This is a genomic window from Arthrobacter sp. 'calajunan' (assembly GCF_046940185.1).
Taxonomy (GTDB): Bacteria; Actinomycetota; Actinomycetes; order Actinomycetales; family Micrococcaceae; genus Glutamicibacter; species Glutamicibacter soli.
In genome coordinates this window covers 56921-113884 of record NZ_JBKZDY010000001.1, presented here as the reverse complement: position 1 = coordinate 113884, position 56964 = coordinate 56921, and the positions used below count along the sequence as shown (strand labels likewise).

At 67.4% G+C, this 56964-nt stretch carries 55 protein-coding genes, 1 tRNA gene and 1 other RNA gene (2 of these 57 only partly in view); 15 read left to right on the top strand and 42 right to left on the bottom strand.

Annotation, left to right across the window (positions count from 1 at the left end; translation table 11 throughout):
• From RF641_RS00545 to argS, 15 genes are all read right to left on the bottom strand, one after another.
• Positions 1-3 carry the 5' end (the start) of a F0F1 ATP synthase subunit delta gene (locus RF641_RS00545; protein WP_047118748.1) on the bottom strand. The gene continues 810 nt to the left of window position 1, outside the view, so 3 of the gene's 813 nt are visible here — the first part of the coding sequence; it begins with the start codon at positions 1-3; its stop codon lies off the left edge, out of view.
• Entirely contained in the window at positions 3-557 is a 555-nt protein-coding gene (locus tag RF641_RS00540; protein WP_047118747.1) for a F0F1 ATP synthase subunit B, read from the bottom strand. Before RF641_RS00540 ends, RF641_RS00545 begins: the two co-directional genes overlap by 1 nt.
• An 80-nt stretch (positions 558-637) precedes the next feature.
• A complete protein-coding gene (locus RF641_RS00535; protein ID WP_022876338.1) occupies positions 638-844 on the bottom strand; it encodes an ATP synthase subunit C in 207 nt (68 codons plus the stop codon).
• A 105-nt stretch (positions 845-949) separates the two neighbouring features.
• A complete protein-coding gene (gene atpB / locus RF641_RS00530) occupies positions 950-1762 on the bottom strand; it encodes a F0F1 ATP synthase subunit A (protein ID WP_047118746.1) in 813 nt (270 codons plus the stop codon).
• Positions 1763-2025: 263 nt separating this feature from the next.
• Positions 2026-2460: a hypothetical protein gene (locus tag RF641_RS00525; protein WP_047120647.1), complete on the bottom strand. Its 435-nt coding sequence runs from the start codon at positions 2458-2460 to the stop codon at positions 2026-2028.
• Positions 2461-2626: 166 nt separating this feature from the next.
• Positions 2627-3745 carry an MraY family glycosyltransferase gene (locus RF641_RS00520; RefSeq protein ID WP_424572154.1) on the bottom strand — a complete coding sequence of 373 codons (1119 nt, stop codon included), beginning with the start codon at positions 3743-3745 and terminating at the stop codon, positions 2627-2629.
• Entirely contained in the window at positions 3742-4428 is a 687-nt protein-coding gene (locus tag RF641_RS00515; RefSeq protein ID WP_047118744.1) for an L-threonylcarbamoyladenylate synthase, read from the bottom strand. Before RF641_RS00515 ends, RF641_RS00520 begins: the two co-directional genes overlap by 4 nt.
• A gap of 37 nt (positions 4429-4465) precedes the next feature.
• Positions 4466-5341, bottom strand: coding sequence for a peptide chain release factor N(5)-glutamine methyltransferase (prmC, locus tag RF641_RS00510; protein ID WP_424572153.1), 876 nt, complete (start codon positions 5339-5341; stop codon positions 4466-4468).
• A gap of 17 nt (positions 5342-5358) precedes the next feature.
• Positions 5359-6432, bottom strand: a complete 1074-nt coding sequence (gene prfA, locus RF641_RS00505) for a peptide chain release factor 1 (protein WP_047118742.1) — start codon at positions 6430-6432, stop codon at positions 5359-5361.
• 155 nt (positions 6433-6587) lie between these two features.
• Complete coding sequence (rho, locus tag RF641_RS00500; RefSeq protein WP_424572152.1) at positions 6588-8786, bottom strand: transcription termination factor Rho; 2199 nt, start codon at positions 8784-8786, stop codon at positions 6588-6590.
• A gap of 337 nt (positions 8787-9123) precedes the next feature.
• Positions 9124-10053 carry a homoserine kinase gene (gene thrB / locus RF641_RS00495; protein WP_053797787.1) on the bottom strand — a complete coding sequence of 310 codons (930 nt, stop codon included), beginning with the start codon at positions 10051-10053 and terminating at the stop codon, positions 9124-9126.
• A 139-nt stretch (positions 10054-10192) separates the two neighbouring features.
• Positions 10193-11293 carry a threonine synthase gene (gene thrC, locus RF641_RS00490; RefSeq protein WP_047118739.1) on the bottom strand — a complete coding sequence of 367 codons (1101 nt, stop codon included), beginning with the start codon at positions 11291-11293 and terminating at the stop codon, positions 10193-10195.
• Between the two features lies 1 nt (position 11294).
• Positions 11295-12584 (bottom strand): homoserine dehydrogenase, encoded by a 1290-nt coding sequence (locus RF641_RS00485; protein WP_047118738.1) that lies wholly within the window; start codon positions 12582-12584, stop codon positions 11295-11297.
• A complete protein-coding gene (lysA, locus tag RF641_RS00480; protein WP_424572151.1) occupies positions 12585-14006 on the bottom strand; it encodes a diaminopimelate decarboxylase in 1422 nt (473 codons plus the stop codon).
• A 6-nt stretch (positions 14007-14012) separates the two neighbouring features.
• Positions 14013-15656, bottom strand: coding sequence for an arginine--tRNA ligase (gene argS, locus RF641_RS00475; RefSeq protein ID WP_047118736.1), 1644 nt, complete (start codon positions 15654-15656; stop codon positions 14013-14015).
• 152 nt (positions 15657-15808) lie between these two features.
• On the opposite strand from argS, the gene RF641_RS00470 reads away from it, so the two are divergent.
• Positions 15809-15884: transfer RNA gene (locus RF641_RS00470), tRNA-Arg, on the top strand.
• A 146-nt stretch (positions 15885-16030) separates the two neighbouring features.
• Here the strand turns inward: RF641_RS00470 and RF641_RS00465 are convergent.
• The 3 genes from RF641_RS00465 to RF641_RS00455 form a co-directional block, all read right to left on the bottom strand.
• Positions 16031-16822 carry an ABC transporter ATP-binding protein gene (locus RF641_RS00465; protein WP_047118735.1) on the bottom strand — a complete coding sequence of 264 codons (792 nt, stop codon included), beginning with the start codon at positions 16820-16822 and terminating at the stop codon, positions 16031-16033.
• Positions 16815-17735, bottom strand: coding sequence for an ABC transporter permease (locus RF641_RS00460; RefSeq protein ID WP_053797784.1), 921 nt, complete (start codon positions 17733-17735; stop codon positions 16815-16817). Before RF641_RS00460 ends, RF641_RS00465 begins: the two co-directional genes overlap by 8 nt.
• 102 nt (positions 17736-17837) lie before the next feature.
• On the bottom strand, positions 17838-18836 hold the full coding sequence (locus RF641_RS00455) for an ABC transporter substrate-binding protein (RefSeq protein ID WP_053797783.1): 999 nt from the start codon (positions 18834-18836) through the stop codon (positions 17838-17840).
• Positions 18837-19235: 399 nt separating this feature from the next.
• Here RF641_RS00455 and hrpA point away from each other — a divergent pair, with 399 nt between their 5' ends.
• Positions 19236-23228, top strand: a complete 3993-nt coding sequence (gene hrpA / locus RF641_RS00450) for an ATP-dependent RNA helicase HrpA (protein WP_424572150.1) — start codon at positions 19236-19238, stop codon at positions 23226-23228.
• 136 nt (positions 23229-23364) lie between these two features.
• On the opposite strand, the gene RF641_RS00445 is transcribed toward hrpA, so the two are convergent.
• From RF641_RS00445 to RF641_RS00435, 3 genes are all read right to left on the bottom strand, one after another.
• Complete coding sequence (locus tag RF641_RS00445) at positions 23365-23793, bottom strand: HIT family protein (RefSeq protein ID WP_047118731.1); 429 nt, start codon at positions 23791-23793, stop codon at positions 23365-23367.
• A 76-nt stretch (positions 23794-23869) separates the two neighbouring features.
• Entirely contained in the window at positions 23870-24712 is an 843-nt protein-coding gene (locus tag RF641_RS00440; RefSeq protein ID WP_424572149.1) for a sulfurtransferase, read from the bottom strand.
• Positions 24709-25449: an MBL fold metallo-hydrolase gene (locus RF641_RS00435; protein ID WP_053797780.1), complete on the bottom strand. Its 741-nt coding sequence runs from the start codon at positions 25447-25449 to the stop codon at positions 24709-24711. The genes RF641_RS00440 and RF641_RS00435 overlap by 4 nt, the downstream gene beginning before the upstream one ends.
• 169 nt (positions 25450-25618) lie before the next feature.
• Between RF641_RS00435 and RF641_RS00430 the strand changes: the two genes are divergently transcribed.
• The gene (locus tag RF641_RS00430) at positions 25619-26023 is read left to right on the top strand and encodes a Fur family transcriptional regulator (RefSeq protein ID WP_047118729.1); all 405 of its coding nucleotides are present in this window, start codon (positions 25619-25621) and stop codon (positions 26021-26023) included.
• A gap of 217 nt (positions 26024-26240) precedes the next feature.
• Here RF641_RS00430 and RF641_RS00425 read toward each other — a convergent pair whose 3' ends face one another.
• On the bottom strand, positions 26241-26432 hold the full coding sequence (locus RF641_RS00425; protein ID WP_424572148.1) for a hypothetical protein: 192 nt from the start codon (positions 26430-26432) through the stop codon (positions 26241-26243).
• A 477-nt stretch (positions 26433-26909) separates the two neighbouring features.
• Between RF641_RS00425 and RF641_RS00420 the strand changes: the two genes are divergently transcribed.
• Positions 26910-27146, top strand: coding sequence for a hypothetical protein (locus tag RF641_RS00420; RefSeq protein WP_244910929.1), 237 nt, complete (start codon positions 26910-26912; stop codon positions 27144-27146).
• A 170-nt stretch (positions 27147-27316) separates the two neighbouring features.
• On the opposite strand, the gene RF641_RS00415 is transcribed toward RF641_RS00420, so the two are convergent.
• The 4 genes from RF641_RS00415 to RF641_RS00400 form a co-directional block, all read right to left on the bottom strand.
• Complete coding sequence (locus tag RF641_RS00415) at positions 27317-28174, bottom strand: metal ABC transporter permease (protein ID WP_047118727.1); 858 nt, start codon at positions 28172-28174, stop codon at positions 27317-27319.
• Positions 28175-28176: 2 nt separating this feature from the next.
• A complete protein-coding gene (locus RF641_RS00410; protein ID WP_231735972.1) occupies positions 28177-29049 on the bottom strand; it encodes a metal ABC transporter ATP-binding protein in 873 nt (290 codons plus the stop codon).
• Positions 29050-29243: 194 nt separating this feature from the next.
• On the bottom strand, positions 29244-30314 hold the full coding sequence (locus tag RF641_RS00405; RefSeq protein ID WP_047118725.1) for a hemolysin family protein: 1071 nt from the start codon (positions 30312-30314) through the stop codon (positions 29244-29246).
• The gene (locus RF641_RS00400; RefSeq protein ID WP_424572147.1) at positions 30311-31630 is read right to left on the bottom strand and encodes a hemolysin family protein; all 1320 of its coding nucleotides are present in this window, start codon (positions 31628-31630) and stop codon (positions 30311-30313) included. Before RF641_RS00400 ends, RF641_RS00405 begins: the two co-directional genes overlap by 4 nt.
• A gap of 430 nt (positions 31631-32060) precedes the next feature.
• Between RF641_RS00400 and RF641_RS00395 the strand changes: the two genes are divergently transcribed.
• The 3 genes from RF641_RS00395 to RF641_RS00385 all read left to right on the top strand — a co-directional run bounded on the left by RF641_RS00395 (position 32061) and on the right by RF641_RS00385 (position 36771).
• Positions 32061-35795: a multifunctional oxoglutarate decarboxylase/oxoglutarate dehydrogenase thiamine pyrophosphate-binding subunit/dihydrolipoyllysine-residue succinyltransferase subunit gene (locus RF641_RS00395; RefSeq protein ID WP_424572146.1), complete on the top strand. Its 3735-nt coding sequence runs from the start codon at positions 32061-32063 to the stop codon at positions 35793-35795.
• A 169-nt stretch (positions 35796-35964) separates the two neighbouring features.
• Positions 35965-36570: a GDSL-type esterase/lipase family protein gene (locus RF641_RS00390; protein ID WP_424572145.1), complete on the top strand. Its 606-nt coding sequence runs from the start codon at positions 35965-35967 to the stop codon at positions 36568-36570.
• A gap of 126 nt (positions 36571-36696) precedes the next feature.
• A complete protein-coding gene (locus RF641_RS00385; protein ID WP_369299107.1) occupies positions 36697-36771 on the top strand; it encodes a 50S ribosomal protein bL37 in 75 nt (24 codons plus the stop codon).
• Between the two features lie 92 nt (positions 36772-36863).
• Here the strand turns inward: RF641_RS00385 and rsrA are convergent, their stop codons facing one another.
• Complete coding sequence (rsrA, locus tag RF641_RS00380; RefSeq protein ID WP_047118722.1) at positions 36864-37124, bottom strand: mycothiol system anti-sigma-R factor; 261 nt, start codon at positions 37122-37124, stop codon at positions 36864-36866.
• A gap of 1 nt (position 37125) precedes the next feature.
• Positions 37126-37773, bottom strand: a complete 648-nt coding sequence (locus RF641_RS00375; RefSeq protein ID WP_047118721.1) for a sigma-70 family RNA polymerase sigma factor — start codon at positions 37771-37773, stop codon at positions 37126-37128.
• A gap of 194 nt (positions 37774-37967) precedes the next feature.
• Between RF641_RS00375 and aroA the strand changes: the two genes are divergently transcribed.
• From aroA to crcB, 7 genes are all read left to right on the top strand, one after another.
• A complete protein-coding gene (gene aroA, locus RF641_RS00370; protein WP_424572144.1) occupies positions 37968-39413 on the top strand; it encodes a 3-phosphoshikimate 1-carboxyvinyltransferase in 1446 nt (481 codons plus the stop codon).
• On the top strand, positions 39413-40507 hold the full coding sequence (gene rsgA / locus RF641_RS00365; protein ID WP_181728172.1) for a ribosome small subunit-dependent GTPase A: 1095 nt from the start codon (positions 39413-39415) through the stop codon (positions 40505-40507). Before aroA ends, rsgA begins: the two co-directional genes overlap by 1 nt.
• A gap of 12 nt (positions 40508-40519) precedes the next feature.
• Complete coding sequence (locus RF641_RS00360; protein ID WP_053797778.1) at positions 40520-41323, top strand: inositol monophosphatase family protein; 804 nt, start codon at positions 40520-40522, stop codon at positions 41321-41323.
• Between the two features lie 6 nt (positions 41324-41329).
• Positions 41330-41956: a metal-dependent transcriptional regulator gene (locus tag RF641_RS00355; protein ID WP_113607930.1), complete on the top strand. Its 627-nt coding sequence runs from the start codon at positions 41330-41332 to the stop codon at positions 41954-41956.
• Between the two features lie 57 nt (positions 41957-42013).
• Positions 42014-42490, top strand: coding sequence for a universal stress protein (locus RF641_RS00350; protein WP_052772303.1), 477 nt, complete (start codon positions 42014-42016; stop codon positions 42488-42490).
• Positions 42491-42552: 62 nt separating this feature from the next.
• Complete coding sequence (locus RF641_RS00345) at positions 42553-43059, top strand: fluoride efflux transporter FluC (protein WP_424572143.1); 507 nt, start codon at positions 42553-42555, stop codon at positions 43057-43059.
• On the top strand, positions 43056-43439 hold the full coding sequence (gene crcB / locus RF641_RS00340; RefSeq protein ID WP_113607927.1) for a fluoride efflux transporter CrcB: 384 nt from the start codon (positions 43056-43058) through the stop codon (positions 43437-43439). Before RF641_RS00345 ends, crcB begins: the two co-directional genes overlap by 4 nt.
• Before the next feature lie 88 nt (positions 43440-43527).
• Here crcB and RF641_RS00335 read toward each other — a convergent pair whose 3' ends face one another.
• The 14 genes from RF641_RS00335 to RF641_RS00270 all read right to left on the bottom strand — a co-directional run bounded on the left by RF641_RS00335 (position 43528) and on the right by RF641_RS00270 (position 54564).
• On the bottom strand, positions 43528-44034 hold the full coding sequence (locus tag RF641_RS00335; RefSeq protein WP_047118717.1) for a DUF2568 domain-containing protein: 507 nt from the start codon (positions 44032-44034) through the stop codon (positions 43528-43530).
• A 171-nt stretch (positions 44035-44205) separates the two neighbouring features.
• Positions 44206-44574: a transfer-messenger RNA gene (ssrA, locus tag RF641_RS00330) on the bottom strand.
• A gap of 130 nt (positions 44575-44704) precedes the next feature.
• Positions 44705-45184: an SsrA-binding protein SmpB gene (smpB, locus tag RF641_RS00325; RefSeq protein WP_047118716.1), complete on the bottom strand. Its 480-nt coding sequence runs from the start codon at positions 45182-45184 to the stop codon at positions 44705-44707.
• A 54-nt stretch (positions 45185-45238) separates the two neighbouring features.
• Complete coding sequence (locus RF641_RS00320; protein ID WP_053797773.1) at positions 45239-46672, bottom strand: M23 family metallopeptidase; 1434 nt, start codon at positions 46670-46672, stop codon at positions 45239-45241.
• 59 nt (positions 46673-46731) lie between these two features.
• Positions 46732-47646 carry a permease-like cell division protein FtsX gene (ftsX, locus tag RF641_RS00315; RefSeq protein ID WP_047118714.1) on the bottom strand — a complete coding sequence of 305 codons (915 nt, stop codon included), beginning with the start codon at positions 47644-47646 and terminating at the stop codon, positions 46732-46734.
• The gene (gene ftsE, locus RF641_RS00310; RefSeq protein ID WP_047118713.1) at positions 47643-48449 is read right to left on the bottom strand and encodes a cell division ATP-binding protein FtsE; all 807 of its coding nucleotides are present in this window, start codon (positions 48447-48449) and stop codon (positions 47643-47645) included. Before ftsE ends, ftsX begins: the two co-directional genes overlap by 4 nt.
• A 328-nt stretch (positions 48450-48777) precedes the next feature.
• Positions 48778-49893, bottom strand: a complete 1116-nt coding sequence (prfB, locus tag RF641_RS00305; RefSeq protein WP_047118712.1) for a peptide chain release factor 2 — start codon at positions 49891-49893, stop codon at positions 48778-48780.
• A gap of 49 nt (positions 49894-49942) precedes the next feature.
• Positions 49943-50404, bottom strand: coding sequence for a hypothetical protein (locus RF641_RS00300; protein WP_113607924.1), 462 nt, complete (start codon positions 50402-50404; stop codon positions 49943-49945).
• On the bottom strand, positions 50397-50843 hold the full coding sequence (locus RF641_RS00295; RefSeq protein WP_113607923.1) for a hypothetical protein: 447 nt from the start codon (positions 50841-50843) through the stop codon (positions 50397-50399). The genes RF641_RS00300 and RF641_RS00295 overlap by 8 nt, the downstream gene beginning before the upstream one ends.
• A complete protein-coding gene (locus tag RF641_RS00290) occupies positions 50836-51255 on the bottom strand; it encodes a TadE family protein (RefSeq protein WP_047118710.1) in 420 nt (139 codons plus the stop codon). The genes RF641_RS00295 and RF641_RS00290 overlap by 8 nt, the downstream gene beginning before the upstream one ends.
• 7 nt (positions 51256-51262) lie before the next feature.
• Complete coding sequence (locus RF641_RS00285) at positions 51263-51496, bottom strand: hypothetical protein (protein WP_231735973.1); 234 nt, start codon at positions 51494-51496, stop codon at positions 51263-51265.
• A gap of 55 nt (positions 51497-51551) precedes the next feature.
• Positions 51552-52493 (bottom strand): type II secretion system F family protein, encoded by a 942-nt coding sequence (locus RF641_RS00280; protein ID WP_053797769.1) that lies wholly within the window; start codon positions 52491-52493, stop codon positions 51552-51554.
• Entirely contained in the window at positions 52490-53341 is an 852-nt protein-coding gene (locus tag RF641_RS00275; protein WP_113607910.1) for a type II secretion system F family protein, read from the bottom strand. The genes RF641_RS00280 and RF641_RS00275 overlap by 4 nt, the downstream gene beginning before the upstream one ends.
• On the bottom strand, positions 53338-54564 hold the full coding sequence (locus RF641_RS00270) for a CpaF family protein (protein WP_424572142.1): 1227 nt from the start codon (positions 54562-54564) through the stop codon (positions 53338-53340). Before RF641_RS00270 ends, RF641_RS00275 begins: the two co-directional genes overlap by 4 nt.
• Positions 54565-54849: 285 nt before the next feature.
• Here RF641_RS00270 and RF641_RS00265 point away from each other — a divergent pair, with 285 nt between their 5' ends.
• On the top strand, positions 54850-56964 hold the 5' portion of the coding sequence (locus RF641_RS00265) for an FtsK/SpoIIIE domain-containing protein (RefSeq protein ID WP_424572141.1). Its footprint extends 1608 nt past the window's final position; 2115 of the gene's 3723 nt are visible here — the first part of the coding sequence; it begins with the start codon at positions 54850-54852; the stop codon falls past the right edge of the window.

The following is a 56964-nucleotide window of genomic DNA, read 5'->3' as shown; positions in this document are numbered from 1 at the left end:
CATTAGTTCGATGCACCTGCGTTCTGCTGAGCTTCCAAATCGTTCAGGAACTGATCAACCACGCGCTGGGCACGGGCATCGTCCTTCAGAGCTTCGTCAACAATCTTGCTTGCAAGTTCGGTGGCCAAAGCGCCCACGTCGGTGCGAAGCGACGACAGAGCGGCGGTGCGCTCGGCCGAGATCTGACGCTGAGCCTGCTCGCTGATGCGAGTAGCCTCGTCGGTTGCCTTGGTCTTCAGATCCTCGAGGATCTGAGCACCTTCGCTGCGAGCTTCCTCGCGGATGCGGTTAGCCTCGGTGCGAGCTTCCAGAAGCTGGGCCTTGTACTGTGCCAAGGTCTCCTCTGCTTCCTTCTGTGCTGCCTCGGCCTTCTCCAGGCCACCTTCGATCGCGGTGACGCGATCTTCGTAGGACTGCTCGAACTTCGGAGCAATCACCTTGATGACGATGAACAGAAGGACCGCGAAACCAACACCCGTGACGAGAATTTCCCACGGATTTGGCATCAGCGGATTGACCGATTCGCCCGCAGCGAGGATGAAGTCAGTGCTATTCATACTCACCATTCCTTATCTATTAGTTTCCACTTGTGTGTACGCCTCGCGATAGTGGCGAGGCCACTACAGCCGGGAAAGACTTACTTGATAACGAAGGCGAAAACCAGGCCCAGGATGGCCAGTGCTTCAGCAAGTGCGAAGCCGAGCATAGCGATTGGCTGCAGGATGCGCTGTGCCTCTGGCTGACGTGCAACGCCGTTGATGTAAGCAGCGAAGATCAGACCAACGCCGATAGCCGAACCAATTGCTGCCAGACCGTAACCGATCATATTCAGGGAGCCGCTCATGCGATTATTCCTTTCAAGATACCGTGCTTCTTGCCGGTAGGTTGTGAGGTTTTCCTTGAATCAATCAAGGAAGAACTATTGGGTTTGAGTAAAGAAGAAATGGCCTTAGTGGGCGTCGGCTTCAAGCGCGCCTTGGATGTAGATCGCGGTCAGCAGCGTAAACACGAACGCCTGCAGAACCATGATCAACAATTCGAGGAAGTACATAGCTACCGAACCGGCGATGACCAGAACACCAACACCATTCAGTGCCAGCGATTCCTGAACGACGATCAAGTGGCGTGCACCTGAGGCTGCCAGCATCACGATGATGTGGCCTGCCAGCATCGTTGCCATGAGACGCAGCGAGTGCGTCAGTGGGCGGACGATGAAGTTCGAAATGATTTCCAAAGGCACCAGCAGGATCAGCATCACCGGGCTCACGCCCGCTGGAGTAACTGCCAGCTTGAAGTAACGAATACCGTGATTCTTCAGACCTACGGCAATCCAGGTGCCGTAGATGATGATTGCCATTGCGTATGCAGAGCCAGCGTGTGAGAACGATGGAAGCTGCAGGAACGGGATGGCACCGAAGAGGTTATTCAGCAAGACGAAGAAGAACGTCGCGAACAGCAGCGGAATCCATGGACGGAAGTTCTTTTCGCCGATGATGTCGCGGCCGATGCCGTTACGCACGAAGGCGTAGCCGGACTCAGCGAGGTACTGCATCTTGCCTGGAACCAATTTAGGGTTCTTGATAGCTGCGGTGAAGAACCAAGAGATAAGCACGATCGACAGGACGATCATGAGCATCTGCTTGCCGAAACCCGTACCGTACTCAGCCATCCACGGGAAAATCTCCGGGAGGTGGGTATCGGATACGGTTGGCGGGACAAATCCGCCTTCTTCTGAGGCCATTGGGAGCGCAAACGCGAACAACGCGCTGTCCTCTCTGCAGTAACGGTCACGGGCAAAAGGCGGTGACTGGCGGTAACTGCCTTTCACCGTGTGAAGAAAAGATCAAACGGGTACTTCTCACAGCTGTCGCCGGTAGCATCAACTCTGATAAGTGCGACCCCGGGTTTCCCCGAGGATGTTTCCGATTCGTCCGCAGGCAATTAAGCGCACGGCCGAAAATGACCCGTTAGTAAGCTTATCAAACTCACAGCATCTCTCTGACATAAGCGTCAGAGCTCTTAGCCCTATTCCTCGTTATAGATGGCAAGGCGAGCCTTCATGAAGGCTCGGACCTCGCCGACCTGCCAGGCAACAAGGGATACGGCTGCAGCGAGTACGAAAGCCTGACGATCAACCCAAGCGGGCAATCCCAGGCTCAACAGAACGAAGGCGACGCCGAACACCTTGATGACGAATGTCGCCAAGAACGCGGGCATGGCCCACGAGCGGCGGATTCGTCCTGCAGCTTCAGCGATCAGAATGCCAATAGCGAAAAAGCCAATAACCACACCGGCGGCAAAAGCGCCGGATAACGCGTACTCAAGATCGGCAAGCAGCCAAGAAATCAGGAAAAAGGCTGCGGTCGCGATGATCGAGTACACCATTGACAGGCCCAGAATCGGCAACCAGATGGACTTCGATCCAGACGAAGCACTGACGCGGGCAGAACCAGAAGCCAAGTCCGCATCCTTCCTTCGTCTAAATCGATGATCCATGGTGCACCTATCGATGCTGATGAAACTCAAAACCCCCTGCGAACAAAACTGTTCCGGGAGAAGATCCATATTGAATTCTACACGAGATAGAAACAGTTTGTGGGAGGTGGCGGCATGATACCCGAATTGGCTACTTGGACAACTTCTTGCGTAGCGCACCCAACCGGTCGACCACCAGTGGTTTCCATGTGGCAAGTCCCACACCGATAAACAGCAAGATGACGATCGGAACCATCAGAACGACGGGGATGAACGCGATCGAGACCACCGATACGGCGATGAAGCCGGCCCACAGGTACAGCAGGATCACCGCACGGCGCACCGAGTGACCCTGCGCGAGCATCTTGTGGTGGATGTGCTTGGCGTCCGGCGAAAAGGGTGAGCGTTTGTTGGCCAGCCGGCGCAGCACCGAGAGCACAAGGTCCAGTACTGGTAGGAAGACGATCACCATCGGCAGCAACATCGGCATGTAGGCCGGGATGTTGCGGAAGCGCTGGGCTTCCAAGCCCTGCACGTCACCGGTCACCGCGATCGTGGCCACCGAGAGGATCATGCCGATGGCCAGCACGCCGCTCTCCCCCATGAAGATGTTCGCGGGGTTGAAGTTGTGCGGCAGGAACCCCAGGCACGCGCCCAGCAGCAGGGAGCACAAAAGCGCACCCATGTTGGCGTAGTCGTCGGCGCTGACGTGCGTGGCCAGCACATAGGAGTAGACGAAGAACGTGGCCGCGCCGATGGCCGCGAGCCCGGCGGCCAGCCCGTCGAGCCCGTCGGAGAAGTTGATCGCGTTCATCGTGAGCACGATCAGGAAGATGGTGATGGCGATCTGGATCCAGGTGTGCTCGATTTGCCAGGAACCCACGGGCAGCGACTGGATCACGATTCCGTGCCCGGCGACGATCCCGCCCACCAGGACTTGGCCGCTGGCCTTGATCCACCAGCGCAGATCGAACATGTCGTCGGCGAGCCCAAGGATAAGGATCACCAGCAGCGCCAGCACGATGCCGGTGATGGGTTCGGTGTTCCCGAAGACCCCGCGGAAGAAGCTGAGCTGACTGGCCAGCCCGAGCCCGAGCGCGAACGCGGCGATGATCGCCACGCCGCCGAACTTCACGATCGGCTTCTCGTGCTGGTCGCGGGCACGGACCTTCTGGTTGCCGGTGAACCTCTCGCCCACCGAGCGGACGATGGGGGTAAGCAGGAAGGAGACCGCGAAACTGAACGCGATCAGCAGGACGTAGCTTCTCATGCGCCCTGGCCGGAGTCGTCCTGTCCCAAGTCGAGAATGGCGGGGACGACCACGCGCAGCTCCTCGATGGAGATGGCGCCGGAGCGCACGACCTGCAGCCGCGCGCCGGTGCAGTCCACGATGGTCGAGGGCAGGGTCTCGGCGTCGTCCTGTGCGGCACGCGAGCCGCCGTCCAGGTACACGTCCACCGAATCGCCCAGCTGGGCCACGGCCTCGTCGGCGGTGGTGGCGGCCGGGTTGCCGGTGCGGTTGGCGGAGGAGACGGCCAGCGGACCGGTAGCGGCCAGCAGCTCCAGGGCGGTTTCATCGTTCGGGACGCGCAGCGCCACGGTGCCGCGGGTCTCCCCCAGGTCCCAGGTCAGCGAGGGCTGCGCCTGCAGGATCAGGGTCAGTCCCCCGGGCCAGAAGGCCTCGGCGAGCTTGCGGGCCTCGTCAGGGATGTCGCGGGCCAGCCCGTCCATGGTGGCGGCCTGGGCGATCAGCACCGGCGGCGGCATGGTGCGGCTGCGGCCCTTGGCCGCCAGCAGCATCGCCACGCCTTGCGCGCTGAACGCGTCGGCGCCGATCCCGTAGACCGTATCGGTAGGCAGGACGATGCAGCGCTGGGCCGACAGCGCGGTGCGCGCCGCCTCGATGCCTGCAGCGTGTTCCTGCTCGTTGCTGACCAAAAATCGTGTGCTCACGGGATCATTCTTTCATGTGGGGTGGTGGGTGGGTAGTTCAGCGCGGCGCGCGGCCGCTGGTCGAGCGCGGGCGCCCGGACAGGTCCGGGTGCCCGGCGACGGCCGTGAAACCAGCGTCGCGCAGCAGCTGGGCGGCGGAATCCTGCTGCACCTCGGCGTGCTCCATGACGAACAGTCCCCCGGGGCGCAGCAGGCGCAGCGCCTCGGCGGCGATGGCGCGCGGGATCTGCAGCCCGTCCTCGCCCAGCCCGTAGAGGGCCATCTGCGGGTCGTGGTCGCGCACCTCTGGTTCGCGCGGCACCGCATTGGGCGGGATGTAAGGCGGGTTGGAGATCACCAGGTCCATGCTGCCGTGCAATGGCGCCGGCAGCGCGGAGGCGTCGCGGTGCAGCACCGTGACGCCCAGCGGCTCGCAGTTGGCCCGGGTGTAGCCGATGGCGTCCTCGGAGAGCTCCACGGCCCACACGGAGGCCTGCGGGACCTCGCTGGCCAGCGCGGCGGCGATGGCCCCGGAACCGGAGCACAGGTCAGCGCAGCGGGGGGCCGCAAGCCCTTGCTCGGCCAGGAAGTCCAGGCCCAGCTGGACCACGGTCTCGGTTTCCGGGCGCGGCGAGAACACTCCGGGCCCGACCTTCAGGGTCAGGTAGCGGAAGTGGCCTTCGCCGGTCAGGTGCTGCAGCGGGATGCGCGCGGCGCGGCGTTCGAGCAGCGCGGCGTACTGCGTGAGCTGCGGCTCGGAGAAGGAATCCCCGCGCAGTTCGCGCAGCTTCAGCTCGGAGCGCTCGATGCCCAGCACGTGGCAGGCCAGCAGGTCGGCGTCGACCGCGGGGCTGGGCACGCCGGCTGCGGCGAGCTGTCCCAGCGCGGCGCGGCGCACGGCGGACAGCTCGCGGACGGATAGCGGATTCTCCACGGGTGCGCGGGCGCCTGCTACTCGCCCAGCGCCGCCAGGCGCTCTTCCTCGTCCATCTGGATGCAGGATTCGATGACCGGCTCCAGGTCGCCGTCCATCACCGCGTCCAGGTTGTAGGCCTTGTACCCGGTGCGGTGGTCCGCGATGCGGTTTTCCGGGTAGTTGTAGGTGCGGATGCGCTCGGAGCGGTCCATGGTGCGGATCTGGCTGGCGCGCACGGCGGAGTTCTCTGCGTCGATGATCTCCTGCTGGTGGGCCAGCAGGCGCGAGCGCAGCACGCGCATGGCGGCTTCGCGGTTCTGGATCTGCGACTTCTCGTTCTGCATGGCGACCACGATGCCGGTAGGCAGGTGGGTGATGCGCACGGCGGAATCGGTGGTGTTCACCGACTGGCCGCCGGGGCCCGAGGAGCGGTAGACGTCGATCTTCAGGTCGTTGGCGTGGATGTCCACTTCTTCGGGCTCGTCGACCTCTGGCAGCACCAGCACGCCGGCGGCCGAGGTGTGGATGCGGCCCTGGGATTCGGTGACCGGCACGCGCTGTACGCGGTGCACGCCGCCCTCGAACTTCAGGTGGGCGTAGACGCCCTCTGCCGGGTCGCTGGACTTGCCCTTGATCGCGACCTGGGCATCCTTGTAGCCGCCGAGGTCGGACTCGTTGTAGGAGATCATCTCGACCTTCCAGCCCTTGTGCTCCGCGTAGCGGGTGTACATGCGCAGCAGGTCAGCGGCGAACAGGGCGGCCTCGTCGCCGCCCTCGCCGCCCTTAACCTCGAGGATCACGTCGCGCGCGTCGTTCTCGTCGCGCGGGATCAGCAGGCGGCGCAGCTTCTCCTCCAGTTCGGGCAGCTGCGCGGTGAGGGTTTCGACCTCTTCGGCGAAGTCCGGATCTTCGTCGGCCATTTCCTTGGCGGCTTCCAGGTCCTCGGTGGCGCTGTTCCACTTGTTGTAGGCCTCGACGATGCCGTTCAGCTGCGCGGAGCGGCGGCCGAGCTTGCGGGCCACTGACTGGTCGGCGTAGACGGACGGGTCGGAGAGCTTCGCCTGAATCTCGGCGTGCTCCTCAAGTAGCGACTTGACGGATTCAAACATGGGGCTGCTCTTCCTTTGTTCTGCGCGGCTCTGGCCAGCGGCCACGAAGGGCCGGGTTAAATTCTATGTCTTAAGCGCCATGGTAGGTGACGCGCCGATGGCGTCCAGCCGGCCGGACAGGTGCCGGCCGGCTGGACGCCATGGGTTTTTGAACGCTAGTGCTTGTCCGGTGTGGTCTTGTTCACCAGCATCAGGAACTCTGCGTTGGACTGGGTCTCGCGGATCTTGCCGGTGAGAACCTCCAGCGCCTGCTGCGGATCGATGCCCGAGAGCATGCGGCGCAGGCGCCACATGATGCGCACCTCTTCGGCGCTCATCAGCTGCTCTTCGCGGCGGGTGGAGGACGCGTTGACGTCGACCGCCGGGAAGATGCGCTTCTCGGCCAGCTGGCGCGACAGGCGCAGCTCCATGTTGCCGGTGCCCTTGAACTCCTCGAAGATGACCTCGTCCATCTTGGATCCGGTCTCCACCAGGGCGGTGGCCAGGATGGTCAGCGAGCCGCCGTTCTCGATGTTGCGGGCGGCGCCGAAAAAGCGCTTGGGCGGGTACAGCGCCGCGGAGTCCACGCCGCCGGACAGGATGCGGCCCGAGGCCGGAGCGGCCAGGTTGTAGGCGCGGCCCAGGCGGGTCATCGAGTCAAGCAGCACAACGACGTCCATGCCCATTTCCACCAGGCGCTTGGCGCGCTCGATGGCCAGCTCGGCCACGGTGGTGTGGTCGTCGGCCGGGCGGTCGAAGGTCGAGGCGATGACCTCGCCCTTGACGGTGCGCTGCATGTCGGTGACTTCTTCGGGACGCTCGTCCACCAGCACCATCATCAGGTGCACCTCTGGGTTGTTGGTGGTGATCGCGTTCGCGATGGACTGCAGGATCAGGGTCTTGCCGGCCTTCGGAGGCGAGACGATCAGGCCGCGCTGGCCCTTGCCGATCGGTGCGACCAGGTCGATGACGCGCGGGCCGACCAGCTTCGGATCGGTCTCCAGGCGCAGGCGCTCGGTCGGGTACAGCGGCACCAGCTTGTTGAATTCGACGCGCTCGCGGTTGTCCTCCGGCTTCTTGCCGTTCACCGAAGTCAGCTGCACCAGGGCGTTGAACTTCTGGCGCGGGTTCGGGGTCTCGCCCTCGCGCGGTGCGCGAATGGCGCCGACGATGGCGTCGCCCTTGCGCAGGTTGTACTTCTTGACCTGGCCTAGGGTGACGTAGACGTCGTTCGGGCCGGGCAGGTAGCCGGCGGTGCGGACGAATGCGTAGTTCTCCAGCACGTCCAGGATGCCGGCGATCGGCAGCAGCACGTCGTCCTCGCTCAGCTGCGGCTCGTCGTCCTCGCGGCGGCCGCGGCGGTTGCGGTTGTTCCGGTCGTTGCGATCCTGGTTGCGGTCATTGCGATCGTTGCGATCGCGGCGGTTGCCGCGCTCGCTGCGGTCGTTGTTGCGCTCACGGCGGTTGGCGTTGCGCTCATTGCGCTCGTTGCGCTCCTGGTTGCGATCGCGGCGCTCCTCCGACTGCTCGGACGCGTCCTGCTCGGAAGACTCGTTGCGGTCGCCGCCGCGGTCATTTCGGTCGTTGCCACGGTCGTTGCGGTCGTTGTTGCGCTCACGGCGGTTGCCACGCTCACGGCGGTTGCCGCGCTCGCGGCGCTCTTCGCGCTGCTCGCCGGACTTCTCCGCCTCGGCGTTCTCCGCGGCATCGGCTTCGGCCGGAGCGGTCTTGGCCTCGGCGGCCGGGGCGTCGGCATCCTGTGCCGGAGCCTCGGATGCCTGCTCTGCCTTAGCGGCGCGGTTGTTGCGGCGCTGGCGCGGTGCGCGTTCCTTGGCCGGTGCGGCGGCTTCCTCGGCCGGCGCGTCCACTGCGGCTTCGGCCTGGGCCGGTGCCTCGGTGGTCGCTGCCTTGGCGGCGTCGTCCTTGGCGGTGATCTTGCCGGAGTCGGTCACGCGGCGCGAGGTGCGGCGGGCGCGGGCCGGCTTTTCAGCCTTCGGCTCGGCGGCCTGCGGGGCCTCAGCTGCTTCCTGGGCGGGGGCTGCGTCGGCCTTCGGGGCCTCTGCGGCGGCCTTCGGTGCGCGACGGGTACGGGTGGTCTTGGCCGGCGCTTCCTTGGCGGCTGGCGCCTGGGCTGCGTCGGCCTTCGGCTCGGCGGCCTTGGCAGCTTCCGCGTCCTTGGCGGCGATCGAGCCGCCGCGCTGGTGGGAGCTGATGGCGGCGACCAGGTCGGCCTTGCGCATGCGCGATCCGCCGGTGATGCCGAGCTGCGACGCCAGCTGCTGCAGCTGGGTCATCTTCAAGGAGGCCAGGCCGGAGCTCTTGGTCTCGGAAGTCTTGGTGTCCACGCCTTCGTTGAGGCTCGTGGTTTCGGTCACGAAAATTCCTTCTGACTCGTAGGATGGGCTGCCTGCGGCAGTCCCACTGTGCCGTAAATATGAGGTGTTGCAGCCCAGAATGAGAGGCTGTTCCACCGAAAACCCGACCCGCCCTCAGGTATCACCGGTGATGGCGGGAAACTGGGTTTGAAAACTGATATCTCGACGGCACGACTGTGCATGGATGTGGGATATCAAGGGTGCTGCGAGCTGCAGGAAAAATCCGGAACGGCTGGACGGCTGCGACAGGCACGGTGCGCCGATCGCGTCCGCTTCAACACTCGCCATAAGGTTCATCATCGGGCTGGCGCCCGCATGATCCGGTCTGCCTTGAGTGCTACAGCACTTCTACTGTAACACCGTTGGCGGCCAGGCGCGGAAATTCAGCACGCCAGGAAACCGAAGATTGTGCGGAGAACTGCTCGATGAGCTCCCCTGCCAGGCGTTCCTGGGCGTCGCCGGCCACCAGCGCAAGCACTGTCGGGCCCGCCCCGGAGACCACCGCGGCCAGCTGGTGCTCGCGCAAAAGCGCGATCAGCGCGCTGCTTTCGGGCATCGAAGCGGCCCGGTAGGACTGGTGCAGGTAGTCGACGGTGCCGCCGAGCAGGTGGGACGGGTCGTTGCTCAGCGCGTGGATCAGTAGCGCGCCGGAGGCAGTGTTCGCCGCCGCATCTGCGTGGGCGATCTGCGCGGGAAGCACCCCGCGGGCCACCTCGGTGGACAGGCCGTTGGACGGGATCGCCAGCACCGCGCGGACCTGCGTGTGCACCGGGACCAGGGCGCAGCTGAAGGTCCCGTCGGCATTGGTCGCGGAAATGCTCAGCCCGCCGTAGACCGCCGGGGCGACGTTGTCCGGGTGGCCTTCCCAGGCCGCGGCGGCCTGGAAGACTGCGTCCAGTCCCCCGCGCTCGGCGGCCGGCAGCAGCGCATCGGCCGCGGCGTAGGCGGCGACGATCGCGGCGGCGGAGGAGCCCATGCCGCGGGCGTGCGGGATGTTGTTGGCCGCCTTCAGCTCGATGCCGACCGGCGCGAAGCCGCGCTGCTCCCAGTAGCGGTGCATCTCGCGGATGATCAGGTGGGATTCGTCACGCGGCAGGCTGTCGGCCCCGTCGCCGCTAATCTGCACGGTGCTCTGCGGCGCGGTGCGGATCTCCAGCCGGTCGCGGAATTCCAGCGCGAGGCCCAGCGAGTCGAACCCGGGGCCCAGGTTGGCGGTGGTGGCGGGCGGGGCGACGACCAGGTGCTGGCCCAGGGCGATCTGCTGCATGGGTTCCTTCGAGGTGGTGAGCTTCAGGTGGTGAGCTAGGGGTGATGAGTGCGGAGGGGCGCCGGAACGCGCAGCGGCCCGCCACGGCCGCACCGGGTGCCGGTGCGGCGGCGACGGGCCGGCAGGCAGCGGGCGGCGTCTAGGACAGGCCCAGTGCGGTGGCGACTTCCACCACGTCGAAGCCGACCTTGGTGGGGGCGACGGCCGAGCCGTCGGCCTGCTTCAGGGCCCAGTCCGGGTCCTTCAGGCCGTGGCCGGTCACGGTGATCACGATCTTCTTGCCCGACGGCACGTTGCCTGCGGCGTGGTGCTTGATCAGGCCCGCGACGCCTGCCGCGGAGCCCGGCTCCACGAAAACGCCCTCGCGGGAGGAGAGCCAGCGGTGCGCGGCGAGGATCTCGTCGTCGGTCACCGAGTCGATGAGGCCGCCGGACTCGTCGCGCGCTTCCTCGGCCTGGGCCCAGGAGGCGGGGTTGCCGATGCGGATGGCGGTGGCGATGGTGTCCGGCTCGGTCACCGGGTGGCCCAGCACGATCGGTGCGGCGCCGGCGGCCTGGAAGCCCCACATGATCGGGGTCCTGGTGGATACCGGGGCGAGCACGGCGCCGGCCTGGTTGGTGAACTCGGAGGCGTACTCCTTGTAGCCCTTCCAGTAGGCGGTAATGTTGCCCGCGTTGCCCACCGGCAGCACGTGGTAGTCGGGGGCGTCGCCCAGGAAGTCGACGACCTCGAAGGCGCCGGTCTTCTGGCCCTGGATGCGGGCCGGGTTCACGGAGTTGACCAGGAACACCGGATAGTTCTCGCTCAGCTTGCGGGCGACCTCAAGGCAGTTGTCGAAGTTGCCGTCGATCTGGATGATGTCGGCGCCGTGCGCGATCGCCTGGGAGAGCTTGCCCATGGAGATCTTTCCGTCCGGCACCAGCACCGCGCACTTCAGCCCGGCCTGGGTGGCGTAGGCTGCGGCGGAGGCGGAGGTGTTGCCGGTGGAGGCGCACACCACTGCCTTGGCGCCGGCGGCGACCGCGGCGGTCATCGCCATGGTCATGCCGCGGTCCTTGAAGGAGCCGGTCGGGTTCATGCCCTCGACCTTCAGGTACACCTCGCTGCCGGTCAGCTGGGACAGGGCGGGGGCGAAGACGAGCGGGGTGCCGCCTTCGCCGAGCGTGATGACCTTGGTGTTCTCGTCTACTGGCAGACGGTCGGCATATTCGCGGATGACTCCGCGCCACTGGTGGGCCACGTTAGTTTCCTTCAACTCGCATAACGGATGTAACAGAGTGCACCGCGTCCAGCGCCGCGACGGCGTCGACGGTGGTGCGCAGGGCCGCTTCGGCGCCCCGGTGGGTCAGGATGCGCAGCGCGGAGCCCTCGCCGTCGGCATCGCTGTGCTGGCTCATGGACTCGATCGAGACGCCGTGCTCGCCGAAGACCGCGGCGATGCTCGCGAGCACGCCCGGCTGGTCCTTGACCGACAGCCCGATCCAGTAGCTGGTGGTGATCTGCTCGAAGTCCAGCAGGTTCACCGGCTGGTCGGCCGAGCCGTTAGGCAGCCCGGCCCCGGCGGCCAGCTGGCGGGCCACGGCGACGACGTCGCCCATGACTGCCGAGGCGGTCGGGTTGCCGCCCGCGCCGGCGCCGTAGAACATCAGGTCCCCGGCGTTTTCCGCCTCGACGAACACCGCGTTGAACGCGCCGCGGACACTGGCCAGCGGGTGGCTGCGCTTGATCAGCGAAGGGTAGACGCGCACCGAGACTCCGGCTTCGGCGTGCTCCGCGATCGCCAGCAGCTTGATGACGTAGCCGGCCTCGGCGGCGGCGGCCACGTCCTGCGCGCTCACCTCGGTGATGCCTTCGGTGTGCACCTGGTCCGAGGAGACGGTGGTGTGGAACGCCAGCGAGGCGAGGATCGCGGCCTTCGCGGCGGCGTCGTGCCCGCCCACGTCGGCGGTCGGATCGGCTTCCGCGTAGCCCAGCGCCTGGGCCTGGGCGAGCACGTCGTCGAACGCGGCGCCGGTGGAGTCCATGGCGTCCAGGATGAAGTTCGTGGTGCCGTTGACGATGCCCATCACCTTGGTGATGTGATCGCCTGCCAGCGAATCGGCGATCGGGCGCAGGATCGGGATGGCCCCGGCCACGGCCGCCTCGTAGCGCAGCTGGGCGCCGTGCTCGGCGGCCAGCTGGTTCAGCTGCGCGCCCTGGGCGGCGATCAGCGCCTTGTTGCCGGTGATGACGCTCGCCCCGCGCTTCAGCGCCCGGGCGATGTAGTCACCGGCCGGGTGCAGCCCGCCGAGCAGCTCGATGACCACGTCGGCCTGGTCGATCAGCGAATTCGCGTCGGTGGTGAACAGCTCCGCGGGCAGCTGCACGTCGCGCTCGGAGGCGGTGTTGCGCACGGCGATGCCGGTCAGCTCCAGCGCCGCGCCGCTGCGGTCGGCCAGCGCCGCCGCGTCCTCAAGCAGGATCCGCGCGACCTGCGCGCCGACCGTGCCGCAGCCCAGCAGGGCGACCTTCAGGCTCTTTTCAGCGGTCAATTAAACTCCCATGTCGCGGGCCAACAAATCAGCTTCCGTTTCCCTGCGCACGATCAGACGGGCTTGGCCGTCGCGTACGGCTACCACCGCGGGGCGGGTGAGGTAGTTGTAGTTGCTCGACAGGGCCCAGCAGTAGGCTCCGGTGGCCGGCACGGCCAGCAGATCGCCGGCGGCAACGTCCTCGGGCAGGTAAACGTCCTTCACGACTATGTCACCTGACTCGCAGTGTTTCCCAACTACGCGAGAAATAATTACGTCGCTGCGCGTCACACGGCTGGCCAGCACCGCGGTGTACTGGGCGTCGTAGAGCACCGGGCGCGGGTTGTCGCTCATGCCGCCGTCCACCGACAGGTAGCGGCGCGGATGCAGCGTTCCGGAGGCGTCCTCGACCTGGACGTCCTTGCGCACGCCCACCTCGTAGAGGGTGAAGGTCGACGGGCCGGCGATGGCGCGGCCCGGCTCGATGGAGATGCGCGGGCATGCCAGGTCCAGCTCGGCGCACGTCGCGGAGACGACCTGCGCCATCTGCGCGGCCAGCTTCACCGGGGTGGAGGGATGGTCCTGCAAAGTGTAGGCGATGCCGTAGCCGCCGCCGAGGTCCAGTTCGCCCAGTTCGACGCCGTGGAGCTGTCGGATCTGCGCCAGGATGCCGAGCATGGTGCGTGCGGCCATGGCGAAGCCCTCGGCCTCGAAGATCTGCGAGCCGATGTGCGCGTGCAGTCCCAGCAGGTTCACGTTGTCCGCATCCAGGGCGCGGGCCACGGCGTCCAGCGCCGGGGAGGTGCCCGAGTCGTTGGCCAGGATGGACAGGCCGAACTTCTGGTCCTCGTGGGCGGTGGCAATGGCCTCGTGGGTGGAGGCGTGCACGCCGGGGGTGATGCGCAGCATCACGTTCGCGCGCTGGCCCAGCGCATCGGCGATGCGGATGACGCGTTCCAACTCGTCCAGCGAGTCCACCACGATGCGGCCCACGCCGGTTTCGATGGCGCGGGTGATTTCCGCGGCCGACTTGTTGTTGCCGTGCAGCGAGAGGTTCTCCCCCGGTACGCCGGCCGCGGCGGCCACTGCCAGCTCGCCGCCGGAGCAGGTGTCAAGACGCAGCCCCTCGGCGGTGACCCAGCGGGCGACCTCGGTGCACAAGAACGCCTTGCCGGCGTAGTAGACGTCCACCCCGCCACACAGGTCCTTGAAGGCCGCGTCGAACGCGGACTTGAAGCCGGCGGCGCGGGCGCGGAAGTCGTTCTCGTCGAGCACGAACAGCGGGGTGCCGAATTCCTGCGCCAGCTGCGCGACGGGGATGCCCTGCACGGCCAGCTGGCCATCGGCGCCGCGGGCCACGCCGGTGGCCCATTCGATCTCGCGCAGCGTGTTTACGTCGTTCGGGAAGTTCAGCCAAGCTGGAGCCAGCGGCGATGCGGCCATAGGGTATTACATCCTCTCCGGGGCGGAAACGCCCAGCAGTTCCAGGCCGTTGGCCAGGACGGTGGTGGTTGCGTCGTTCAGCCACAGGCGCGCGGAATGCACCGGCAGCACGTTGGTGTCCTCGCCGATCGGGGTGATGCGGGTGGCGGCGTACCACGAGTGGTAGGCGCCGGCGACCTGCTCCAGGTAGCGGGCGATGCGGTGCGGTTCGCGGAACTCGGCGGCGCCGGCAACCACCGACGGGAACTGGCCGAGCACTGCCAGCAGCTCGTTCTCGGTGGGGTCGGTCAGCTCGCTGGCGTCGAAGGACTCGCGGGTCACGTTCTTCTCCGCGGCGTTGCGGGCCGCGGCGGCGGAGCGCGCGTGGGCGTACTGCACGTAGAACACCGGGTTGTCGTTGGTGTTCTTCTTCAGCTGCTCAGGGTCCAGCGCGATCGGCGAATCGGCAGGGAAACGGCCCAGCGAGTAGCGCAGCGCGTCGGCGCCCAGCCAGTCGATCAAGTCGCGCAGCTCGATGATGTTGCCCGCGCGCTTGGACAGCTTCGCGCCGTTGACGCTGATCAGCTGGCCGATCAGCACCTCGATGTTCTTTTCCTTGTCGTCGCCCGCGCAGGCGGCGATGGCCTTCAGGCGGTTGACGTAGCCGTGGTGGTCGGCGCCGAGCAGGTAGATCTTCTCGGTGAAGCCGCGGTCCTTCTTGGACAGGTAGTAGGCGGCGTCGGCCGCAAAGTAGGTCGGCTCGCCGTTCGCGCGGATCAGCACGCGGTTCTTGTCGTCGCCGAAGTCGGTGGTGCGCAGCCAGACGGCGCCCTCCTGATCGAAGATGTGGCCCTGTTCGCGCAGGCGCGCCACGGCGTCGGCCACGGCCCCGCCCTCGTGCAAGGAGGTCTCGGAGAAGAACACGTCGAAGCTGACGCCGAAGTCCGCCAGGGTCTTCTTGATGTCTGCCATCTGCGCCTTGTAGGCCAGCTCGCGGATCTGCGGCAGCGCGGTTTCCTCGTCCAGGCCCTTCAGCTCGGGGGCTTCGGCCTCGACGATGTCTGCCAGTTCCTTGATGTACTCGCCCGGGTAGCCGCCCTCGGGCACCGGCAGGCCGTGCATGCGGTTGTAGACCGAACGGGCGAACACGTTCATCTGGTTGCCGGCGTCGTTGATGTAGTACTCGCTGGTGACATCCGCGCCGGAGGCGCGCAGCACGCGGGCGATCGCATCGCCCAGCGCGGCCCAGCGGGTGTGGCCGATGTGCAGCGGGCCGGTCGGGTTCGCGGAGACGAACTCCATGTTGACCACATGGCCGGCCAGGGAGTCGTTGGTGCCGTAGGCCTTGCCGGCCTCGACGATGGTGCGGGCCAGCTCGCCGGCGGCGGCGGCGTCCAGGGTGATGTTCAGGAAGCCGGGGCCTGCGATGTCCACGGCGCCGACTCCCGGTACCTCGGCCAGGCGGTTGGCCAGCAGCTGCGCGAAGTCGCGCGGGGCCATGCCGGCCTTCTTGCCCAGCTGGAGCGCGATGTTGGTCGCCCAGTCGCCGTGTTCACGGCTCTTGGGTCGCTCCACGCGCACGACGTCGGGGATGTCGACGGAGATTTCGCCGGCTGCTACGGCCTGGGTGAGGCATGCGGATATTGCTGCGGAGAGTTCTTCAGGAGTCACCCATCAAGACTACCGGTTTTTCGCGCTCCCCACGGGCATTCATGACGCCGCAGGCTGTGATCATGTAGGCATTCGGCGCGCAAACCGCCGTTGGCGCGGATTCCACGTTTGGCCTCGCGACCTGATAGTATTTTTTCGTTGCCCGGCAACACGCCTCTGTAGCTCAGTGGATAGAGCGTCTGCCTCCGGAGCAGAAGGCCGAAGGTTCGATTCCTTTCAGGGGCACCACCTCACCGCAGGTCCTGGTTTACGCCGGGACCTGCGGTTTTTCTGCGTCTACCCGGACGCCGCCCGGTGGCGGGGACGGCGACGGCCCCGCCGGCGAGGAGTATTCCCATCCGGCGGGGCCGTTGCCAGTTCAGCGACGCGGGCTGCTACTGCAGCATGGTGCGGTCATCGAGCTGGGCGCCCTTGATCTTCTCGAACTCGCCCAGCAGGTCCTTGACGGTCATCTGCTGCTTCTGCTCGGAATCCAGGTCCAGGATGATCTGCCCGTCGTGCATCATGATCAGTCGCGTGCCCAGTTGCAGCGCCTGCTCCATGTTGTGCGTGACCATCAACGTGGTCAGCTGGTGGCGTTCGACGATCTGGTTGGTCAGGCGCGACACCAGCGCGGCGCGCTGCGGGTCCAGCGCGGCGGTGTGCTCGTCGAGCAGCAGGATCTTGGGCTCGGAGAACGTGGCCATGAGCAGGCTCAGCGCCTGGCGCTGGCCGCCGGAGAGCAGGCCGACCTTGGTCTTCAGGCGGTTCTCCAGCCCGAGCTCCAGGGACTTCAGCTCTTCGACGAACAGCTCGCGGCGCTTGGCCCCGACCCCGGCGCCCAGTCCGCGGAAGCGTCCGCGGGCGTAGGCCAGGGCCATGTTCTCCTCGATCGACATGGTCGGCGCGGTGCCGGCCATCGGATCCTGGAACACGCGGCCGATGTATTTGGCGCGGCGGAAGTCGGCCAACTTGGTGACGTTCTTCCCGTCGATCGTCACCGTTCCGGCGTCCGGCTGCAGCTTGCCGGCCACCATGTTCAGCACCGTGGACTTGCCGGCGCCGTTGGAGCCGATCACGGTGACGAATTCGCCGTTCCCCAGAGTCAGGTTGATGTTGCGCAGCGCCTTGCGTTCATTCACCGTGCCGGGGAAGAACGTGCGAGACAGGTTCTTGATCTCAAGCATTGGTGCGAACCTCTTCCTTGGAGTCGGTGACGGGCGCCGGGGTGCGCTTGAAGGACTTCACGATCTTCTGGAAGCCCTTCCACTTCGGCAGCAGCAGGGCGATGACGACCAGCACGGCGGAAATCAGCTTCATGTCATTGACCTCCAGGCCGGCGACCAGGGCCAGCTGGATGACCAGGCGGTAGAGCACCGCGCCGATGACGACGGCCAGGGCCGCCAGCCAGATGTAGCGCTGGGTGAGGATCGCCTGGCCGACGATGACCGAGGCCAGGCCGATCAGGATCACGCCGATGCCCATGCCGACGTCGGCGAAGCCCTGGTACTGGGCCACCACCGCGCCGGAGGCGCCGACCAGGCCGTTGGACAGCGCCAGGCCCAGGATCTTCTGGTTGTCGGTGCTCACGCCGAAGGAGCGGATCATTTCCTGGTTGTCGCCGGTGGCGCGCATGGCCATGCCCATCTCCGTGTGCAGGAACCAGACCACGGCCGCGACCAGCACGAGGCTGACCAGGAAGAAGATGCCGATGGAGGTCCAGGAGCCGAGGATGCCGGCGGCGCGCATCGGGCTGATGAGCGTTTCCTCGCCTAGCAGCGGCGTATTCGCCTTGCCCATGATGCGCAGGTTGATCGAGTACAGCGCGATCATCGTGAGAATACCGGCCAGCAGGCCGTCGATCTTGCCCTTGGTATGCAGCAGGCCGGTGACGGCGCCTGCGGCCATGCCTGCGAGGAATGCCAGCAGGGTGGCCAGCCAGGGATTGACCCCGTTGACGATGCTGACAGCCGCCACGGCGGCGCCGGTGGTGAAGCTGCCGTCGACGGTGAGGTCGGGAAAGTCCAGAATGCGGAAGGTCAGGTACACCCCGAGCGCCATGATGGCGTAAATCAGCCCGAGTTCAACTGCGGTGATCATGTTCGGATCCTTGAGTTGTCAAAATTTGTGGGTAGTCGCGACGAAGGCGGGGCGGCATGGTGCGCGCCCCGCCTTCGTGCCGCAGGTTTGGTCCGGCGAGCCTTAGTAGGTCTGCACGGCCTTCGACTTCATGTCGTCGGAGAACTCGATGCCGACCTTCTTGGCAGCTTCCTCGTTCAGGTACAGCTCGACCTGGGAGATGGTCTCAACCGGCATCTCGGCCGGCTTGGCCTCGCCCTTGAGGATCTTCACGGCCATGGCGGCGGTCTGCTCGCCCAGCTTCTCGTAGTTGATGCCGTAGGTGGCGGTCGCGCCGCGCTTGACGGACTCGCCGTCGGCGGAGATGACCGGAACCTTCTTGGACTGGGCGGTCTGCAGCAGGCCTTCCAGGGCGGAAACCACTGCATTGTCGGTCGGCACGTAGAACGCGTCGACGTCCAGCGAGCTGGCCGCCTGCTGGACCTCGCTCGGGGCGGAGATCGCGGATTCCTTGATGGTCAGGCCCAGCTCGGCGGCGGCGTCCTTGGCCCACTGGACCTGGACTGCAGAGTTCGCTTCGCCCGAGGAGTAGACGATGCCGACGTTCTTGGCTTCAGGCGCCAGTTCCTTGAGCAGCTCCAGCTGCTCCTTGACCGGGTTCTTGTCCGAGGTGCCGGTGACGTTGGCGCCCGGCGCCTCGTTGGAGGCGACCAGCTTGGCGTCCACCGGATCGGTGACGGCGGAGAAGACCACCGGGACGCTGGTGATCGCCTGGGCGGCGGCCTGGGCGGTCGGGGTGGCGATGGCCAGGACCAGGTCGATGTCGCTGTCCGAGGCGAGCTTGCCAACCATGGAGGTGTTGGTGGCCTGGTCGCCCTGCGCGTTGTTTTCGTCGTAGGAGATCTTGTCGCCGGTGTAGCCGGCGTTCTCCATGCCCTTCTTGAAGCCACTGGCCACGGCGTCCAGCGACGGGTGGGACACGTACTGGGCGATGCCGATCTTGACCGGCTCGTCGGTCTTGGCTGCGTCGTTGCTGCCGGAATCGTTGCTGCCGCAGGCGGTCAGGGCCAGGGCGCCGGTGGCGGCGATGGCCGCGAATTTCAAAGCCGTAAAGCGCTTCATGAAGGTTCCTTTCAAAGTTCCCTATGCGAGTGATAACCACCGAGACTTCACTGGTTCCGGAGAGCCGCCAGGCTCGCTGTCGGCTCGGGAACGATCCGGACCAGGTGACGGTGATTACCCCCGATCTTACATGTGAACGACCTCACCTTGACCACAATCAACGCCGTATTGAAGACATTTGCGTGTTGATCGGGCGCAAACGCCGCACAAAATCGAGCGCAAAACCGCGCAATGGACACCTTTTGTATTCCACAGCCTCAAGCTGGCGACGATTGTTTGGACGAAATGCGAACTTGACTTGCGTCGAACGCGATCCGGGTCACGTCGGTTCGCGAAGCGAAAAGCCGCTCCAGGGCGCGGCGGGCGACGCGGCGCGAACGCGCATAGAATGGGGGCATCATGGCGCTAACCATTTCCTATCCCGAAGCCCTGCCCGTCTCCGGTCGCCGCGAGGACATCCTCGACGCGGTATCCAAGAACCAGGTGGTCGTGATCGCCGGCGAAACCGGTTCCGGCAAGACCACCCAGCTGCCCAAGATGCTCATCGAGCTCGGGCTGGCCGAGAAGGGCATGATCGGCCACACCCAGCCGCGGCGCCTTGCGGCGCGCACCGTGGCCGAGCGCATCGCCGAGGAAATGGGCACGAGCATCGGCGAGGAAGTCGGCTTCCACGTGCGCTTCACCGGCGAGGTTTCCAAGCGCACCAAGCTGAAGGTGATGACCGACGGCATCCTGCTGGCGGAGATCCAGCGCGACAAGCTCCTGAAGAAGTACTCGGCGATCATCATCGACGAGGCGCACGAGCGCAGCCTGAACATCGATTTCCTGCTGGGCTACCTCAAGCAGATCATGCCCAGGCGCCCGGACTTGAAGATCATCATCACCTCCGCGACCATCGACCCCGAACGCTTCGCCGCGCACTTCGGCACGCTGGACGCGGAGGGCGAGCTGGTCCCGGCGCCGATCCTCGAGGTCTCCGGGCGCACCTTCCCCGTGGAGCTGCGCTACCGCCCGCTGACCGCCGAGGTCGACCTGGACGAGGACGCGGACGCCGAGTCGCTGGAGGACGACCGCGACCCGCTGGATGCGGTGACCGACGCGGTCCGCGAGCTGGCCGGCGAGGCCCCGGGCGACATCCTCATCTTCTTCTCCGGCGAGCGCGAGATCCGCGACGCCGCCGATGCGCTGCGCGCGCTGGTCGCCTCCAACAAGCGCCTGCCGCGCTACGAGGTGCTGCCGCTGTTCGCCAGGCTCTCGCTGGCCGAGCAGCACCGGGTCTTCCACCCGGGCGCCGCCCCGCGCATCATCCTGGCCACCAACGTGGCCGAAACCTCCCTGACCGTGCCGGGCATCAAGTACGTGATCGACACCGGCACCGCGCGCATCTCGCGCTACTCGCACCGCACCAAGGTGCAGCGCCTGCCGATCGAGCGCGTCTCCCAGGCCAGCGCGAACCAGCGCTCTGGCCGCTGCGGCCGCGTGTCCGAGGGCATCGCGATCCGCCTCTACTCCGAGGACGACTACCAGAGCCGACCGGAGTTCACCGACCCGGAGATCCTGCGCACCAACCTGGCCAGCGTGATCCTGCAGATGATCTCCATGGGCGTGGTGGCCTCGGCCGCGGAGGTCTCCGAATTCCCGTTCGTGCAGCCGCCGGAATCGCGGGCGATCTCCGACGGCGTGAACCTGCTGCGCGAGCTGGGGGCGCTGGATGGCCAGAAGCGCGCGGGCATCACCCCGGTGGGCCGCCAGCTGGCGCAGCTGCCGCTGGATGTGCGGCTGGGCCGCATGATCGTGGAGGCCGCCGGGCGCGGCGTGGCCAAGGAGCTGATGGTGCTGGCCGCGGCGCTGAGCATCCAGGATCCGCGCGAACGCCCCTCCGAGGACACCGGCCAGCGCGAGCGCGCCGCCGAGCTGCACAAGCGCTTCGCCGACGACAAGTCGGACTTCACCGCGCTGCTGAACCTGTGGGCGTACGTGCGCGAGCAGCAGAACGAGCTGTCCTCCTCCGCGTTCCGCCGGCTGTGCAAGGCCGAGCACATCAACTACCTGCGGGTTCGCGAATGGCAGGACTTGTTCACGCAGCTGCGCCAGCTGGCCAAGCCCCTGGGCATCACCGTGGCCGCCGCGCCGATCGAGCCGGCCGCCAACGAGGACGCCGTGCACAAGTCGCTGCTCTCCGGGCTGCTGGGGCACATCGGGCTCTACGACGAGCGCAAGCGCGACTACGTCGGAGCGCGCGGCACCCGCTTCGCGATCTTCCCCGGCTCCGGGCTGTTCAAGAAGTCGCCGACCTGGGTGATGGCCGCCGAGCTGGTGGAGACCTCCCGGCTGTGGGCGCGCACCAATGCGGTGATCGATCCGGCCTGGGTTGAGGAGCTGGCCCCGCACCTGCTCAAGCGCACCTATTCGGAGCCGCACTGGTCCAAGCGCAACGGTTCGGTGATGGGCTACGAGAAGCTCACGCTCTTCGGGCTGCCGATCGTGCCGCGCCGCCAGTTCCACTACTGGCGCGTGGACAAGGCGCTGGCCCGCGAGCTGTTCATCCGCCACGCGCTGGTGGAGGGCGACTGGCGCACGCACCACAAGTTCTTCGCGAAGAACCGCGCGCTGCTGGAGGAAGTCGAGGAGTTGGAAACCCGCATGCGCCGGCACGACCTGCGCATCAGCGATGAGGACCTGTTCGCGTTCTACGATGCCCGGCTGCCGCAGGACATCCTCTCCGAGCGGCACTTCGACCGCTGGTGGAGGAAGGCGCGCGCCGCGGATCCGGCGCTGCTTGACTTCGATCCCGAGGCGCTGCTGGCCGCCGACGCGCAGGCGCTGGACGAGACCGCCTTCCCGAAAACCTGGGCGCTGGGCAGCATCCACCTGCCGCTGAGCTACGAGTACAACCCGGCCGCCGCCAGCGGCGAGGGCGACGGCGTGAGCCTGACCGTGCCGGTGGTGTTCCTGAACCAGCTGGATCCGGCGCGGTTCGCCTGGCTGATCCCGGGCCTGCGCCACGAGCTGCTCACCGCGCTGATCCGTTCCATGCCCAAGGCGATCCGCAAGAACTTCGTGCCCGCCCCGGACGTGGCGGGCAAGGCGCTGGCGATGCTGGAGGCCGATTTCGATCCCGCCACCGACGACCTGGCGCAGTCGCTGGCGCTGGTGCTGCGGCGGCTGCGCGGCATCGTGGTGGACCCGGCCGTTTTCGACTTCTCCACGCTGCCCGCGCACCTGCGTTTCGGCTTCACCGTCACCGATGCCTCCGGCAAGGTGCTGGGCCAGGGCGACGACCTGGGCAAGCTGCAGTACAAGCTGGCCGCGGCCAACCGCGCCGCGCTGGCCAGCGGGGTCAACTCCCCCGGCGCAGCTCTTCCGGGCAAACCAGGCAAGCCGGGGATCCCTGCCGCAGTCGCCAAGGGCGGGCAGGGCAAAACGGCCACGGGCCGGCAGGGCAACAAGGCCGGCAAGGGCACCCGGGGCGCGAAGAACGCCGCGGGGGCTTGGGACCAGCAAAAGCTCGATGCCTGGCCGCAGCTTGACGCCGCCGGGGACACGCTGGGCGACAGGCTGCCGGACAAGGTCACCACCACGGTGATGGGCCAGCAGATCACCGCGTACCCGGGCCTGATCGCCCAGGGCGAGCGCGTGGACCTGACGGTGTTCCGCTCGGCCGTGGAGCGCGACGCGGCGCACCGCACCGGCGTGATCCGGCTGCTGATGCTGCGCCTGCCGCCGGCGGCGAAGTTCGTGATCTCGCACCTGGACAACTCCGAGAAGCTGGCGTTCACGCAGAACCCGCACGGCTCGATCGAGCACCTGATCAGCGACTGCACCATGGCGGCGGTGGACAAGCTGGTGCCCGAGCAGCTGCCGATGGACCGCGCGGCGTTCGAGGCGCTGTTCGAGGTGGTGCGCGCGGAGCAGATCGACACGGTCTTCTCCATCACCGCGGTGGTGGCCAAGGTCTTCGCCGCGGCCACGCGGATCTCCAAGGAGCTGAAGGCCACCCGCTCGCTGGCCATGTACGCCGCGATCACCGACATCCGCTCGCAGCTGGAGCAGCTGATCTACCCCGGGTTCATCGCCGCCACCGGTGCGGCGCACCTGCTGCGCCTGCCGCGCTATCTGGCGGGCATCGAGAAGCGGCTGGAGAAGCTCGCCGGCGGCGCGGTCACCCGCGACTCGCAGGCGCTGGTCGTGATCCAGAAGCTGGAGGACGAGTACGACGCCGCCCTGGACAAGGTCCCGGAGGGCGCGCGCCTGCCGGCGGGGCTGCGCGAGGTGAAGTGGATGCTGGAGGAGATGCGCATTTCGCTGTTCGCCCAGGAGCTGGGCACCGCGTATTCGGTCAGCGAGAAGCGCATCCGCAAGGCCATCAAGGACGGCCTGTCGGCGCTGTAGCCGACGGCCTGGAGCCGACGACGCTCCAGCCGCCGGCGCCCCGGCCCGCGCCGGGACCAGAAAATGCCCGCCGGAGCCGACCTGCATGGCCGGTTCCGGCGGGCATTCGGCGTTCTTGAGCCGGGGGCCAGCGGCGCTAGTCGGCCGGCACGAATTCCGAGTGGCCGTCGGCGCGCAGCCCGTCGCGCAGCGTCTGCGCGTTCGCGTCCATCTGCGCCGGGTCCGGGTTGACCGCGGCATTGGCCAGATCGAAGTCGGCCAGCGAGTTGGTCGGCCAGACGTGCACATGCAGGTGCGGGACCTCGAAGCCGGCGATCATCAGCCCGGCGCGGGCGGAGTTGAACACGCGCTTCTGGGTGCGGCCGATCTTCGTGGCGACCAGGGTCAGGTGGGAGACCAGCTCGTCGGGCGCGTCGGTGAACTCGTTGATCTCCGCGCGCGGCACCACCAGGGTGTGCCCGTCTGACAGCGGGCCGATGGACAGGAAGCCGACGCACTGCGCATCGGACCAGACGAAGCGGCCGGGGATCTCGCCGTTGATGATTTTGGTGAACAGCGTACTCATGGGCTGCCTTTCTGCCCGCGTCGGCGGGCGGTTGCGGGCGCGCGGCGGCCCCTGGTGGAGCGCGCCGCGCGGACATCTAGTGGCGGTGCTGCTCGTCGCTGGTGGCGACCGGGGCCTCGGGGTGCGAGCAGTACTCGGACCAGCTGCCCGGGTACAGCGCCAGCTCGATCCCGGCGGTGTGCGCGGCGAGCACCTGGTGGGCCGCGGTGATGCCGGAGCCGCAGTAGGCCGCGGAGTCCCCGGTGTCAACGCCGAGCTTGGCGAAGTCGGCGCGCAGCACCGCGGCGGGCAGGAAACGCGCCTGCGAGTCGAGGTTGTCGGTGGTGGGGCGGTTGCGGGCGCCCGGGATGTGGCCGGCTACCGGGTCGATCGGCTCCTCGATGCCCAGGTAGCGGGCGGTGGCGCGCGAGTCGATCAGCGTGCCGGAAAATCCGGCCAGCTGCTCGAACTCGATGACCGGCATGCGCCCCCAGGACAGGGTGACGTCGCCCGGGGTGTTCGACTGCTCCCCGGCGGCCAGCTGCGTGCCGGGCAGCGCCCTGTAGGCATCCAGTCCCCCGTCCAGCACGGCCGCGTTCTCGAAGCCTGCATGGCGCAGCAGCCACCAGGCGCGGGCGGCGGCCAGCGCGCCGGAGTCGTCGTACACCACCACCTGCGAGTCCTGGCTGATCCCCCAGCGCCGGGCGGCGGCCTCGAAATCGGCCGGCAGCGGCAGCGGGTGGCGGCCGGTCTGGTGCCCGGGGGCGGAGGACAGCTCGCGTTCCAGGTCGACGAACACCGCGCCGGGGATGTGCCCGGCGGCGTAGAGCTCGCGCCCGTCGCTGCGGCCCAGCGACCAGCGCACATCCAGCAGCACCGGCCCGGGACCCGGAGCGTCGAGCAGCGCGGCCAGCGCGGCGGCGGAAATCAGCGGGTTCATGCGTGCCCCTCCACGCTGCCCGCGTCGGTCTGCGAGGACTCGGCGGCGGCCAGCAGCTCAGCGGCGCGGTACTCCGTCAGGGGCTCCAGACGCTGGTAGTTCGCCCCCTGGTGCGCGGCGATCGCGCCGAGCTGGCGGTCGAACAGCCCGGTGCCGCGGCCATTGAGCAGCCCGTCGTGGATCGGCACCCAGACCGGGGCGCCGACTGCCGCCGCGAAGTCGGCGGCCTCGGCCATCTTGCCCCAGGGGCCCATGACCGGCAGCAGCAGCACGTCCGGGCGCACGCCGATCGGCACCTGGTAGCTGTCCCCCGGGTGGAAAACCTGCACCCGGCCCACGGCGCCGTCGCCCACCAGATAGCCCACGTTCGCGATCGGGTCGATCGAGTGGTGGATGGTGGCGTGGGTGCCGCCAAAGGTGCGCACCCGGATCCCGCCGACGATGAAGTCCATGCCTTCGTGCACGGTGTGCACCTGGGCGCGGCGCGCGGCGGGCAGCTCGGTGCGCAGCGCGTCGGCCAGCCCGGCCGGCGCGTACACCTGGAGCACCGGGTCGGCCTCCAGCGCGGCGGCCAGCGCCGGATGGTCGGCGTGGTCAGGGTGCTGGTGGGTGACCAGCACCGCGGCCTTGTTCTCGAACGCCCCGTCCAGATCGCTGAAGGATCCCGGGTCCAGCAGCAGCGACCCGTCGACGGTGCTCAGTTCCAGGCACGAATGCCCTCTGGATGTGATACGCATGTCCTTAGCGTAGGCTCCGGCGGCGTACCGTGCCACCACCAGACACGCCCTGCGGCCCAAAGTTGGCTAAAATTGGGTTAAACCGCCGGTGGCTGGGGTCGATTCGACACCCGCAGGCCGGCGCGGCAACCACGAACATCCCCTAGCAGGAGAGGAATGGTGCACGGCCATGGCACAGCCCGAAACCCGGATCACCAAGCAGCGGGTCGCGGTGGAGGAGGCGCTGGAACAGGTCGACGACTTCGCGACCGCCCAGGAGCTGCACCGCTGGCTGCAGGAGGCCGAGAAGAAGGTCTCGCTGGCCACGGTGTACCGCCTGCTGCAATCCATGTCCGACGACGGACTGGTCGATGTGCTGCGCAGCGCCGACGGCGAGGCCCGCTTCCGCCGCTGCATCACCGAGGCGCACCACCACCACCTGATCTGCCGCGTGTGCTCCAAGACCGTGGAGGTGCTCGCCCCCTCCGTCGAGCGCTGGGCCGCCCGGGTCGCGGCGGAGAACGACTTCACCGACCCGGAGCACACCGTGGAAATCTACGGCATCTGCGCCGCCTGCCGCGAAGCCGGCGACTAGGGCTCAGGGGCCCGGTGCCGGCTGGGGACCAGCCGATCCGGGTCCCGGCCGGCGCACGGCAGGCGCTGCGTGAAGCCTGTCCGGCGCCCCGCGCGGTGCCGCGAAGGTGCGCCACCACCGGGTCGGGCCCTGGATGCGGCAAAGCCCCCGGGCGGTCCGTCGCGGCGCAGTGCGACGCTGCGCGGAACCGCGCGGGGGCTGGGGCCAGAGGGCGGAACTAGCGCTCCTCGTTCCCCTCGGTTGCGGGGCCGTCGGGCGTGGCGCCGCCTTCGTCGGTCCAGTCGTGTCCGACCTCGTCGTTGCGGGCCGGATCGGACAGGTGGTCCCCCTGGGCAGCGGCCGCCTGCTCCTCAGCTGACTCGGGCTGCACGGCATCGCCGTGGTTCGGGAATTCCGCGTTGTTCTCCATGTCGGTGCTCCTTTCATCGGTTGCCGATACCGTAGCAATGAGTGCCGCGGCCGCTCCAACATCATCAGCTGGTTCCCAGCAAATACCCATACTCCGGATGCGTGCCCGTCGCGGGCGTACCCGCGGTGCTTGCCAGGCACCGCCTTGGGCAATAGCTCGGATCCACGCCCTCGGAACCCCCTGCACCGGGGATCAGCCCTAGCAAGGAGAAGGCGGCATGGAGAACTATCTGCGGGTCGTGAAGGAATCGGAGCAGGAATTGATCCGGGAACTCGTGCCGGCTCGGCTTGAACCGCTGGACGAAGAAGAACTGCTGGCACTGCACCGCCGGGTGCGCCGGGCCAGGAAGAAGCACCCAAGAACTACCGCCGCAAGGCGGCAGCCTCCGTGGCCGAGGAAGCCGGGCGCGGGGCGGCGCACCCCAAGCGCGGCAAGTCGCGCCATCGCGCCGAAGCCTTCGAAGAGGCATTGTCCATCGTGTCGGCCAGGCTGGCCGCCGTCGCACGCCAAGAAGCCGAGCGGCTGAAGGCCGAGCGCCCGGCGATGGCGCAGGCCAACCGCAACACCGGGCCGGACGGCGCGGGCGACGCGGTCTCGGGCGCCGGGGTGGGTGCGGGCATCGCCCGCGAGCACTCCAAAATCACCGGAGGGATCAAGCGCGATGCCTCCAGCGCCTCGCAGGGCGCGCAGCGCCAGGCCAAGCGGGACCGCTAGCCTGCAGCGCGCTTAAACCAACCGCGGCCCCGTCACAAGACTGACGGGGCCGCGGTTGAATCATCACTCGCACCTTTTGAGGTACTTTCCACGTTACGACCCCCGGCTATGAGAACGCTGAGTCCGCGCCGTGCGCCAGCCCATAGTTCCGGCGCAGGGCGGGCGAAGCGCTAGACCTGGTGACGGCGCGGGGAGCGCACCGCCTCGATCGCCCGGCAAACCAGGTAGATCACGAAGGAGATGGTGGTGACGTAGGGGCTGATCGGCAGCGAGCCGGCCAGCGCCAGCAGGATGCCGCCGACCACTGCCAGCTCGGCGAACACCACCGAGAGGATCACGGTGAGCACCGGGGTGGAGCTCACGCGCATCGCCGCGGCGGCCGGGGTGATCAGCAGCGCGAGCACCAGCAGCGCGCCGACCACCTGGATGGTCACCGCCACGGCCAGCGCCAGCACCATCATGAAGATGATCGACAGCCCCGAGGTGCGCACGCCGCGCGCGTTGGCCACCACCGGGTCGGCGCTGGCGAAGGTCAGCGGCCGCCAGATCAGCGCCAGCGCGAGCACCACCACGGCGCTGAGCACCAGCATGCCGCCCAGCTGCACGTCGTCGACCGCGACGATCTGGCCGGTGAGCAGCCCGAACTTGTTGGCGCTGCGCCCCTCGTAGAGCGAGAGAAACAAGATGCCCAAGCCCAGGCCGAAGGGCATCAGCACGCCGGTGATCGAGTTGCGGTCGCGCGCCCGGGTGCCCAGCATCCCGAGGATCAGCGCCGCGATGAGCGAGCCGAAGACCGAGCCGGTGACCACGTCCGCGCCGATCAGCAGCGCGAAGGCGGCGCCGGCGAAGGACAGCTCCGCGATGCCGTGCACGGCGAAGGCCATGTCGCGCATCATGATGAAGATGCCGATCAGCCCGCCGACGACGCCCAGCGCGGCGCCGGCGATCAGCGAGTTGCTGACCAATGGCAGCAGCAGCGCGTAGTCCTGGAAGTTGAAAGCCTTCTCGATGAGGTCTGCGAAATCCATGCTCAGGCCCGCTTTCCGGTGGTGTTCGGCGTTCCGGCGGCCGGGCCGGCGTCCTCGGCGTGGTCGTGCCCGTCCGGCGGCAGGGCGCGGTTGCCGTCGCCGCTGACCACCACGATGCGCCCGTTCACGCGCAACACCTGCACCGGGGCGCCGTAGAGCTCGCTGAGCACCTCGGTGCGCATGACCTCGTCCACGCTGCCCAGGTGGAAGCGGCCCTCGGCCAGGTAGAGCACCCGGTCCACGTAGGGCAGGATCGGGTTGATCTCGTGGGTGACGAAGATGACGGCGCTGCCGCGCTGCACCGCCTGGTGGTGGATGACCTCGCTGATGGCCTGCTGGTGGTGCAGGTCAAGGGAGAGCAGCGGTTCGTCGCACAGCAGCACCTTGGGGTTCCCGGCCAGCGCCTGGGCCGCGCGCAGCCGCTGCTGCTCGCCGCCGGAGAGGTCACTGACCGCGCGGTTGGCGTAGCCGCTGGCGCCGACCAGCTCGAGCAGCTCGTCGACCTTGGCGCGCACCGCGCGGCGGGCCAGCCGGATGCCCGGCTTGGTGCCGTCGATGCCCAGCGCGACCAGGTCGCGGGCGCGCAGCGGCACGTTGTCCCCGAAGGGGCGCTGCTGCGGAATCAGACCCACCGAATCCGAGCCGCGGCGCACCGGGGCCCCGTCGATGGACACGGTGCCGGCGTCCAGCGAGGTGGTGCCCAGCATGGTGTTGATGAAGCTGGTTTTGCCCGAGCCGTTGGGCCCGAGCACCGCCAGGAACTCCCCCGGCTGCACCTGCAGGTCCAGGCCCTCCCAGAGGACCCTGGATCCATAGGCCAGTCGCGCGTTGTCGAAGGTGACGATCGGGTTCGGGATCATCGGGGTAGGGCTCATGGGGGCGGCTTTCTAAGCAGGTGCTGCATGCGGTGTCCCCCGTCCGGGGTGCGCCCAGGGGGTGCGGATTCGGGCGGGAATGAAAAACTGCGGCACCGCCGAAGCGGTACCGCAGTTAATCCTACCAGTTGCGAGTCATTCGCAATACGCGATCGGCCGGAGGCTGAATTGAAACCCCCTCCGGCCCGGTTGGATCAGCCCTCCGGGTGGCTGCGCGGCGGGGCCACGCGCTTCCGGGTGGAGTCGCTGATCTCGCCGACCAGCACCTCGATGATGTCCTCCAGGAACACCACGCCCAGGGTGGCGCCGGCGTCGTCGACCACCGCGGAGAGATGGTTGCCCTCCTGGCGCATGGTCTCCAGCGCGTCCTCGATCTCGGTGTCCTGCTTCAGCTTGCCCAGCGGATGCAGGTCCAGGTCGAGCAGCGGGGCGGTTGAATGCGCATCGTCGATGAGCATCACGTCCTTAACGTGCCAGTAGCCCACCGGGACCTCGTCGCGGGTGATCAGCAGGCGGGAAAAGCCGGTCTTGCCGACCTTCTTCTCGAACTCGCGCGCGGTGGCGGCGCCCCATTCGAGGGTGAACAGGTCGTCCAGCGGCACCATGCAGGTCTTCGCGGTGACGCTGGAGAACTCCAGCGCCTTGGTCAGGCGCAGCGCGTCCTCCTTCTCCAGCGCCCCCTCCTCGGAGGAGGTGTGGATGATGGTGCGCACCTCGGCGGCCGTGTAGGAGCTGGCCACCTCATCCTTGGGTTCGATGCCGAAGGCGTGCAGCACCAGGTTCGCCGCCCCGTTGAGCAGCGCGGTGAACGGCTTGAGCACCTTGGACAGGCCCACCAGCGGCATGGCCAGCAGCAGCACCGCCTTGTCTGCCACGGAGACCGAGATGTTCTTCGGCACCATCTCGCCGAAGGTCACGTGCAGGAAGGTCACCAGGACCAGCGCGATCAGGAACGCGACGGTGTCCGCCGCGGCCTCCGCCAGGCCCAGGGCCATCAGCGGCTCGGCCAGCAGGTGGTGGATCGCAGGCTCGGAGATGTTCAGGATCAGCAGCGAGCAGACGGTGATGCCCAGCTGGCACACTGCCAGCATGATCGACACGTGCTCCATGGCGTACAGCGCGATCTTCGCGCGCTTGTTGCCGGCCTCGGCCAGCGGCTCGATCTGCGAGCGGCGCGCGGACATGACAGCGAATTCGCCGGCCACGAAGAAGGCGTTGAACGCCAGCAGGATGACCAGCCAGATCAGTCCCATGAAGTCGCTCATTCGTCCTCCTCCTGCGGCTGCGGCGCCGGTTCGAAGCGGATCTGCGCGATGCGCCGCCCGTCCAGCTCGGTGACGGTGAAGATGCCGGCCGCGGTGCAGACCTGGTCGTTCAGCTCCGCCAGGCGGCCCAGCTCGGCGAGCATGTAGCCGCCGATGGTTTCGTAGGAGGCGTCATCCGGGATGACCTCGCTGCCCACGTGCTCGTTGACCTCGTCCGGGCGGTACATGCCCGGGAAGAGCCACTTGCCGTCGGGCTGGGTGACTGCTTCTTCCTCGTCCTCGTCGTGCTCGTCGGACACCTGCCCGACGATCTCCTCGACCAGGTCCTCCAGGGTCACCAGCCCGGCGGTTCCGCCGTACTCGTCCATCACGATGGCCAGCTGGTACTCGGCCTCGCGCAGCTGCTCCAGCAGCACGTCGAGGTGGATGGTCTCCGGGACGTAGAGCGCGTCGTGGGCGAACTCCCCCACCTGCAGCGCGGCGCGGCGTTCGCGTGGCACCGAGACGACCGCCTTGATATGGCAGACGCCCTGGATCTCGTCGCTGGATCCCTCGGTGACCGGAAAACGCGAGAAGCCGGTTTCGGCGCTGACCGCGATCAGTTCCGACAGCGGCGCCTCGGAGTCAATCGTGGACATCGAGGTGCGCGGGGTCATCACGTCGGCGGCGGTGCGCTCGGAGAATTCGATGGTTGACTGCACGAAGCGGGCGGTCTGCAGGTCCAAGGTGCCCAGCTGCGCCGAACGGCGCACCAGCGAGGCCAGTTCCTGCGACGAACGGGCCGCAGAGATCTCCTCCTTGGCCTCGAGCCCGAAGAAGCGGTGCAGCACCGCGTTGGAGAATCCGTTCAGCACGACGATGGCCGGCTTGAAGACCGCGGTGAACACCAGGTGCGGGCGGGCCAGGGCCTTGCCCACGGCCATGGCCATGGCGATGGCCATGTTCTTGGGGACCAGCTCGCCGATGAGCATCGACAGCAGCGTGGCGATCAGCATGGAGACGACCACGGAGATCGCGGTGGCGCTGGTCCCGGCGATGCCGATGGCTTCCAGCAGCGGGGCCAGCAGCTTGCTCAGCGAGGGCTCGAGCACGTAGCCGGTGAGCAGCGTGGTCAGCGTGATGCCCAGCTGGCAGCTGGACAGCTGCGTGGACAGCGAGGTCAGGCACTGCATCAGCGGCTTGGCACCGCGTTCTCCGGCGTCCACCGCCTGCTGCACGGTGCTCTTATCGAGTGCGACCAGCGCGAATTCCACTGCCACGAAAAAGCCGGTGCCGAGAATCAGCAGCAGGCCGAAAAGTATGTAAAGCCATTCCATGGGTGGTTAGCTCCACCCGCGCAAAGGTTGAGGTGATATTTCTCCGATGCCCAGTTGGGGGCAACTAGAAGGCTCCAATGCGGCGCCGGAACTTAACGGAGATGGACTGACGTGGCCGGCGCTGCGCCTACGGGCGTCGGGCCGGCTAGGAGAGTGTGATTCCATAGTGCGACTCAGTCTAACTAATGGAGCCGAAATCCGCATTACCCCGCGCGGCTGGCGACCAGCGGTATCTGCCACCCGATGAACGGGATGTCATTCGCGCCACTTTCGTGAGTTTTGATACGTGCCGTGGCCAAGCGCGTAGAAAAGTTACTAGACTGGTCGGCAGGTCTAGAAATCAAAGTGAGTTCGGCGGTCATTATCACGTCCTCGTCAGACCACCGGCTCAAGCTAGAACAACGTAGAAATCAGGGAAGAGGCGTTGCACGTGCCAGAGCAAGCACACCACCGGCTGACTGAAGAGTTCGGTGGAAACGAATGGCTAGTAGATGAGCTGTTCGAACAGTATCTCGTTGACAAGAACTCGGTGGACAAGAAGTGGTGGGAGATTTTCGAGTCCCTCGCTGCGGAGAAGTCGGCCCCGGCCGCACCGGCATCGAAGCCGGCAGCCGCCGCTCCAGCCGCACCAGCAGCTCCTGTCATCAAGGGCGCTCCGCGCGCGGCCGCAGAAGCCCGCGCCTCGGAGCCGGCCCCGGCAGCCGCAGCACCAGTCAAGAAGGCCGAGCCGTCGCCGAAGACCGCTCCAATTCCAGCTCAGGCCCCGAAGCCGACCCCGTCGACCGGGCTGTTCGGCGAGGAAAAGCGCACCGCGCTGCGCGGCCCGATGAAGGCCATCGCGACCAACATGGATGCCAGCCTCACCGTGCCGACCGCCACGACCGTGCGCGCCGTGCCGGCCAAGGTGATGATCGACAACCGCATCGTCATCAACAACCACCTCAAGCGCGCCCGCGGCGGCAAGATCTCCTTCACCCACCTGATCGGCTTCGCCGTGATCCGTGCGCTGAAGCAGATCCCTTCGATGAACGTCACCTACGACGTGATCGACAAGAAGCCGACCGCCATCCAGCCGGCCCACGTCAACTTCGGCATCGCCATCGACATGCCCAAGCCCGACGGCACCCGCATGCTGGCGGTGCCGAACATCAAGGCCGCCGAGACCCTGAGCTTCAACGAGTTCTGGGCCACCTATGAGGACCTGATCAAGCGCGCCCGCGGCAACAAGCTGACCGCTGACGACTACGCAGGCACCACCGTGTCGCTGACCAACCCGGGCGGCATCGGCACCGTGCACTCGGTGCCCCGCCTGTCCAAGGGCCAGGCCGCCATCATCGGCGTCGGCGCACTGGAATACCCGGCAGAGTTCCGCGGTTCGGCCGAGACCACCGTGGCCCGCATGGGCATCGGCAAGCACATCACCCTGACCTCCACCTACGACCACCGCGTCATCCAAGGGGCGGGTTCGGGCGAGTTCCTGAAGCTGGTCGAAAGCCTGCTGCTCGGCGAGCAGGGCTTCTACGACGAGATCTTCGAGCAGCTGCGCATCCCGTACGAGCCGGTGCGCTGGGCCGTGGACAACCAGGTCGACATCGACCTGCAGGTCAACAAGGTCGCCCGCATCCAGCACCTGATCAACTCCTACCGCGTGCGCGGCCACCTGATGGCCGACACCAACCCGCTGGAATACGTCCAGCGCAAGCACCCGGACCTGGACATCAAGTCCTACGGCCTGACCCTGTGGGACCTGGACCGCGAGTGGATCTCCGGCGGCCTGGGCGGCAAGGACCGCGCCCAGCTGCGCGACATCCTGGGCATCCTGCGCGACGCCTACTGCCGCACCATCGGCACCGAGTACATGCACCTGCAGAACCCGGTAGAGCGCGAGTGGTTCCAGTCCAAGCTGGAGCGCGGCTACGCCAAGCCGACCCGCGAAGAGCAGCTGCGCATCCTGTCCAAGCTGAACTCCGCCGAGGCTTTCGAGACCTTCCTGCAGACCAAGTTCGTCGGCCAGAAGCGCTTCTCGCTGGAAGGCGGCGAATCGCTGATTCCGCTGCTTGACGCCATCATCTCCGACGCCGCCGACGAGCAGCTGGACGAGGTGGCCATCGGCATGGCCCACCGCGGCCGCCTGAACGTGCTGACCAACATCGCCGGCAAGACCTACGCACAGGTCTTCCGCGAATTCGAAGGCACCGCCACCCCGGGCTCCGTCCAGGGCTCCGGCGACGTGAAGTACCACCTGGGCACCGAGGGTTCCTACACCTCGGACGCCGGCAACGAGACCAAGGTGTACCTGGCGGCCAACCCGTCGCACCTGGAAGCCGTGGATCCGGTGCTCGAGGGCATCACCCGCGCGAAGCTGGACCGCCTGGGCTCGGGCAACGCAGTGCTGCCGATCCTGGTGCACGGCGATGCCGCATTCGCCGGACAGGGTGTGGTCTCCGAGGTTTTGGCCATGAGCCAGCTGCCGGGCTACAAGACCGGCGGCACCGTGCACGTGATCGTGAACAACCAGATCGGCTTCACCACCGCGCCGTCCTCCTCGCGCTCCTCGGTCTACGCCTCCGACGTGGCCCGCACGGTGCAGGCCCCGATCTTCCACGTCAACGGGGACGACCCGGAGGCAGTGGTGCACGTGGGCCAGCTGGCCTTCGAGTACCGCCAGAAGTTCGGCAAGGACGTCGTCATCGACCTCATGTGCTACCGCCGCCGCGGGCACAACGAGGGCGACGATCCGTCGATGACCCAGCCGATCATGTACAACCTGATCGAGGCCAAGCGCTCGACCCGCAAGCTGTACACCGAGGCCCTCGTCGGCCGCGGCGACATCACGCAGGAAGAGGCCGACAACGCACTGGCGGAGTACAAGGCCAACCTGGAGCGCATCTTCGCCGAGACCCACGCGGCGCAGACCTCGCCGATCCCGATCATCACCCCGGGCTCGACCATCAACGACCTGGAGAAGCCGTTCGCCCAGGCCGCAGACGAGAACACCATGGACGGCGCCCGTCCATCGGCGATCTCCGCGCAGACCCTGGCCCACATCGGCGACGCCCACTCGGCGATCCCGGAGGGCTTCGTGATGCACACCAAGCTGAAGTCGCTGCTTGAGCGCCGCACCAAGATGTCCCGCGAAGGCGGCATCGACTGGGGCTTCGCCGAGCTGGCAGCCCTGGGCTCGCTGTCCATGGAAGGCGTGCCGGTCCGCCTGGCAGGCCAGGACTCGCGCCGCGGCACCTTCGTGCAGCGCCACGCGGTCTTCCACGACCGCGAGAACGACACCGAGTGGTACCCGCTGAAGAACCTGTCCGAGGACCAGGCATCGATGTGGATCTACGACTCGCTGCTCTCCGAGTACGCCGCACTGGGCTTCGAGTACGGCTACTCCGTGGAGCGCCCTGACGCGCTGGTCATGTGGGAAGCGCAGTTCGGCGACTTCGTCAACGGCGCCCAGACCGTGATCGACGAGTTCATCTCCTCGGCCGAGCAGAAGTGGTCGCAGTCCAGCTCGCTGGTCATGCTGCTGCCGCACGGATACGAGGGACAGGGCCCGGACCACTCCTCGGCCCGCATCGAGCGCTTCCTGCAGCTGTGCGCAGAGAACAACATGGTGGTGGCCCAGCCATCCACCGGCGCCAACCACTTCCACCTGCTGCGCCGCCAGGCCTACGCCCGTCCGCGCAAGCCGCTGATCGTGTTCACCCCGAAGCAGCTGCTGCGCCTGAAGGCGGCCGCCAGCGCGGTGGAGGACTTCACCAGCGGCGGCTTCCAGGAAGTCATCGGCGACGCCTCGATCACGGATGCGAACGCCGTGGACAAGGTGCTGCTGTGCTCGGGCCGCGTGTACTACGACCTGCTGGCCGCACGCACCAAGGCCGGGGACTCGAAGACCGCGATCGTCCGCGTCGAGCAGCTCTACCCGGCACCGGTCGAGCAGATCGCCGCCGAGCTGGCCAAGTACCCGAACGCGACCGCGAGCTGGGTCCAGGACGAGCCTGCGAACCAGGGCCCATGGCCGTTCTTCGGCCTGTACGTGGCACCGAACCTGGACCAGAAGATCAACCTGGTCTCGCGTCCGGCATCGGCCGCCACCTCGGCCGGCACCGCCAAGCGCCACGAGGCTGAGAACGCGGTGCTGATCCAGCAGGCCTTCGCCCGCTAGTCCGCCCCGCGTCTGCATCGCATACCCCGACCGGCGAACCGGCTCCCTTTCCAGGGGGCATGGTTCGCCGGTCTAGGTGTTTAATGGGGTGCGACATCCCCGAGCACACGCTGCAACACTGATAATGTTGACAGCGATTCACCTTATTACCCAACGAAAGGCCGCCAAGTTGGAGTTACGCACCATCCGCATTACCGCAATCGGTGATGAACTTCTGGCAGGCCACGGCGACCCGCGGGGCCTGGGCTGGTTCGGCCGCGTCATGGCCCGCACCCAGGACCCGGCCCTGCGTCTGCAGTCCTTCGTGCTCGCCGCCCCCGCCGAGGGCTCCGAAGCCCTGGCCGAACGCTGGCTGGGCGAAGCCTCGCGCCGGTTCAGCGACCAGTTCGAGAACCGCCTGGTGATCGCGCTGTCGGACCGCGACGTCGACCTGGGCGTCAGCACCGCGCGCAGCCGCCTGAACCTGGCCAACATCCTCGATTCGGCCTCCCAGATGAACATCAAGGCACTGCTGGTCGGCCCCGCCCCCGGCTTGGACGACGCGCGCAACGACCACGTGGCCGAGCTGAACCGCGTGTACGCTGACGTGGCCATGCGCCGCAACCACCACTACGTGGACACCTTCGCCCCGCTGCGCACCCACGCCCAGTGGCGCGCGGACCTGAACGCCTCCGGCGGCGTGCCGGGGCAGGCCGGCTACGGGCTGATGGCGTGGCTGGTGCTGCACCGCGGCTGGTACTCCTGGCTGCAGCTGCCCGAGCCCAGCGCAGGCTAGCGGCGGCGCCTCGGCGAGACCCGGCCCACGCGGGCCCCGTTAGGCTTTTGCCACCGGAATGTGAAAGACTATTAGTCGGCTCGATACCCATCGAGCAGTTTGAAATGATCCCTCTAAGGAGTCACCATGTCGAAGCGCGCTCGTAAGCGTCGCGATCGCAAGCGTGGCGGTGCCAACCACGGCAAGCGCCCAAACAGCTAAGCGATGCGAACAGACGAAGAACCCCGTACCACTCGAAATCTTTCGAGCGATACGGGGTTCTTTCCACGTTCCGGTGCGCGCCGCGCCGGATGCTAGTGGCCGGATTCGATCCTGATCTGCGAGATCCGGGTGATGATGTTGGCCTTGAGCTGTTCCGGGGCGTGCTCCTGGCAGCTGCGGCGCACCACCGAGCGGATGATGCACTCCAGATCGTACTGCTCGGCGCACTCCGGGCAGTGGTCCAGGTGGGCCTTGACCTCTTTCAGGTCGGCCAGCGTGAGGGCGCCGTCGAGGTACTCGTAGATGCGCACGATGCGCGCGTCGGAGCAGTCCCCCAAAGAATTGCAGTCCATCTTACTTCGTCCCTCCATCGACCTGGGCTGCGGGGTTGGCCGCCGCCTGGATTCCGCGTTCTGCGGCGTAGTCCGCCAGCAGTTCCCTCAGTTGCTTGCGCCCGCGGTGCAGCCGCGACATGACCGTGCCGATCGGCACCCCGAGGATCTCCGAGGCTTCCTTGTAGCTGAAGCCCTCGACGTCGACGAAGTACACCGCCAGGCGGAAATCCTCGCCAATGGACTGCAGGGCCGCCTTCACATCCGAATCCGGGAGGTGGTCCAGCGCCTCGACTTCGGCCGAGCGCAGGCCCGTGGGCGAATGCTCCATCGCCTGGGCCATCTGCCAGTCCTCCACCGTGTCCGTGCTGGTGCGCAGCGGTTCGCGCTGGCGCTTGCGGTACAGGTTGATGTAGGTATTGGTCAGGATCCGGTACAGCCAGGCCTTCAGATTCGTGCCCGGCTTGTACTGGTGGAAGGCTGAATACGCCTTCGTGTAGGCCTCCTGGACCAGGTCCTCGGCATCCGACGGGTTGCGCGCCATGCGCAGCGCGGCAGAATACAACTGGTCCACGTAGACCAGCGCGTCCCGCTCAAAGCGCTCGCGGCGCTGCGCCTCGGACTCGGCGCCCGCATCGGGAAGGTTCGCGTCCACACTCTCGTTAGTCATCGCCCTCGAGTCTACGCGCTGTCCGGGGTTTCCGGACAGGGAACGCCCCGGACGCCGGGTCTCCTGCGCGGGGCCTCCGGCGCCTGCCAGGGTGCTGATGTCTTCAATCGTCGTCACACTCAGTTCAACGAACGGCGTCCAACCCTTATTCCCGCGCCGATCTCGGCTAGGATTTAAGCAGGCGGGACGGGGCGATGAACGCCCCGGCAGGCGCCAGAACATCCCATGCTCCGACGCCGCAGCAGCCAGGCCCCACAGTTAGGATCAGCCCCATCAACACCGCACCCAGCACTGGAACCACCCCTTCGCACCATGTCGAGCCGCAGTGGTGGCCCGCCCCCTTCGCCGCCGCGCCGCTGGACGCGACGGTGCTCGTGCCGGCTTCCAAGTCGCTGACCAACCGGTATCTGATCCTCGCCGCGCTGGCCTCCTCCCCCTCCACGATCCACAACACGCTGATCAGCCGCGACACCGAGCTGATGCTCAACGCCTTGGAAGCCTTCGGCGTGCAGCTGGAGCGCACCGCGCAAGCCGACGGCTCCACCACCGTGCGCGTGGTGCCTCCGGAGCGGCTGGCGGCCGGGCCGCTGACGGTGCAGTGCGGGCTGGCCGGCACCGTGATGCGTTTCGTCCCGGCGCTGGCCGCCGTGGCCGGCGCGCAGGCCGACTTCGACGGCGACGCGGCGGCCCGCGTGCGCCCGATGGCCCCGGTGCTCGACGCCCTGGCAGGGCTCGGGGTGCAGTTCAGCTTCCACGGGGCCCCCGGCATGCTGCCCTTCACCATGGACGCGCGGCGGCTTGAGGCCGGCGCCGACGTGCAGATCGACGGTTCGGCCAGCTCCCAGTTCATCTCCGCTATGCTGCTGGCCGCCCCGGCGCTGCCCGGCGGGCTGCGCCTGCGCGCCGCCGAAGGCCCGCTGGCCTCGCCGGACCACATCGCGATGACCGTGGCCACGCTGCGCGAACTCGGCGCCGTGGTGGACCTCGATGAGGACGGGCGCGGCTGGAGCGTGCAGCCGCAGCGGATTGCGGGCTTCACCGTCACCGTGGAGCCCGACCTGTCCAACGCCGGGCCGTTCCTGGCCGCCGCGCTGGCCACCCGCGGCGTGGTGCGCGTGCCGTTCTGGCCGGCCACGACCACCCAGGTGGGCGGCAAGTGGGTGCAGATCCTCCAGGCCATGGGCGCGCAGGTGTCCCTGGGCGCGGATTCGGTGCTCACCGTGCGCGGCACCGGGCCGATCCGCGGCATCGAGTACGCGGATGCCTCCGAGCTGGCCCCGACCCTGGCCGCGCTGTGCGCGCTGGCCGACTCCCCCAGCAAGCTGACCGGCATCGGGCACCTGCGCGGGCACGAAACCGACCGGCTGGCCGCGCTGCAGGCCGAACTGGGCAAGGTGGGGGTGCAGGTAACCGTCACCGACGACGGGCTGGAGATCACCCCGGGCCCGCTGAGGCCCGGCGACCTCGACAGCTATGAGGACCACCGCATGGCCACCGCCGGCGCCCTGCTGGGCCTGGCCATCGACGGGGTGCGGGTGGAAAACATCGCCACCACCTCCAAGACCATGCCGGACTTCCCGAAGCAGTGGGCGGCGATGGCGGCCACCGCCGCGAACCCGGCCGCGGAAGGCTCCCGCTGATGCGCTACTCCGACTACGACGAATCCTCGGTCCGCGTCCGCCCGAACAAGAAGGGCTCGCGCCCGCGCACCAAGGACCGCCCGGCCCATGAGAAGGCGGTGATCGGGCGCATCATCACCGTGGACCGCGGCCGCTACACGGCGATCCTCGACGAGGACACCGCCGCCGAGCGCATCGTGATCGCCGCGCGCGCCCGCGAGCTGCGCCGCCAGGCCATCGTGCCCGGGGACATGGTCGCACTGGTCGGGGACACCTCCGGCAAGCCCGACACACTGGCGCGGCTGGTGCGCATCGAGGAGCGCAGCACGCTGCTGCGCCGCAGCGCCGACGACACCGACGCCACCGAGCGGGTGGTCGTGGCGAACGTGGACAAGCTGGTCATCGTGGTCGCCGCCGCCAACCCGGAACCGCGCACCGGCTTCGTGGACCGCGCGCTGGTCGCCGCCTACGACGCCGGCATCCAGCCGGTGCTCTGCGTGACCAAGGCCGACGTGGCCGACCCTGCCGAGTTCCTGGCGCACTACGAGGGCCTGGAGCTGCCGGTGGTCATTTCCCGCACCACCGCCGCGGAGGCCTCCGGCATCGACGCGCGCAGCGCCGACGGGGCGAGCGCCCGGCTGGACTCCGCGGCGCTGGAGCAACTGCAGGGCATGCTCGCCGGCTGCGTCTCGGTGGTGCTGGGCCATTCGGGCGTGGGCAAGTCCACCCTGGTCAACGCCCTGACCGGCGCCGAGCGCGCCACCGGGCACGTCAATGCCGTCACCGGGCGCGGACGCCATACCTCCTCCAACGCGCTGGCGCTGCGCCTGGGCGACACCCCCGGCTCCTGGCTGATCGACACCCCTGGCATCCGCTCCTTCGGGCTGGGCCTGGTGGACCCGGAGAACATCCTGGCCGCCTTCGAGGACCTGGCCGACATCGCCACCGGCTGCCCGCGCGGCTGCACCCACGCCGCCGGCGAGGCAGGCTGCGCCCTGCAGGCCTGGGCCGACGACGAATCCACCGGCGCCCAGGCCGCCGCCCGGCTGGCGTCCTACCGCCGGCTGGTCACCACCGAGGAAACTACGCACGAAAAGGAGCTCGGCGCGCACTAGCGCCGCACCACCATGGCTGAATACACCCTGCAGCAGGATCTCGACTTCGCCCTCGCGCTGGCCGACAAGGTCGACGCGTTCACCCTGGCCCGCTACGGCGCCAACGACCTCAAGGTCGAGACCAAGCCTGACATGACCCCGGTCTCCGACGCCGACCGCGGCGCCGAGCAGCTGATCCTCGCGCAGCTGGCCGAGCACCGCCCGGAGGACTCCGTGCTCGGCGAGGAGTTCGGCGTGCACGGGGACTCCTCGCGCCGCTGGGTCATCGACCCGATCGACGGGACCAAGAACTTCGTGCGCCGCGTGCCGGTGTGGGCCACGCTGATCGCGCTGCTTATCGACGACGAGCCGGTGCTCGGGGTCATCTCCTCCCCGGCGCTGGCCCGCCGCTGGCACGCGGCCACCGGGCTGGGCGCGTTCGTCACCGAGCCGGGCGCCGAGGTCGGCTCCACCGCCACCCGCCAAATCAGCGTCTCCGGGGTGAGCGAGCTGTCCGACGCGTCGCTGTCCTACGCCTCCCTGAACGGCTGGAAGGATGCCGGCAAGCTCGACGGGCTGCTTGAGCTGCTGGAGACCGCCTGGCGCACCCGCGGCTACGGCGACTTCTACTCCTATGCGCTGCTGGCCGAGGGCGCGGTGGACGCCGCGTTCGAACCCGAACTGGAGCTCTACGACATGGCGGCCCTGGTGCCGGTGGTGCGCGAGGCAGGCGGGCGCTTCACCTCCGTCGCCGGCGAGGAAGGCTGCCATGGCGGCAACGCGCTGGCCACCAACGGCGCGCTGCACGAGATCATCCTGCCCTACCTGAACCGCTAGCCGCCCATGCCCCGCAACCGCGACCCGCGCGCGCTGACCACCAGCGAAGAGGACTACCTCAAGGCCCTGTACCTGCTCACCGAGTGGGAGGACACCGAGGTGAGCACCGGCGCACTGGCCGACCAGCTGGGCCTGACCCCCGCCTCGGCCACCCCGATGGTCCAGAAGCTGGCAGCGAAGTCGCTGGTGCACCACGTGCCGCGCGGGGCCATCACGCTCAGCGAGACCGGGCGGCGCGAGGCGCTGCGCATGGTGCGCCGCCACCGGCTGCTGGAGACCTTCCTGCGCGACGAGCTGGGCTACGGCTGGGACGAGGTGCACGACGAGGCCGAAGCGCTGGAGCACACCGTGACCGACCGCTTCATCGACGCGCTGGACCAGCGCCTGGGCCGGCCGCAGCGCGACCCGCACGGGGACGCGATCCCCGCCGCCGACGGCACGCTGCCTGCCAGCCGGGCGGTGCGCCTCGACCGCTTCACCGGCGGCGCCGCGATCGTGGACCGGATCAGCGACGAGGACCCCGACTTCCTGCGCCGGGCCAGGGACCGCGGGCTGGTGCCCGGCGCGACGATCACCCTGCCGCACGGCCTGGACTACGTGGACGCCTCGCTGGTCTGGGTGCGCCCGGCCTGAGCGCCCGGGCGTGTGCAAAAATGGTGGCAGGACCCCGCCGGCAGACAGGAGCACCCGATGACCGACAGCTCCGGCGTGCTGCTGCTCGGCGTCTGCCGGGAGCAGGATCCGTCCGCCCCGGCCCAGGCCGCCGCCCTTGCCGCGCAGCTGGGCGCCGAACTGCACTGCGCCTGGGTCGATCCCGCCCGCTACACCGTGCAGCGGCTTGCCGACGGCACCGTGCGCTCGGCGCCCATCGACCCCGAAGTGCAGGATGTAGCCGTCCAGCCGTTCCCGCCGCAGCTGAACGCGCAGCTGGCAGCGCTACTGGACCCGCTGGCGGTGCGCTGGCGGACCCATGCGCTGGCCGGGAGCCCCAGCGCAGAGCTGTCAGCCCTGGCCGAACGGATCGAGGCCCGGATGATCGTGATCGGCGCGAGACGGCCCTCGCTGCGCGCCTCCCTGCACGAACTGCTCAACGGCTCCGTGGCGGCGCAGCTCGCCCGGAACCAGCTGCGCCCGGTGCTCGTGGTTCCCGCCGCGCAGCGCTCCTGAGCCCGGGTCGTGACCGTGCCCACCGCCTCGTGCCCCCATCCGCTACCGACGAACGCTGAGCAATGACCGAAGACCTCCCCCAGCCGCTGCCCCCGGGCCCCGAGCCGGCCGACGCCCTGCGCGCGCAGCGGCGCCGGAAGCGCCGGGCGCACCTGCGACCGGGCCAGCTGCTGCTGGTGTTCCTCGGCGGCGCGGCGGCAACCGCGGGCCGCGAGGCCGTGACTCTGCTGCTCCCTGCGCTGCACGGCTTTCCGAGCGCCACCTTCGCCGTGAACATCCTCGGTGCGCTGCTGCTCGGACTGCTGCTTGAATCGCTGGACCGCGCCGGCTCCAGCCCCAAGAGCGCCCGGCGGATGCGGCTGCTGCTGGGCACCGGGTTCATGGGAGGCTTCACCACCTACAGCACCTTCGCGGTGGACGCTGCGTTGCTGCTGGGCGCAGGCTCCGTCGGCCTCGGCGTGCTGTACGCGCTGGGCTGCGTCGTGCTCGGCGCGACGGCCAGCTGGTGCGGCATCCTGCTCGGGGCCACGCGCCGCCGCCGCGGAGCCTGCGCGGAGGATGCCCGATGACCGCCACGTTATTCATCGTTTTGTGCCTGTGCGGCGGCCTCGGGGCCTGCGCCCGCTACGCGCTGGACGGATTGGTCGCCTCCCGCCTAGCAGGGTCCCTGCCGTGGGGCACGATCCTCATCAATCTCAGCGGATCGTTCCTGCTGGGCCTGCTCGCGGGCTTGGCCGCCGGCAACCTGCTTCCCGCGGCGTGGCAGCTCGCAGTCGGAACGGGGTTCCTGGGCGGCTACACGACCTTCTCCACCGCCAGCGTCGAGACTGTGCGATTGCTGCAGGCTCGCAAGCCGGTAGCCAGCGCGGCTAATGCCGTCGGCACCATGCTCGGCGCCCTCTCTGCGGCCGGGCTCGGACTGTGGGCCGCCGCATGGCTGTGCTCGTGACCGGACGGACGATTAATAAGCACGATTAAAAGACATGAGCCAGGCCTGTCGGCCTGGCTCTACTGATTGAAAACTTGGGTGGTGCGACTCAGCGTGCGGCGCGGCGGCCGCGGGCTGGTGCTGGCGACTGCGCGGACTGGGCAGTTCGGGCGCCCACCGGCTGCGGTTGTGGCCGGGGGCTGGGCTGGGGCTTGGTCCGGTCGTGCGGTACTACGTAGCCGCCGGTGGCGAGGATCAGGATCGCGCTCACGCCGGTGAGCACGAGCATGGCGATGGCCCAGATCTGCGACTGCTCGGTGAACGACCGGTCGATGCTCAACCAGAGCACATAGGAGCCGACCAGGTAGATCAGGTGGATGAGCGTGAGCCTGGTGCGCAGGCGAAGCTTGACGACGGCCTTCGGCGAGAAGAACACCGACCAGAGCGCCAGCAACGGCACCACCACCACGAGGATCGCGGGGATCGTCGGCCAGGGCACATAGGCGATGGCGGCAAGTGCCGCGGCGAACAGCAAACCGACCTCCAGCAGGAAGGCGACGGCCGCGTAGAGCGAAGAGAGGATGGGTGAAACTTTCTGGGTATTGCTCTTGCCCATGGCTGACTGCCTCACTCTAATTCCGCATGTTTTCGCCCAAGGATGCTCTCGGTATCTACTCAATTCTATGTGGTAAACAGAACGCCCGCGAGCAGGCTCGCGCGAGAGGTACAGCACCTCCAACCCGATTCCGGGCAGCAAAAGGCCCCGGAACCGAAGTTCCGGGGCCGTTGGTGGAGATGGGGAGAATTGAACTCCCGTCCGATGTAGTGTTGCCAGGTCTTCTCCGGGCGCAGTTTGCTGCGGAATTTCTCTGCCCCAGCCATCACGCAAACAAGTGGCTGGTCCGGGCACAGTTGCCTAGATATGTACCCAACAGCGGCAACAACTGCCGGATACAGTGGCTATCTAAATGACGTTAGGAACAGGGGCGATAGCATCCCCTGGCTAACGGACTGTCTGGCTGCTTAGGCAGCGAGAGCGAAGTCAGTGCGCTTAGATTCGGCACTTATTGTTTTGCAAAGAGCGTTTACGAGATAACTTTGCGTCCTCGGCCCGCTTCATCTGTCGCGACTTACACCGTCGAAACCGATCATCCCCGTATTTTGTTGTCAGTTCCGGGTTTCCCCGGATGCAACCGCACCGAAGTGCGTTAATCAATCATAGCGCACCTCCCGCTGGAACCCCAACGAGAGATGCGCCACCGATTCAGCGCGTAGCTACAGCCCGATCAGGCATGACCGCGGTTGCGCTCGCGCATGGCACGCAGTGCTTCACGGTTGTCCTGCTTCTCGCGCAGCGTCTGACGCTTGTCGAATTCGCGCTTGCCTCGCGCGATGCCGATCTCGATCTTCGCGCGCCCCGACTTGAAGTACAGGCTCAGCGGCACGATGGTCAGGCCGGCTTCGGAGATCTTGCGCTCGATCTTGGTGAGCTCCTGGCGGTGCAGCAGGAGCTTGCGACGGCGACGAGCCGCGTGGTTGGTCCAGGAGCCGTTGAGGTACTCCGGGATGTAGCAGTTCTCGATATACAGTTCGCCGCGATAGAACTGGCCGAAGCCGTCCACCAGCGATGCCTTGCCTTCGCGCAAGGACTTCACTTCGGTGCCGGTCAGCACCATACCGGCTTCGAATGTGTCGAGAATTTCATAATCGTGGCGAGCTTTGCGGTTGCTCGCGATGACACGATCTTCCTGGTTCTTCTTGGCCATGACACTCCTTGCATGTCGCGGGCGGTTTCCCGCGCACAAATATCAAGTCTAGCGTTAGAGAAGTCCCAATGGGTTCACGGCTTGGCCGTTGACAATCGTTTCGAAGTGCAGGTGGCATCCGGTGGAGTTGCCGGTTGTGCCGACGTATCCGATGACCTGGCCCTGGGAGACCTTCTGCCCGACGCTGACGGCGATCTTGGACATGTGGTGGTAGTTCGTTGCCAGCGCCTTGCCGTTGACGACGCCGTGCGAAATTGTCACCTTGTTGCCCGAGGAGCCTCCCCAGCCTGCCATCCAGACTTCGCCGTCGGCGGCTGCAGTGATCGGCGAACCGCACTGGCCTCCGAAGCCCCAATCGAGACCGGCGTGCACGTAGCCGCCGCGTCCGCCGTAGTCGATGGTGCCGGCAGGCGTCGGGCGCCAGCCGAAGCTGGACGTGATCCGGTTGCCGGTAGTCGGCTTGACCAGTCCCCAGGCGCTGGAGCCTGACGACTGCGGCGCGGCCGGAGCGGAGGTTTCCTTGGGAACGTACTTCTTTTTGGTATAGGTCTGCTTCTTGGCCTTGGCTTCCGCGGCCAGCTTGGCCTGCTGGGCCTCGTAGGCCGCTTTGCGCTTGGCTTCGGCTTCGGCCGCCTTGCGCTTGCGTTCCTGCTCTTCGCGCAGCAGGCGCTCCTGGCGCTCCTTGATATCGGCCTGCACCTGCGCGTACTCGGCCTGTTGGGCCTTCAGCTTGGCCTGGATCTGTGGCTTCTTCGCTTCCAGCTGCGCGCTGAGGGACTCGGTGCTGACAACAAGCGCATCCAGCTCGTCCTTGGCGGACTGCGCCGCATTGCGGGCGGATTCCTCCTGGGCCAGCGCTTCTTCAGCCTGTGACTTCAGCGAGGAAATTTCCTTCTCCACCGCAGCCAGTCGGACCTTGTTGTTCTCGTTGTTCGCTTTCTCCTGCGCCAGATCGTTGTAGGCGGAGTTCTGCGATTCCATGGCGCGGTTGGCCATGTCGAGGCCGTCGGCCATGGCCGTCGCCGATTCCATGTTCAGGATCATGTCCAAGCCGCCGGATACGCCGCCACGCTTGTACGCTTCGGAAGCGATCTTGGCCATGGCGTCTTCCGCCTTGGCCATTTCCGCGTTGTTCGCTTCGATCTCCGCTGCGACCTTGTCACGGGTTCCCTGGGCGCTGATCAACCGGTCATTCAGGTCCGCCACGGTTGCCTGGGCGTTGGCGACGCGGTTCTGCGCATCGGCCAATGCCGCCTGCAGGACCGGGACCTGGGACTGCTGGTCACGCAGCTTCTGGTCGGTTTCCTGGATGTCTGCATCCAGGAACTCCATGTCCTGTTCCAGGTTGTCGATGTTCTCCTGAACCTCGACCTTCTTGTCATCGAGTTCATCGGCGACAACGAGACCAGCTGGCAGTGTCAGGGCGAGAGCCATTGCTCCACCGAGAGTGGCGCGCAGGAACTTGCGCCGAACTGCGTTGGACAGCATAGGTCTCCTTAGAGAAGTGCGAAAAGCAGGTTGAACACGACACAAAGGTCGAAGTGAAGCTAAACCTTCAGGTAACGCTTCAACGTTACCACTGATGAAATTGTTGCCAAAACGATACCAATTATCAAGAGCACCGGAGCTATGAGCCAGACCTCACCGGTGGAAATGAAAGCCACTCCGACGTTCTCACTTGCGAGTTTGTCCTCAACGAGGAACTTCATCAGCAGCCAGAGCGTCCCGGAAGCCAGCACGCCGCCAATGATGGAAGCAATAACGCCCTCGATGATGAACGGAAGCTGGATTGTTGCCTTGGAAGCGCCCACCAGACGCATGATCGTGGTTTCCAGCCGTCGATGCATGGCCGACAGCTGGATCGTCGTGCCAGTGAGGAGCACGGCGCAGGCGATCATGACGATCGCCACGATGGCGGCTGCGGCAGAGGCGACGCGAACGAGCTGGAAGACCTTTTCCAGCAGTTCGCGCTGGTCGACCACCGAATCCACGCCTGCAACGGTTGAGAATGCCTCGTTGATGACCTGGTATTTCTCAGGATCGACCAGGGCGACGCGGAAGGACTCGGGCAGCTGGTCGGCCTTGACCTGGTCGACGAGCGAGGAGTTCTTGTACTGGTCAAGGAAGTTCTTGTAGGCGTCTTCCTTGGACTCGTAGGCGATTTCCTTGACGTACGGCGCGAGCTGCTCGGATTCAAGCATGGCCTTGATGGAGTTGCGCTGATCGTCGGTGACCGGCTTGCCTGCGCAATTCGGCGAAGCGCTGGTGTCGTCGCAGAGGTACACGGCGACCTCCATGCGGTCGTACCAGTAGCCCTTCATCTGGTTGATCTGCAGCTGCAGGAGCGCCGAAGCGCCGACGAAGGTCAGCGACACGAAGGTCACCAGCACCACCGAAACGACCATGACGACGTTCTGGCGCAGGCCCTTGACGGCTTCGCGCAGGATAAATCCTAGTCTCACTGGTCTTCGTCCTTCTTTTCATCCATGGCTTCAAGCGGTTCGCGCTCTTCGTTCGGCTCGGCAGAGGCATCGCCGAAGAGCAGCGCGCGGGATCCGTCCTGGTTCACCACGGTCGTCATCGGCGTGTACTGGCCCTGCGCTTCATCTCGCACAACGCGTCCGGAGCTCAGCTCGATGACGCGGTGGCGGTACTCGCTGACCAGCTCATGGGCGTGCGTCGCCATCAGCACGGTGGTGCCGTTCTGGTTGATGCGGTCCAGCACGTTCATGACTTCAATGCTGTTCTTGCGGTCGAGGTTGCCGGTGGGCTCATCGGCCAGCAGGATGGCGGGCTTGTTCACAATCGCGCGGGCGATGCCTACGCGCTGCTGCTCGCCGCCGGAAAGTTCGGTTGGCTTGCGCCGGGCTTTGTCCTCGAGGCCTACGAGCTTCAATGCGTCGGGGACCCGGTCGCGGATCTGCGCGCGGGAGGCGCCGATGACTTCCATCGCGAAGGCGACATTGTCGAAAACTGTGCGTTCGCGCAGCAGGCGGAAGTCCTGGAAGACGAAGCCGATGTTGCGGCGCAGTTTCGGCACGCGGCGGCTCGGGATGCGATTCAGGTTCTGGCCGGCCACGTAGACCGCACCGTCGGTGGCGCGCTTCTCACGCAGGACAAGGCTGAGGAAGGTGGATTTACCGGAGCCGGATTCGCCGACAAGGAACGCGAACTCGCCGCGGTTGATCTCGATGCTCACGTCGTCCAGGGCAGCGTTTTTCTGCTTGGGCTCGTAAACCATCGAGACGTTTTCGAATTTAATCATGTCTTCAATCGCCAGTTTTCGTCGGGGCGCGACCCACGAAAACCAATCTCGAGAGCAAACGTCTTCTGATGCGCCAATCAACCAAACCTTATCGGGGCGCGGCGGCCATCATGAAAGCATTCGCGGGTGTGTTGCCAGATTCATCAGCTACTAACAGCTGACCCAAATTTTGTTCCGGCCGCCCAATCCTGCACTGGCAACCAGTTTTTACCGGTCGCTGTCGCAGGATCAGCAGGCGGCCTCGGGGACGTGAGTTTTCTCAAGCATCCGGTCCCCCGGACCTGCGGAAGCGACCCGCGCCGGAGCGGGTCGCGAGGGATCGTGCGGGCTACTTGCCCGGGCGGCGCTGCGTGGCGCGCCAGCGGATGCCGGCGTCGATGAAGTCGTCGATTTCCCCGTCGAGCACTGCAGCGGTGTTTCCGACTTCATGCTCGGTGCGCAGGTCCTTGACCATCTGGTACGGGTTGAGCACGTAGGAGCGCATCTGGTCGCCCCAGGACGCCTTGACGTCGCCGGCCAGTTCCTTCTTTTGCGCGTCCTGCTCGGCCTTCTTCTGCAGCAGGATTCGGGATTGCAGCACACGCAGCGCGGCGGCGCGGTTCTGGATCTGCGACTTCTCGTTCTGCATGGACACCACGATGCCGGTCGGGATGTGGGTCATGCGCACCGCGGAGTCGGTGGTGTTCACGCTCTGCCCGCCGGGACCCGAGGAGCGGAAGACGTCGACCTTGATTTCGCTTTCCGGGATCTCGATGGAGTCGGTCTGCTCGATCAGCGGGATGACTTCCACCGCGGCGAAGGAGGTCTGGCGGCGGCCCTGGTTGTCGAACGGCGAGATGCGCACCAGACGGTGGGTGCCGGCTTCGACCGAAAGGATGCCGAACGCGTAGGGCGCGTCGATTTCGAAGGTGGCGGACTTCAGCCCGGCTTCTTCGGCGTAGGAGGTGTCCATGACGGTCGCGCTGTAGCCGCGCTTCTCCGCCCAGCGCAGGTACATGCGCAGCAGCATTTCAGCGAAGTCCGCGGCGTCGACGCCCCCGGCACCTGAACGGATGGTGACCACGGCGCCGCGGGCGTCGAACTCGCCATTGAGCAGGGTGACGATTTCCAGGTCGTCCAGCGACTTGCGGATGGCGAGCAGTTCCTTGTCGGCTTCCGCCAGGGTGTCCGCGTCGTCTTCCAGCTCCGCGAGTTCGACCAGGACTTCCAGGTCGTCGATGCGGGTGTGCAGCTTGGTCAAGCGCTCCAGTTCCGACTGGCGGTAGGAGAGCTTGCTGGTGACGATCTGCGCGCTGGCAGGATCGTCCCACAGGTCTGGGGCACCGGCTTCCTCGGAAAGTACGGCGATGTCAGCCTTGATTTGATCGACGTCGCTCACCTCCTCGATGGCGGCGAAGGTCGCGCGGAGTGAGCGGATTTCAGCGGGGAAGTCAGTATTTGCCATGGTGTTCTAAGCCTACGCCATGTGCGGTTCGGTTCAGGATTTTGCGTCGCTAGCGGCTGAGTACGGTTCGCGCGGTGGAATGCACGGTAATGGGGATCCCGGCGGGCACGATCCAGCCGATGATGGGCGGGCTGACGGTGCCGGTAAGCACGATTTCGGCGCCCTGTCCCCCGGGCAGCACGTGGACCGAGGCGATGCCCAGGTTGTCGACGCGCCCCGAAGCGCCGACGTCCGCCAGGTAGCGCCGGGCTCCTTGCTGGACCTGGTCTGCGCTGAGCTGGATGCGTGGGGCGCCGCCGTCGGCGACGAATTCGAATTCGTCCACCGCCGCCACGATGGCCCCGTCGGCCAGGGAGAGCAGCTGCCGCGCTTTGAGGTTCACCGCGCTGGCGGCAAGGACCACGGAGATGGTCAGCAGCGTGATTGCGCACAAGCCGATGGCCAGCACCAGCGACTGGCCCTCTTCGCGCCGCGCGGCCAGGCGCAGCCGGCGCAGGCTGCGGCTAGCCAAAACGGTCAACCCTTTGGGCCGCGGTGGCGTCCACGGTGAAGGCCGAGGCGGAGATGTAGTCGGAGACGAAGGGCAGCGGGACGTCCAAGCTGACGGTGACGGTCACTACCGAGCCCGGGCTGAGGCATTCGCCGCTGCAGGCGATGGCGGTCTTCGATCCGCTGAATCCGAAGTTCGCCATGGCCCGGTCGGCCGCCGCCTGCGCGTTGGACCTGGCCTGTGCCGGGTTCTCGGACACGGCGAACACTTTGGCGGCCTGGTCAGCGGCGGAGACCACCGCGTAGCTGCCGCCTTCCAGCGCCGCGGCGGCCAGCACCAGGTAGATCATCGGGATCAGCAGGATCGTGGCGGCGAAGATGAACTCCACGATCGCACTGCCCCGCTCCGCGGCGGCCGCCGTGCGACACCGGCGCAGCAGCTGGCGGCTGGCCCTAGCCATAACGCACCGCATCCGAGCTGACGCTCAGCTCCCACCCGTTGGGCAGGAAACCGATCAGCGGCACCCTGGTGTTGACGGTGACTGTCACCAGCTGGGTGCCGCCGATGGCCGTGGTTGACACGGACACGTCCCTGGCAAAGCCGGCGTGCAGCGATTCGGTGATGAGCGTGCGGGTGCGGCCTGCCGCATCGGCGGGCGAACGGTTTGCCAGCGCGCCGTAATGGGCGCCGTTGGCGGCGGCGTCGGTGAGCGTATTGCGCACGTGCAGCGCCAAGGCCAGCTGCATGATCGAGAAGGCCAGCACGATCAGCAACGTGGTGATCATGACGAATTCGGCCACGGCCGAGCCGCGTTCCCCGTCCTGCCCGAGCCTGCCGGCGCTGCCGGTACGCCGGCCCGTACGGTTGCGCATGTCGGTCCTAGCCCAACCCGGACACCCTGTCGATGGCCTGGTTGAACAAGTCCTGCAGCCGGGGTCCGGCGATCGCCAGCAGGGCGGCCACCAGCAGGGCGCTCATCAACGTGATCATGACCCATCCGGGCACGTCGCCGCGCTGGTCGCGGGCCCGGGCGGCCGCCCGGTCCCAGAGGTCCCGGCCCGCGTCGGCGACGTGCAGGCTGAGGGTGAACATCATCATGTGGAGCCGTGACATGGTGGCCCCTCCTTCGTGTAGGTGGTGCGGTGTGATGGTTTCAATGTCGGACCCGTCAATAGCTCATCTCCAAAAGCGCTAGTCCCGGGAAGATCGCGAAGACGATGGTCAGCGGCAGCACGCCGAAGATGATGGGCACCAGCATGGAGATTTCGCGTTTGCCGGCGATCTCCATCAGCTCGCGCTTGGAGGCATCGCGCACGTCCTGCGCCTGATCGCGCAGCACCTGCCCCAGGGGTGTGCCCCGTTCGGTGGCCACGACGATGGCGTCCACGAAGCGGGTCATCGCGCCGATCTGCACCCGGTCGGACATGTTGGACATGGCCTGCACCATGCTGGTGCCGGAGTGGATGTCGTTGAGCGTGTGGGTGAACTCGGCGCCGATGTCGCCGTGGCAGATGCGCGAGATGCGCTCGACCGCGCCGGTGGTCGATTCCCCGGCGCCCACGGTCAGCGCGAGCACCTCGGCGACGGTGGGGAACTGCGTCAGGATCCGGCGGGCGCGGCGCTTGACCTGCTCGCCGAGCCACCAGCCGCGCAGGAAGTAGCCCATGACCGCGCAGCCCAGCACCACCGTCACCGCCAGCGGCAGCGACACCGGCTGGCGGAAGGCCAGCAGCGCCATCAGCGCCGAACCGATGACCAGCCCGGTCAGCGCGCACAGCAGCTCTTGGGAGCGGTAGTCGACCAGGCTCAGGCGCAGCCCTGCGGCTTGCAGCCGCTTGCGCACGGTGGCCGAGGAGGGGCTGTGCACGTTGGCCAGTTTCCTGGCCTGCTGCAGCAGCGGGCGGGCCAGCTGCCACAGCGCCGGGGTGGCCGCATCCTGCTGCCAGGAATCCTGCAGCATGCGCGAGGAGCGCACGCCGACGCGGATGTGCGGGGCGACCCGGTCGGCGAAGGCCATGGGACGCCAGGCCGGAAGCCGCAGGAGCATCAGCCACAGCCCGGCCCCGAATCCCAGCCCGCACAGCGCCGCCCACGCGGTGTAGTTGTTCATGACAGCACCCGTTCCTCGATCGGCAGCGCGCCCAGCCGCAGCATCACCCGGTAGCAGAGGAAGGAGACGACCAGCCCTGCCAGCAGCACGAAGACCCCGGCCGGGGTGAGATAGGCGTCCTTCGCCGCCGGCTGGGTGCCGAGCACCAGCAGCAGGATCCACGGGGCGGCGACGGCCAGCCGGGCGGCGGAGACGATCCAGGACTGGCGGGCGGCCAGCTCGCCTCGGGTACGCACGTCGTCGCGCAGGAACGCGGCTAGCGTGGCCAGCGTCTGGCCCAGGTCGGTGCCGCCGACCTCGCGGGTGATGCGCAGCGTGGTCAGGATCTTGTCCGCCACGGGGTCCGCAAGACGTTCGCCCAGCTGGTCCAGCGCCGTGCTGAAGTTCGCGGTGGCTCGGTAGTCCAGGGCGAAGTCGCGGAACACCGGGCGCAGTGTCTCGGGTCCGACCTGCGCCAGCTGGCTGAGCGATTCGGGCAGCGACAGGCCGGCGCGGATGGCGCTGCGCAGGTGGTCGACGACCTCGGGCCACTGCTCGTGCAACGCGCTCTGGCGCTTGGCCGCCTGGTGGCGCAGGTACACCCACGGGGCCAGCACCCCGAAGATCGCGAAGACGCAGGCGAACAGCCAGGAGGCGGTCAGACCCAAGGTCAGCAGCGCGAACACCACCCCGCTGGCCAGGCAGATCAGCATGAACTTGGCCGGGCTTACCGCGGTGACCCCGGCGCGCAGCAGCGCCTGCCCGATCTTCGAGTGCCGGCTGCGGGTGCGTTCCCAGGGCGCGAACAGCAGCCAGTCGGCCAGCAATGCCAGTCCCAGCCCGCCCAGCAGCCCCAGGAAAATGCTCATGATTCCTGCCCCAGCCGCTCGGCGACGTTCAGCCCGGCCTGGTTGAACTTCTCATGCGACCAGTCAGCGCCGGAGGCCGGCACCAGCTCCCCGGCCCGGCGTTCGAACAGCGTGGAGGTTTCGATCGCCCCGCCCTCCACCCGGTTGCGCACCGCGAGGATCTCATTGACATAGCGGTTGCCGGAGGCATCGCGCACGCAGTGCACCACCAGGTCCAGGCAGGCGGCGACGGTCTTGATCGTGAAGTCGCTGGTGATGTTCGGCCCGGCCAGCAGCGGCAGCGTGCAGATCTTGATGATCGCGTCGCGGGCCGAGTTCGCGTGCAGCGTGCACAGGCCGGCCACACCAGAGTTCAGCGCAACCAGCAGGTCCAGGGATTCGGCCTCGCGCACCTCGCCGACGATGATGCGGTCAGGGCGCATGCGCAGCGCCTCCTTGACCAGCCGGCGCATCGTGATTTCGCCGGTGCCCTCCAGATTCGCCAGCCGCGTCTGCATCGCCACGACATCGCGCAGCACCAGGTTCAGTTCGAAGATCTCCTCGATGGTGATGACCCGTTCGCGCGACCCGATGGAGGAGGACAGCGCGTTGAGCATGGTGGTTTTGCCGGCCTGGGTCGGCCCGGTGACGATGACGTTCAACCCGGCGGAGATCGCCCAGCCCAGGTAGGTGGCCGCCGCGGGGCTGAGCGACTTGAGATCCACCAGGTCTTCGAGCCGGGCGGCCCGGGCGATGAACTTGCGGATGTTCACCGCCCAGTGCTCGTGGGTGATGTCCGGGATGACCACGTGCAGCCGGGAGCCGTCGGGCAGCTGGCAGTCCACGAACGGCTGGGACAAATCCAGCCGCCGCCCGGAGGACTTGAGCATGCGTTCGACCAGTCCGGCGACCTCCGCGGCGTCCAGCCTGATGTGGGTCAGCTCGCTTTGCCCGCCGCGGGCGCAGAACACCTGGTGCGGGGAGTTGATCCAGATTTCCTCCACGCTCGGATCGTCGAGCAGCTGCTGCAGGGCGCCGAATCCGGCGACGTTGTCGTAGACCGTGCGCCGGGCCTGCTCCAGAGATCCCAGGGCAGGGACCGCGCCGAGCAGCGCGCGTTCGTCGTAGTCCCGCACGACGTCCTCGATCAGCGACTTCATCAATGCGGGCTGCTTGGCAGGGTCCAGGCCGCGGCGTCGGACCAGCTCTCGCACTTCATCTTCCACGATGGACAGGGCATCCACGTCAAGATCCTTCGGGCCTTGTGGGAGTTCGGCGTTCCCGGAATTCTCGGGGTCCATCGGCGAGCGCGCGGCCGGTGCAGCGGTGGGCCTCGGGACCGGCCCGAGCCCTATTTCTGGATATGTCTGTGGAGCCTAGCCCCGACGCCAAGTCCTTTCAAGACGTTTCGCGAATTTGTGGATAAAGCTACTGGCGGTTATCCCCAGTCCGGCTTTCGCCGGCCCGGTAAAAGCGGTGGTCGTGATGGGCTGGTCAAACTGCTGGACGCGGCCGGGCTGGGAGGGAAGATGCTGCATTATGAACTGCTGCTGTCCGCGCGCACGCTGCTCAATCCCCGGCAGCTGCTGCTGCGGGTCTCCTCGGCCCTGGACGGCCCGCAGCTGGCGTCGGTGCTCGACGAGCAGGTGCCGGGCACCCGCTGGTACGTGGGATCGACGCCGCTGGCGGATCTGGGAGCGCTGGTTCCGGGAAGGCCGCTGCTGCTGGCCGATGTCCCGGGCCCCGGTTTCGCGGCGTCGGCCGGCAGCACGCGGTTGAAGTTGTTCGTCCCCGAGGGGCCGGATGCCGGGGCCTGGATCGAGTTGGAGCGAGGCGCCTACGACATCGGCCGCGGCGCGCCGCTGCGCCTGGGCGATCCGCAGGTTTCGCGGGTGCACGCCCACCTGCTGGTCGACGAGCGTTCCCTGCGTGTGCGGGCGGCTGGCGGACAGCGGCTGCTGGTGCTCTCCGACCGGGGTGCGGTGCCGGTTCGCGGGGAGGTGGAGCTGCATGCGGGCAGCCGGATCCAGCTTGGCGGCACGGTGTTGGAGGTCGGCGATCCCGCGCGCACCGAGGCGGGTTTGGCGGTGGAGGACGGCCAGCCCCAGTTCAGCCTCCCGCCGCGTCCCGAGCTGGGCCGGTTGGTGACGCTGTGCGTGGCCGCGCTGGTCCCGGTGCTCTCCGGGGTGCTGCTGGCGGCGCTGACCGGGTCCATGCTGTTCCTTGCGGTCACCGGGCTCTCCGCGCTGCTGGGTGTGGTCCCTGCGGCGCAGCTGCTCGGCGAGCGCCGCCGGTGGAAACGCACGGTGCGTGACCAGCAGCGCAGTATGGTGCAGGCGCGCGGCCGTTTCGCCTGCCCGCTGGGGGTCGCAGTGGTCGCTGGCATCGACCGGGCGCAGCTGGGGGTGCTTCCCGCGGGGCTGCCTCCCCTGGTGTTCGGCCGCGGCAGCTGGCAGCTTCCGGGAGGGAAGCCTCCCCGGGAGGGCGGCGCCCGGAGGATGCGCAGGGTGCCCGGCGGTAGGCGCTCTGCTCGCAGGATCGCCGGCGTCCCGGTCTTCGCGCCGGCCGCCGCGCAGGTGTGGCAGTTGCGCGGCGGCGACGACCCGGCGGTGGACCGCCTGCTGGCTGCGCTGCTGGCCAGGTTCCTGCCGCACGTGGCCGCCGGCCGCATCGAGCTGGTCGTCGATCCGTCGGTCACCCGGCTTCCGGCAGAGCTGATGCTGTTGCCGCATGCACGTCAGGGCACCGCCGGGCAGCTGGCTCGGCACGCTGAGCCGGCTCCCGGTGCCGCCGGGGCATCGGGCGGTCTCGGGAACACGGCAGCGCCGGAACCGATGATCGAACGGATTTTCCTGACCATGCTCAGCCCGGTCCGGCTGCCGCGCACCTTGGTGATCAGCCTTCATCCGGTGCCCGCGGCGCAGTGCGACTACTGGGTTGATCCGGTGGGTTGCCGCGCCCAGCTGCCCGACGGGAGCCTGCATCTGGAATCGCCGGACCGCTTGGATGCGGGGAGGCTGGCCCGGATCGTCCAGGCCTGCCTGGCGCTCCGCCCGGATGAACCCGCGCCAGCCGGGCCGCCGCCGGAGCAGGCAAGATTGGCCGCGGTGATCGGAGAGGATGATTCCCATGGGCAGCAGCTGCTGGACTTCGACGCGGACGGGCCGCATGTGCTGGTGTGCGGCACCACCGGGTCGGGCAAGTCCGAGGCCTTGCGGCGGATCATCGCGGATCTGGCCGGCCGGTGCAGCCCCGAGCAGCTGGCGTTCGCCCTGGTCGACTTCAAGGGCGGCGCGGGCTTGGCGGTTTTCGAGCCGCTGCCCCACGTGCAGCTGTCGGCCAGCGACCTGGATGCCGCCGGAGCCCAGCGGACCTTGGCGCAGCTGGAGCGGGAGGTGGCCCGCCGTGAACGCCTGCTGGCAGCGCATCGTTGCAGCGACCGCTCGGAGTACGTCCGGCTGGCCGATGTGCCCGCGCTGCCCCGGCTGCTGGTGGTGGTCGACGAATTCAGGGTGTTCACCGAATCCCTGCCCGAATCCGCCGCGCGCATTGACCGGCTGGCGGCGGTCGGCAGGTCCTTGGGCATCCATCTGCTGCTGAGCACCCAGCGGGCCGCCGGCTCGCTGTCCGGGCAGACCCGCGCG

Coding starts and splice junctions, on each gene's coding strand:
- RF641_RS00540 (WP_047118747.1), bottom strand. CDS start 557: ATGAATAGCACTGACTTCATCCTCGCTGCGGGCGAATCGGTCAATCCG.
- RF641_RS00535 (WP_022876338.1), bottom strand. CDS start 844: ATGAGCGGCTCCCTGAATATGATCGGTTACGGTCTGGCAGCAATTGGT.
- RF641_RS00520 (WP_424572154.1), bottom strand. CDS start 3,745: ATGAGAAGCTACGTCCTGCTGATCGCGTTCAGTTTCGCGGTCTCCTTC.
- prfA (WP_047118742.1), bottom strand. CDS start 6,432: ATGTTTGAATCCGTCAAGTCGCTACTTGAGGAGCACGCCGAGATTCAG.
- thrB (WP_053797787.1), bottom strand. CDS start 10,053: ATGCAGCAGATCGCCCTGGGCCAGCACCTGGTCGTCGCCCCGCCCGCC.
- lysA (WP_424572151.1), bottom strand. CDS start 14,006: ATGGCCGCATCGCCGCTGGCTCCAGCTTGGCTGAACTTCCCGAACGAC.
- RF641_RS00465 (WP_047118735.1), bottom strand. CDS start 16,822: ATGCTTGAGATCAAGAACCTGTCTCGCACGTTCTTCCCCGGCACGGTG.
- RF641_RS00460 (WP_053797784.1), bottom strand. CDS start 17,735: ATGATCACCGCAGTTGAACTCGGGCTGATTTACGCCATCATGGCGCTC.
- RF641_RS00455 (WP_053797783.1), bottom strand. CDS start 18,836: ATGAAGCGCTTTACGGCTTTGAAATTCGCGGCCATCGCCGCCACCGGC.
- hrpA (WP_424572150.1), top strand. CDS start 19,236: ATGGCGCTAACCATTTCCTATCCCGAAGCCCTGCCCGTCTCCGGTCGC.
- RF641_RS00445 (WP_047118731.1), bottom strand. CDS start 23,793: ATGAGTACGCTGTTCACCAAAATCATCAACGGCGAGATCCCCGGCCGC.
- RF641_RS00440 (WP_424572149.1), bottom strand. CDS start 24,712: ATGAACCCGCTGATTTCCGCCGCCGCGCTGGCCGCGCTGCTCGACGCT.
- RF641_RS00435 (WP_053797780.1), bottom strand. CDS start 25,449: ATGCGTATCACATCCAGAGGGCATTCGTGCCTGGAACTGAGCACCGTC.
- RF641_RS00430 (WP_047118729.1), top strand. CDS start 25,619: ATGGCACAGCCCGAAACCCGGATCACCAAGCAGCGGGTCGCGGTGGAG.
- RF641_RS00425 (WP_424572148.1), bottom strand. CDS start 26,432: ATGGAGAACAACGCGGAATTCCCGAACCACGGCGATGCCGTGCAGCCC.
- RF641_RS00415 (WP_047118727.1), bottom strand. CDS start 28,174: ATGGATTTCGCAGACCTCATCGAGAAGGCTTTCAACTTCCAGGACTAC.
- RF641_RS00410 (WP_231735972.1), bottom strand. CDS start 29,049: ATGAGCCCTACCCCGATGATCCCGAACCCGATCGTCACCTTCGACAAC.
- RF641_RS00405 (WP_047118725.1), bottom strand. CDS start 30,314: ATGAGCGACTTCATGGGACTGATCTGGCTGGTCATCCTGCTGGCGTTC.
- RF641_RS00400 (WP_424572147.1), bottom strand. CDS start 31,630: ATGGAATGGCTTTACATACTTTTCGGCCTGCTGCTGATTCTCGGCACC.
- rsrA (WP_047118722.1), bottom strand. CDS start 37,124: ATGGACTGCAATTCTTTGGGGGACTGCTCCGACGCGCGCATCGTGCGC.
- RF641_RS00375 (WP_047118721.1), bottom strand. CDS start 37,773: ATGACTAACGAGAGTGTGGACGCGAACCTTCCCGATGCGGGCGCCGAG.
- aroA (WP_424572144.1), top strand. CDS start 37,968: ATGAACGCCCCGGCAGGCGCCAGAACATCCCATGCTCCGACGCCGCAG.
- rsgA (WP_181728172.1), top strand. CDS start 39,413: ATGCGCTACTCCGACTACGACGAATCCTCGGTCCGCGTCCGCCCGAAC.
- RF641_RS00360 (WP_053797778.1), top strand. CDS start 40,520: ATGGCTGAATACACCCTGCAGCAGGATCTCGACTTCGCCCTCGCGCTG.
- RF641_RS00355 (WP_113607930.1), top strand. CDS start 41,330: ATGCCCCGCAACCGCGACCCGCGCGCGCTGACCACCAGCGAAGAGGAC.
- RF641_RS00350 (WP_052772303.1), top strand. CDS start 42,014: ATGACCGACAGCTCCGGCGTGCTGCTGCTCGGCGTCTGCCGGGAGCAG.
- RF641_RS00345 (WP_424572143.1), top strand. CDS start 42,553: ATGACCGAAGACCTCCCCCAGCCGCTGCCCCCGGGCCCCGAGCCGGCC.
- crcB (WP_113607927.1), top strand. CDS start 43,056: ATGACCGCCACGTTATTCATCGTTTTGTGCCTGTGCGGCGGCCTCGGG.
- RF641_RS00335 (WP_047118717.1), bottom strand. CDS start 44,034: ATGGGCAAGAGCAATACCCAGAAAGTTTCACCCATCCTCTCTTCGCTC.
- smpB (WP_047118716.1), bottom strand. CDS start 45,184: ATGGCCAAGAAGAACCAGGAAGATCGTGTCATCGCGAGCAACCGCAAA.
- RF641_RS00320 (WP_053797773.1), bottom strand. CDS start 46,672: ATGCTGTCCAACGCAGTTCGGCGCAAGTTCCTGCGCGCCACTCTCGGT.
- ftsE (WP_047118713.1), bottom strand. CDS start 48,449: ATGATTAAATTCGAAAACGTCTCGATGGTTTACGAGCCCAAGCAGAAA.
- prfB (WP_047118712.1), bottom strand. CDS start 49,893: ATGGCAAATACTGACTTCCCCGCTGAAATCCGCTCACTCCGCGCGACC.
- RF641_RS00295 (WP_113607923.1), bottom strand. CDS start 50,843: ATGGCTAGGGCCAGCCGCCAGCTGCTGCGCCGGTGTCGCACGGCGGCC.
- RF641_RS00290 (WP_047118710.1), bottom strand. CDS start 51,255: ATGCGCAACCGTACGGGCCGGCGTACCGGCAGCGCCGGCAGGCTCGGG.
- RF641_RS00285 (WP_231735973.1), bottom strand. CDS start 51,496: ATGTCACGGCTCCACATGATGATGTTCACCCTCAGCCTGCACGTCGCC.
- RF641_RS00280 (WP_053797769.1), bottom strand. CDS start 52,493: ATGAACAACTACACCGCGTGGGCGGCGCTGTGCGGGCTGGGATTCGGG.
- RF641_RS00275 (WP_113607910.1), bottom strand. CDS start 53,341: ATGAGCATTTTCCTGGGGCTGCTGGGCGGGCTGGGACTGGCATTGCTG.